Origin of the sequence: Ferrovum sp. JA12 (genome assembly GCF_001431705.1) — a bacterium.
GTDB lineage: Bacteria > Pseudomonadota > Gammaproteobacteria > Burkholderiales > Ferrovaceae > PN-J185.
Genome location: NZ_LJWX01000002.1, coordinates 921749 through 962267, shown reverse-complemented (window position 1 = coordinate 962267; position 40519 = coordinate 921749). Strand labels below are relative to the sequence as shown.

At 45.1% G+C, this 40519-nt stretch carries 33 protein-coding genes, 2 rRNA genes and 1 riboswitch (1 of these 36 only partly in view); of the genes, 22 read left to right on the top strand and 13 right to left on the bottom strand.

All coding sequences use genetic code 11. From position 1 onward, the window contains the following. The first annotated feature begins 75 nt into the window (after positions 1-75). Together FERRO_RS09535 and rrf are read left to right on the top strand one after the other, a co-directional pair. Positions 76-2958, top strand: a 23S ribosomal RNA gene (locus tag FERRO_RS09535). Between the two features lie 75 nt (positions 2959-3033). Further along, positions 3034-3147: ribosomal RNA gene (rrf, locus tag FERRO_RS09530) — 5S ribosomal RNA — on the top strand. 60 nt (positions 3148-3207) lie between these two features. Here the strand turns inward: rrf and FERRO_RS09525 are convergent. From FERRO_RS09525 to FERRO_RS09515, 3 genes are read right to left on the bottom strand one after another with little or no spacing between them, the layout of a single operon-like run. Next, positions 3208-3693 (bottom strand): DsrE family protein, encoded by a 486-nt coding sequence (locus FERRO_RS09525; RefSeq protein WP_056930610.1) that lies wholly within the window; start codon positions 3691-3693, stop codon positions 3208-3210. Positions 3694-3711: 18 nt separating this feature from the next. Beyond that, positions 3712-4713 carry a substrate-binding domain-containing protein gene (locus tag FERRO_RS09520; protein ID WP_082601276.1) on the bottom strand — a complete coding sequence of 334 codons (1002 nt, stop codon included), beginning with the start codon at positions 4711-4713 and terminating at the stop codon, positions 3712-3714. Between the two features lie 18 nt (positions 4714-4731). Further along, positions 4732-6696 (bottom strand): c-type cytochrome, encoded by a 1965-nt coding sequence (locus FERRO_RS09515; protein WP_204374823.1) that lies wholly within the window; start codon positions 6694-6696, stop codon positions 4732-4734. Positions 6697-6875: 179 nt separating this feature from the next. Between FERRO_RS09515 and FERRO_RS09510 the strand changes: the two genes are divergently transcribed. Continuing rightward, complete coding sequence (locus tag FERRO_RS09510; protein ID WP_082601275.1) at positions 6876-7808, top strand: LysR substrate-binding domain-containing protein; 933 nt, start codon at positions 6876-6878, stop codon at positions 7806-7808. Between the two features lie 3 nt (positions 7809-7811). Here FERRO_RS09510 and FERRO_RS09505 read toward each other — a convergent pair whose 3' ends face one another. Next, positions 7812-8786, bottom strand: a complete 975-nt coding sequence (locus FERRO_RS09505; protein ID WP_056930607.1) for a S66 peptidase family protein — start codon at positions 8784-8786, stop codon at positions 7812-7814. Beyond that, a complete protein-coding gene (locus FERRO_RS09500; RefSeq protein ID WP_056930668.1) occupies positions 8786-11059 on the bottom strand; it encodes an NADP-dependent malic enzyme in 2274 nt (757 codons plus the stop codon). Before FERRO_RS09500 ends, FERRO_RS09505 begins: the two co-directional genes overlap by 1 nt. A gap of 100 nt (positions 11060-11159) precedes the next feature. Here FERRO_RS09500 and aroC point away from each other — a divergent pair, with 100 nt between their 5' ends. From aroC to FERRO_RS09415, 17 genes are all read left to right on the top strand, one after another. Beyond that, positions 11160-12263 carry a chorismate synthase gene (gene aroC / locus FERRO_RS09495; protein ID WP_056930606.1) on the top strand — a complete coding sequence of 368 codons (1104 nt, stop codon included), beginning with the start codon at positions 11160-11162 and terminating at the stop codon, positions 12261-12263. Between the two features lie 59 nt (positions 12264-12322). Further along, positions 12323-13729 (top strand): 3-isopropylmalate dehydratase large subunit, encoded by a 1407-nt coding sequence (gene leuC, locus FERRO_RS09490; protein WP_152975751.1) that lies wholly within the window; start codon positions 12323-12325, stop codon positions 13727-13729. A gap of 11 nt (positions 13730-13740) precedes the next feature. Then, on the top strand, positions 13741-14388 hold the full coding sequence (leuD, locus tag FERRO_RS09485) for a 3-isopropylmalate dehydratase small subunit (protein WP_056930604.1): 648 nt from the start codon (positions 13741-13743) through the stop codon (positions 14386-14388). Further along, positions 14388-15464: a 3-isopropylmalate dehydrogenase gene (leuB, locus tag FERRO_RS09480; RefSeq protein ID WP_056930603.1), complete on the top strand. Its 1077-nt coding sequence runs from the start codon at positions 14388-14390 to the stop codon at positions 15462-15464. Before leuD ends, leuB begins: the two co-directional genes overlap by 1 nt. Before the next feature lie 9 nt (positions 15465-15473). Further along, positions 15474-16604 (top strand): aspartate-semialdehyde dehydrogenase, encoded by a 1131-nt coding sequence (gene asd / locus FERRO_RS09475; protein ID WP_056930602.1) that lies wholly within the window; start codon positions 15474-15476, stop codon positions 16602-16604. Next, a complete protein-coding gene (locus FERRO_RS09470) occupies positions 16604-17161 on the top strand; it encodes a hypothetical protein (protein WP_056930601.1) in 558 nt (185 codons plus the stop codon). The genes asd and FERRO_RS09470 overlap by 1 nt, the downstream gene beginning before the upstream one ends. Continuing rightward, a complete protein-coding gene (truA, locus tag FERRO_RS09465) occupies positions 17158-17949 on the top strand; it encodes a tRNA pseudouridine(38-40) synthase TruA (RefSeq protein WP_056930600.1) in 792 nt (263 codons plus the stop codon). The genes FERRO_RS09470 and truA overlap by 4 nt, the downstream gene beginning before the upstream one ends. An 11-nt stretch (positions 17950-17960) precedes the next feature. Next, positions 17961-18578, top strand: a complete 618-nt coding sequence (locus FERRO_RS09460; protein ID WP_056930599.1) for a phosphoribosylanthranilate isomerase — start codon at positions 17961-17963, stop codon at positions 18576-18578. Next, complete coding sequence (trpB, locus tag FERRO_RS09455; protein WP_056930598.1) at positions 18565-19764, top strand: tryptophan synthase subunit beta; 1200 nt, start codon at positions 18565-18567, stop codon at positions 19762-19764. Before FERRO_RS09460 ends, trpB begins: the two co-directional genes overlap by 14 nt. A 26-nt stretch (positions 19765-19790) precedes the next feature. Then, positions 19791-20594, top strand: a complete 804-nt coding sequence (trpA, locus tag FERRO_RS09450) for a tryptophan synthase subunit alpha (protein WP_056930597.1) — start codon at positions 19791-19793, stop codon at positions 20592-20594. Beyond that, a complete protein-coding gene (gene accD, locus FERRO_RS09445; protein WP_056930596.1) occupies positions 20591-21457 on the top strand; it encodes an acetyl-CoA carboxylase, carboxyltransferase subunit beta in 867 nt (288 codons plus the stop codon). The genes trpA and accD overlap by 4 nt, the downstream gene beginning before the upstream one ends. 10 nt (positions 21458-21467) lie before the next feature. After that, complete coding sequence (locus FERRO_RS09440) at positions 21468-22310, top strand: SPOR domain-containing protein (RefSeq protein ID WP_056930595.1); 843 nt, start codon at positions 21468-21470, stop codon at positions 22308-22310. Next, on the top strand, positions 22310-22813 hold the full coding sequence (locus tag FERRO_RS09435) for a CvpA family protein (protein ID WP_056930594.1): 504 nt from the start codon (positions 22310-22312) through the stop codon (positions 22811-22813). The genes FERRO_RS09440 and FERRO_RS09435 overlap by 1 nt, the downstream gene beginning before the upstream one ends. Before the next feature lie 67 nt (positions 22814-22880). Further along, a complete protein-coding gene (gene purF, locus FERRO_RS09430) occupies positions 22881-24404 on the top strand; it encodes an amidophosphoribosyltransferase (RefSeq protein ID WP_056930593.1) in 1524 nt (507 codons plus the stop codon). A 6-nt stretch (positions 24405-24410) separates the two neighbouring features. Then, positions 24411-25583, top strand: coding sequence for an O-succinylhomoserine sulfhydrylase (locus tag FERRO_RS09425; protein WP_056930592.1), 1173 nt, complete (start codon positions 24411-24413; stop codon positions 25581-25583). Positions 25584-25728: 145 nt separating this feature from the next. After that, a riboswitch (cobalamin riboswitch) is annotated at positions 25729-25922 on the top strand. 102 nt (positions 25923-26024) lie between these two features. Then, entirely contained in the window at positions 26025-28814 is a 2790-nt protein-coding gene (locus FERRO_RS09420) for a ribonucleoside-diphosphate reductase subunit alpha (RefSeq protein WP_056930591.1), read from the top strand. Between the two features lie 30 nt (positions 28815-28844). After that, complete coding sequence (locus FERRO_RS09415) at positions 28845-29993, top strand: ribonucleotide-diphosphate reductase subunit beta (RefSeq protein ID WP_056930590.1); 1149 nt, start codon at positions 28845-28847, stop codon at positions 29991-29993. A 422-nt stretch (positions 29994-30415) separates the two neighbouring features. On the opposite strand, the gene FERRO_RS09410 is transcribed toward FERRO_RS09415, so the two are convergent. From FERRO_RS09410 to FERRO_RS09400, 3 genes are read right to left on the bottom strand one after another with little or no spacing between them, the layout of a single operon-like run. Continuing rightward, a complete protein-coding gene (locus FERRO_RS09410) occupies positions 30416-31144 on the bottom strand; it encodes a UDP-2,3-diacylglucosamine diphosphatase (RefSeq protein WP_056930589.1) in 729 nt (242 codons plus the stop codon). Between the two features lie 9 nt (positions 31145-31153). Continuing rightward, on the bottom strand, positions 31154-31645 hold the full coding sequence (locus FERRO_RS09405) for a peptidylprolyl isomerase (RefSeq protein WP_056930588.1): 492 nt from the start codon (positions 31643-31645) through the stop codon (positions 31154-31156). 2 nt (positions 31646-31647) lie between these two features. Further along, positions 31648-32244 (bottom strand): tetratricopeptide repeat protein, encoded by a 597-nt coding sequence (locus tag FERRO_RS09400; RefSeq protein WP_082601274.1) that lies wholly within the window; start codon positions 32242-32244, stop codon positions 31648-31650. A gap of 100 nt (positions 32245-32344) precedes the next feature. On the opposite strand from FERRO_RS09400, the gene cysS reads away from it, so the two are divergent. Beyond that, positions 32345-33727: a cysteine--tRNA ligase gene (gene cysS / locus FERRO_RS09395; protein ID WP_056930586.1), complete on the top strand. Its 1383-nt coding sequence runs from the start codon at positions 32345-32347 to the stop codon at positions 33725-33727. A 177-nt stretch (positions 33728-33904) separates the two neighbouring features. Here the strand turns inward: cysS and dnaJ are convergent, their stop codons facing one another. The 5 genes from dnaJ to hrcA all read right to left on the bottom strand — a co-directional run bounded on the left by dnaJ (position 33905) and on the right by hrcA (position 39901). Beyond that, on the bottom strand, positions 33905-35047 hold the full coding sequence (dnaJ, locus tag FERRO_RS09390; protein WP_056930585.1) for a molecular chaperone DnaJ: 1143 nt from the start codon (positions 35045-35047) through the stop codon (positions 33905-33907). Between the two features lie 92 nt (positions 35048-35139). Continuing rightward, positions 35140-37068 (bottom strand): molecular chaperone DnaK, encoded by a 1929-nt coding sequence (gene dnaK, locus FERRO_RS09385; RefSeq protein WP_056930584.1) that lies wholly within the window; start codon positions 37066-37068, stop codon positions 35140-35142. A 65-nt stretch (positions 37069-37133) separates the two neighbouring features. Then, positions 37134-37688: a nucleotide exchange factor GrpE gene (gene grpE, locus FERRO_RS09380; protein WP_152975739.1), complete on the bottom strand. Its 555-nt coding sequence runs from the start codon at positions 37686-37688 to the stop codon at positions 37134-37136. 73 nt (positions 37689-37761) lie between these two features. Continuing rightward, positions 37762-38868 (bottom strand): ferrochelatase, encoded by a 1107-nt coding sequence (hemH, locus tag FERRO_RS09375; protein WP_056930582.1) that lies wholly within the window; start codon positions 38866-38868, stop codon positions 37762-37764. Positions 38869-38881: 13 nt separating this feature from the next. Next, positions 38882-39901 (bottom strand): heat-inducible transcriptional repressor HrcA, encoded by a 1020-nt coding sequence (gene hrcA / locus FERRO_RS09370; protein ID WP_056930581.1) that lies wholly within the window; start codon positions 39899-39901, stop codon positions 38882-38884. Between the two features lie 37 nt (positions 39902-39938). Between hrcA and FERRO_RS09365 the strand changes: the two genes are divergently transcribed. Continuing rightward, positions 39939-40519, top strand: partial view of an NAD(+) kinase gene (locus FERRO_RS09365; RefSeq protein WP_056930580.1) — the 5' portion only. Its footprint extends 292 nt past the window's final position; only the first 581 of its 873 coding nucleotides appear in the window; it begins with the start codon at positions 39939-39941; the stop codon falls past the right edge of the window.

The window sequence follows — 40519 nt, the reverse complement described above, 5'->3', positions numbered from 1 at the left end:
CTGGAGGTGATGAAACAAACACACAAGGAGAGTATAGTTTTAGGTACTTGAAGTAGAGGGTATCTGAGGTTATAGGATCAAGCGAATAAGTGCATGTGGTGGATGCCTAGGCGATTACAGGCGAAGAAAGACGTGGTAGCCTGCGAGAAGCTCCGGGGAGCTGGCAAACGAGCATTGATCCGGAGATGTCTGAATGGGGAAACCCACCCGCGAGGGTACCTATGACTGAATACATAGGTCATAAGGAGCGAACCTGCTGAACTGAAACATCTAAGTAGGCAGAGGAAAAGAAATCAACCGAGATTCCCGTAGTAGTGGCGAGCGAACCGGGAAGAGCCTGCAACATTTAGCCGAACATTTAGCGGAACGGAATGGAAAGTCCGACCATAGTGGGTGATAGTCCCGTACGCGAAGGATGATTGGTGGAACTGGGGTTGCGACAAGTAGGGCGGGACACGTGGAATCCTGTCTGAAGATGGGGGGACCATCCTCCAAGGCTAAATACTCGTAATCGACCGATAGTGAACCAGTACCGTGAGGGAAAGGCGAAAAGAACCCCGGGAGGGGAGTGAAATAGATCCTGAAACCGCATGCATACAAACAGTGGGAGCCCTGTAAGGGGTGACTGCGTACCTTTTGTATAATGGGTCAGCGACTTACATTCTGTGGCGAGCTTAACCGAATAGGGGAGGCGTAGCGAAAGCGAGTCTGAAAAGGGCGAATAGTCGCAGGGTGTAGACCCGAAACCAGATGAGCTATTCATGGCCAGGTTGAAGGCAGGGTAATACCTGTTGGAGGACCGAACCCACTAGTGTTGAAAAACTAGGGGATGAGCTGTGGATAGGGGTGAAAGGCTTAACAAATCTGGAAATAGCTGGTTCTCTCCGAAAACTATTTAGGTAGTGCCTCACGTATCACTTCTGGGGGTAGAGCACTGTTTTGGCTAGGGGGTCGTTTAGATCTACCAACCCAAGGCAAACTCCGAATACCGGAAAGTGCGAGCGTGGGAGACAGACATCGGGTGCTAACGTCCGGTGTCAAGAGGGAAACAACCCAGACCCTCAGCTAAGGTCCCCAAGACATGGTTAAGTGGAGAACGAAGTGGGAAGGCGAAGACAGTCAGGAAGTTGGCTTAGAAGCAGCCATCCTTTAAAGAAAGCGTAATAGCTCACTGATCGAGTCGTCCTGCGCGGAAGATGTAACGGGGCTCAAACCATGCACCGAAGCTAGGGATATCAGTAATGATATGGTAGGAGAGCGTTCAGTAGGCCTGAGAAGGTGAGGTGTGAACCTTGCTGGAGGTATCTGAAGTGCGAATGCTGACATGAGTAGCGATAAAGCGGGTGAAAAGCCCGCTCGCCGAAAACCCAAGGTTTCCTGCGCAACGTTCATCGGCGCAGGGTGAGTCGGCCCCTAAGGCGAGGCTGAGAAGCGTAGCTGATGGGAAATCGGTTAATATTCCGATACCTTGATGAAATGCGAAGGGGGGACGGAGAAGGTTAGGCAAGCCGGGTGTTGGATGTCCTGGTTTAAGCGTGTAGGCAGATCTCTTAGGCAAATCCGGGAGGTTAATGTCGAGGCGTGATGACGAGTAGTTTTAGACTATGAAGTTGCTGATACCAAGCTTCCAAGAAAAGCCTCTAAGCGATAGTTTCATGAAGACCGTACCGCAAACCGACACAGGTGGGTAGGATGAGAATTCTAAGGCGCTTGAGAGAACTCGGGTGAAGGAACTCGGCAAATTAGCACCGTAACTTCGGGATAAGGTGCGCCCCGATGATGTGAAGGTCCTTGCGACTGGAGCAGTAAGGGGTTGCAGTGAAATGGTGGCTGCGACTGTTTAATAAAAACACAGCACTCTGCAAACACGAAAGTGGACGTATAGGGTGTGACGCCTGCCCGGTGCTGGAAGGTTAAGTGATGGGGTGCAAGCTCTTGATCGAAGCCCCAGTAAACGGCGGCCGTAACTATAACGGTCCTAAGGTAGCGAAATTCCTTGTCGGGTAAGTTCCGACCCGCACGAATGGCGTAACGATGGCCACACTGTCTCCACCCGAGACTCAGCGAAGTTGAAGTGTTTGTGAAGATGCAATCTCCCCGCTGCTAGACGGAAAGACCCCATGCACCTTTACTGTAGCTTTACATTGGACTTTGATGAGATTTGTGTAGGATAGGTGGGAGGCGTTGAGAGCATGCCGCTAGGTGTGCTGGAGCCGACCTTGAAATACCACCCTGATGTTATTGAGGTTCTAACCTAGGTCCATTAACTGGATCGGGGACCGTGTATGGTAGGCAGTTTGACTGGGGCGGTCTCCTCCCAAAGAGTAACGGAGGAGTGCGAAGGTATCCTAGGTACGGTCGGACATCGTACTGATAGTGCAATGGCATAAGGATGCTTAACTGCGAGACTGACAAGTCGAGCAGGTGCGAAAGCAGGTCATAGTGATCCGGTGGTTCTGAATGGAAGGGCCATCGCTCAACGGATAAAAGGTACGCTGGGGATAACAGGCTGATTCCTCCCAAGAGTTCATATCGACGGGGGAGTTTGGCACCTCGATGTCGGCTCATCACATCCTGGGGCTGTAGCCGGTCCCAAGGGTATGGCTGTTCGCCATTTAAAGTGGTACGTGAGCTGGGTTTAAAACGTCGTGAGACAGTTTGGTCCCTATCTGCAGTGGGCGTTGGAAGTTTGAGGGGGGCTGCTCCTAGTACGAGAGGACCGGAGTGGACGAACCTCTGGTGTACCGGTTATGACGCCAGTCGTATTGCCGGGTAGCTAAGTTCGGAAGAGATAACCGCTGAAAGCATCTAAGCGGGAAACTTGCCTCAAGATGAGACTTCCCTGAGGGTATAACCCTCCTAAAGGTTCGTTCGAGACCAGGACGTTGATAGGTCGGATGTGGAAGCGCAGTAATGTGTTAAGCTAACCGATACTAATTGACCGTGAGGCTTGATCCTATAATCACAGATATCTGTGTGAATTTACCTAATATTTACTTCTTCTTGGTAGTTAAAGTCACCGACTCAGCTTTGTTTGGCGGCTATAGCGTCTTGGACCCACCCCTTCCCATCTCGAACAGGGACGTGAAACGAGACTGCGCCGATGATAGTGTGGATTACCCATGCGAAAGTAGGTCACCGCCAGACTCCCTTCATCAAAAAACCCCTATCAAGGGGTTTTTTAGTTTCAGTTACTCATCAACGAGCTTAATTAATAGGATTCACGACGTAGTGTTCTTTCTGTTGAAGATAAACAACTTCGGCAAAGCCTGAAGGTACGATATCTGACTCTTTAACATCGTATAAGTCGTGATAGTCGCGCCCCTGTTCTTTTAAAGAGTTATTACATACCTCAAACTGTACATCTTCTTTTTTTAAAGCTGCGATTTTTGTTGCTATCTTGTCATTGGGGTGATCTAGCAAAGTAACTCCTTTTGCATAAAGTATAACCACAGTTTTTAAATGTCCCTTCCATTCCTTAGTGGCTTTTATGGCGTTTTCTATATTTCTTAATTTCATCCCTTGGATGGCTGGATTATCTGTGGTTAATGGAACGACTACTTTTAACTCTCCATAATCGTGATGGTGAATAATAGGTTTTACATAGTGTGATGTTGATTCTTCTGCCAAGGCAGGATTGATTGTTATCGTTGATAATGCTAAGAAGCCTGTAAGAATTGTTTTTTTAATCATGGTGATAACTCCTTATGGTTAATGAGTTTGTCGGTACGCTTCAAATCCATATTCTTTAAAGATGGATAATGCTTTTTGAGATTGTAAGAATTCTATCCAGAGTTGTGCCGCTTCTGGATGAAGGTTGCCTTTTACAGTTGTTGCAGCATAGATAGCTCGCGTATTAACTTGACTCGGTAACGATATATAACTAATTGGATTGCCTATTTTCTCTTGAAATATGGCTTCAGATTGCCATGTTACTCCTGCGTCTGCCTTCTTTTCCAATAAAGTAAGTGGGGTTTGTCGGTGATGGATATGGGTGAGGGTGGTTTCACCATTGTTAACTTTGGTGCCATAGACAGATTGTTTTAGTTGCTCCCCACCTGCTTTAACCAAACTTTTTTCAATTTGTTGAGCTATCCCTTCAAATTGTGGATTGGGCATCACAAGTTTAATCCCTGGTTGTGCGAGATCAGTGAGAGATAAAATATGTTTTGGGTTGTTTTTAGGTACCATAATTGCTAATGTGTTTGTCACATAAGGAACAGCCTTACCATTACTACGACCCTCTTTAATCAGTTGCTCCACGCGTCTTAGACCTGCAGCATAAACATCTGCTTGTACTTGCCAGGTCATGTTTCCGACAGTGATGACTCCGTGCTGTTCGATTTGTTTATATAGCAATCCTGGTGGCAGAGTTTCATAATAAATTCTCCCCTCAAATTGAGGGTGCTCTTTGACAAACTCCTCTACCAAAGGCGCCATAACAAAGAAGTAATTACCTCCTAGAAATATATTGAGTGCTGAATGAAAAGGATCACCATGAATATCAGGAAGGTTGTCCACTTCGGGAACAGTGATCTCAAGGCCTCTTTGTTTTACCGGATTATTTTTACCGTGACTCCAGGGTGGATAAAAATCATCGTTTGCATACGTATTGCTACTCAACAAACATAAGGTAATAATAAGAATAGTGATGAGTGATCTCTTTGATGTGTTTACGTTATTGATCAATTGAGCTAATGAGTTATTCATCATGGATATCCTTATTAACTATTAATATCGGGCATCTTGAGGTTTGCCACCATTTGGCCAATCTTTGACTTTCTTGGCAAAGTCTGGACGTGATTGATGTGTGAAATACTGCGCCACATCAACAGCATCTTGGTCCGAGAGCCCACCTTGTCCTAGTGGGAAATTCATATTATTTGAGATAGGCATATCATGTTTAACAAAGGCTGCTGCAGTGTAGGTTCTACTCATACCAGCACCGATATTAAATGATCTTTTTCCCCAAACAGGAGGAAAATAGTAATGACCATCTTTGGCTTTCAATCCAGCGCCATCCTTACCATGACAGATAGCACATTTTTCTTGGTAAACAGTTTTACCATGGGCTTCGTTAGCAATGAGTGAGTACATTTTTTTACCTATCCCTCTACCAGGAATAACTTCTTTGGGCGCTACGGGAGACTTCATGGCATCAATAAAAGCCACCATAGCATTCAGTTCCACAGAGTTTTTATCTAACGCTTTACCGTTCATTGAGCGTTGCATGCAACCATTTAAGCGATCTTTAAAGTCAATAATTTTTCCTGAACGGGGTCGGTAACTTGGAAATACTGAGGTTAACCCTATATAGGGTGCTGCCATCTCCACCGTTCCAGCATTCAAATGGCAACTGGTACAGTTGAGATCATTCCCCACATGACTGGGTAATTGTTGAGCGGTATGCAGCATCATAGACATTCCTTGAATTAACTGAGCGCTATTTGGACGATCTAGCATGTCAGCAAAACGCGGTGTATGAAAACGAGTTGTCGTAGGCTGCGTAAGTGGTAATTGTTGGCGAATGGTAGCCACATCCTCTTCACGAACTCCTTGCCCATGATTACCCCAATTTGTTCTTATAAAGGTCAGGATTTCAGCGATCTCCTTGTCAGTTAGTTGTTGAAAAGCTGGCATGGCAAACCCCCTATCATCAGTATGAGTTTTGGGGGCGTAGGAGCCTGTCAATAACACATGAATCAAGGAGGTGGGATTATCGGATAAGAGAGAGGTGTTGTTCTTAAGTGTAGGGAAGTAATGTGTGACTCCTTGTCCATCCTCTTGATGGCAGGCTGAGCAAAATTGAATATAGCCTAGTCCTCCTCGAGTTTGATAAAGCGCTTTTTTATCATTTTTGTTTGTAGTTGGAAAGCTGGATGCGCTTGAAGGAGTTAGGCTCGCTAAATACTCACCCACAGCAGCTAGATCATTGTCAGATAAATATTGAGTACTATGATGGACAACCTCAGACATCGTGCCATAAGCCGTCCCATATTGATTTTGGCCGGTTTTTAAGAATTCAGCGAATTGATTACTAGTCCAATGGTTTTTTAAATTCACCGCATGCCAATTTTCAATAGTATTACCAGATAGATAAAACCGTCCTGTGTCACCCATGGCAGACAGTGTTTTCTCTTCCATGCCATATCCTCTTGGAGTGTGACAAGAGCCACAGTGACCTAATCCTTGTACAAGATAAGCACCGCGATTCCATTGGCTAGATTGAGTGTTGTCATCCTGATAAATCCCTTTATCGAGAAAGAGTTGGTTCCATACGGCAATCCCTGCCCGAATATTAAAGGGAAAACGTAATTGATTCTGTTTTTCCCTAGCGTGAATAGGTTTCACTCCTTTCATGAAATAGCTGTAGAGTGCTTGCATATCCTCATCAGTGAGTTTGGCAAAGCTTGTATAGGGCATAGCAGGATACAAATGCTCCCTATCAGGAGTAATCCCCTCTCTTAGGGCTTTCGCAAAATCTTGGTAAGTATATTTACCAATTCCCGTTTCAGGGTCAGGGGTGATATTGGTGGAGTAGAGTTTGCCAAAGGGAGTAGTAAACATGACTCCTCCAGCCATGGGCTCATTCTCACGACTGGTGTGGCAGGCCACACAGTCGCCTAGGCGAGCGAGGTATGCGCCTTTTTTAATGACGTTCTTGCTATCTTGTGAATCCTCTGCAGAAGAATTCATACTAGTAAGTAAACTAGTTAATAAAACGAGACAGAGGAATAGGAATCGATGTGTCATGGCAAGCTCTCTCTAGAATTAATTTTTTTATGGTTTTTTTCTATTAAACCTGATTTTTTAATTTGATTAATTAATTATTTATCGATATTGTATTAATTAAATTAATGCATTAGAGGTGTTAAGTGACATTAACCTTACGGCAATTACAATTGTTCCTAGCAGTATCACGCACACAAAGTGCCACAAAAGCAGCAGAGCAGGTGGCTTTGTCGCAGTCGGCTGTAAGTATTGCAATTGGCGAATTAGAAAGACATGTTGGCGTTGCTTTATTTGATCGGGTTGGTCGTAAATTAGTATTAAACAATAACGGTCGTTTATTTTTACCACGTGTACAGACGCTAATGGCTCAATTAAAAGATTTAACCTATCTTTTTAAGGACAAAAATTCATTCTCTTTATGCCTTGGTGCAAGCTTAACTATCGGAAATTATTTATTACCTCGATTGCTTGCTCAATATTGGAAAAAAAATAATATTGTCTTAGGGGATAGTGCTCCTCAATCACAAATAATGATAGATAGCACTCTCAGAATTGTTGATAAAGTAGTAAATTTTGAAGTGGATTGTGGTTTGGTCGAAGGGGTTTCACATCGAACAGATTTAAACATTATTCCTTGGATGACAGATCAATTACTCTTGGTATGTTCTCCCCAGCATCCAATAATGAAAGGGACTCACACACGTAAAAGAATTTCACGTTCACGATTAACTGATACCAATTGGCTAATTCGTGAACAAGGATCTGGAACCCGTGAAATTCTTGAACAAAATCTATTTCCTCATCTCCAAACCATTCGTAGTAGTCTTGAGTTCAGTGACCATGAAGCAATTAAACATGCGGCTGTAGAAGGACTGGGAGTGGCGTGTTTGTCGCGTTTTGTGGTGGAGGATAGGCTCCTTTCAGGTCAATTGGTTGAATTAAATGTAGATCTTCCCCCGTTGCAACGCTTTTTCTATATTTTACTCAATCGTCATCGAACAGTGACTCCAGCAACCGAGAGACTACTTGAATTTTTAATACACTCAGGTGAGAAGTCGATGAAACAGAGTGTATAACAATTATATGTTGTATTGAGACATCTCAATGGTGTAATGCCTATCATCGACGCCCGTTAACGTTGCGAGACCTCCTATGGGGAGTGTGTATTTATCACGCACATGACCAAATGGAAAGTTTTCTATAATGGGTAGAGACAGTTTGTTCCTTAAATAATGAATGACTTGAGTAAGGGAATAATTGGTGGCTGAGCGATCTGTGGCTACACAACGATTAAATTGACATAGTAATAGAGCGCTTTGTTTTTGAAGAATCCCTGCATGATAGAGTTGCATAAGCATACGTTCAATTTGATAGGGTTCTTCATTGACTTCTTCAATGAATAAAATTCCTCCTTCAACAGCAGGCAGATACGGCGTGCCCGTTAAATGAGTGAGAATAGATAAGTTGCCTCCCCACAAAGACCCCTGTAACGGTCGATCGAGATACTTGAGTGTTTTTTCATGATCAGCTTCAGCACTGTTTTTATCAAATAGTGCGAAACGCTCGCTCATGAAATGGGATGAAGTTAAGACAGACTTGAAGACGGATTCAAGATAAGGACTGATATTGTCATGCCCCATATCAGGTACTAGCATAGGTCCTTGAAAACTGATAAAGCGGGCTTTGGCGAGTAATGCAAGATTGAGTGCTGTCATATCACTAAAACCAATAATAGGTTTTTGTGATTGAGCGATGAGCTCATAATCGATATTTTCTAACAGTCGTGTTAATCCATAGCCACCGCGTGCAGCCATTATGGCATCTACTTTATTGTTGCAGATTAACGAATGTAAATCCTCCAAGCGCTCTCTATCTGTTCCTGAAAAATACTCACTTTGTCCTCTTGTATGAGTCCCTTCAATAACACCGAATCCACGATTGATTAAGTATTGCTCCGCATAATCCAGTTTATTGGTTTTAGTAATAAAACCCGACGGGGCACACACACCAAAAGTGGCCTGTGTGCTAATACGCTTGGGTAGACGGTAATTCATTATGTTCGTGACGATTGGGCGTCAACCACAGCTAAGGCGGTCATATTAATAATGCGACGCACTGTTGCTGTGGGAGTGAGAATATGTGCAGGAGCATTGATACCTAAGAGTATTGGACCTACCGTCACATTATCACCAATGACGCGTACCAGGTTATAGGCGATATTGGCTGCATCGAGCGTTGGCATGACCAATAAATTAGCTCGTCCAGTGAGTTTTGATCCAGGCATCACATTATGACGAATTTCATCTGACATGGCAGCATCAGCATGCATTTCGCCATCAATTTCTAGCTTGGGTAGACGCTGTCTAATGATCGCTAACGCTTCACGCATTTTTATTGCAGAGTCTGTGTCATAACTACCATAGGAGGAATGCGATAGCATGGCAACACGGGGCACAATACCAAAACGTTGTACTTCTTCAGCAGCAAGGCTCACAATATCAGCCAGTTCGTGTGCAGTTGGATTAGGATTAACATAAGTATCACAAACGAAGAATGTGCCTTTGGGGTTGAGTAACATATTCATTGCAGCTGCTGTAGAGACATCTTGTTTTAAGCCTAATACATTTTGAACATAATAAAGGTGCTCTGCATAGCGCCCAATACAACCACAAATTAATCCATCAGCCTCACCTCTTTTTACCATTAACGCTGAGGTAAGAGTGGGCTCACGGTACACCTCATGCTTAGCAAGGTTAGGCGTGACACCTTTACGTTCCATCATGTGATGATAGAGCTGCCAATATTCACGATAACGAGGATCTGAATTGATATTAACCATTTCAAAATCTTTGTTTTCGGTCAGACGCAAACCAAGACGTTTGATACGCATACTTATCACTTCAGGGCGACCCACTAAAATGGGTCGGGCTAAGCGCTCGTCACAGATGGTTTGCACAGCCTGCAGAATGCGCTCGTCCTCCCCCTCAGAGAAAACAATTCTTTTGGGAGCTGTTTTGGCTTTAGCGAACACTGGGCGCATCACCAGATTGGAGTGATACACAAATTGATTTAAGCGTTCACGGTAGGCGGCCATATCAGTGATAGGGCTCGTGGCTACCCCGCTTTCCATGGCGGCTTGAGCCACGGCTGAAGCAATTTTAATAATCAAACGTGGATCAAAAGGCTTAGGGATTAAATATTCTGGGCCAAAACTTAAGTTTTGATTACCATAAGCCTCTGCCACAATATCTGAGGGCTCTGCACGGGCAAGGCTTGCTATAGCCTGAACAGCAGCGATTTTCATGGGTTCATTAATGGTTGTTGCCCCCACATCTAAGGCCCCACGGAAAATGAAGGGAAAACATAATACGTTATTAACTTGATTTGGATAATCAGAACGTCCTGTGGCAACAATAGCGTCATCACGTACTGCACGGACTTGATCAGGGTGAATTTCTGGTTCTGGGTTGGCGAGAGCCAAAATTAATGGTTTATTGGCCATCACTTTAACCATCTCAGGTTTTAATACTCCACCTGCAGACAGGCCTAAAAAGATATCAGCCCCACCAATCACTTCAGAGAGGGTTCTCGCACTGGTGTCCTGACAATAGCGCTCTTTGTTGGGATCCATCAATTCTTTGCGTCCCGTATAAACCACCCCAGCTAAGTCGGTTACGTAAATGTTATGATGCGGTATTCCCAAAGCCACTAACATGTCAAGGCAAGATAAGGCAGCAGCCCCAGCGCCAGAGGTGACAAGCTTCACTTCATTAATTTTTTTGCCCACTACTTCAAGACCATTTAAGACGGCGGCCCCGACAATAATTGCAGTACCGTGTTGGTCATCATGAAAAACGGGGATTTTCATGCGCTCGCGCAGTCTGCGTTCAACCTCAAAACATTCTGGCGCTTTAATATCTTCTAAGTTAATACCGCCAAAAGTGGGTTCGAGTGCGGCAATTGCATCAACCAACTTATCCACATTGGTTTCATTGAGTTCAATATCAAAGCAATCAATGCCGGCAAATTTTTTAAATAGAACAGCCTTGCCTTCCATGACAGGTTTTGCGGCAAGGGGGCCAATGGCACCAAGTCCCAGCACTGCTGTACCATTGGTGACCACTCCCACGAGATTGGCTCTTGATGTTAAATGACGAACCTGCGAGGGGTCTTCCACGATGGCCTCACAAGCTGCAGCTACCCCTGGGCTATAGGCTAGGGCTAGGTCAGCTTGGGTGGTCATGGGTTTTGTAGCGGCTATTTCGATTTTACCGGGGGTGGGAAGGCGATGGTAGTCCAGTGCGTTTTTTCTTAAATCATCAAGCATATTGTCCTCATGTATGAAAAAGAGTCTTTTTTGTGGCTTTTTATGACTCCAATACATGCTATGTTAAACTCTTATATCTTTTTAGGCGAGGTACTTTTGCATGTCAGGGAACACCCTTGGTCGGTTATTTTGTGTGACATCTTTTGGCGAAAGTCATGGCCCAGCCATTGGCTGTGTGGTAGATGGCTGTCCCCCGGGCTTAATGATCAGTGAGGCAGATATTCAGCAAGAGCTCGATCGCCGAAAACCTGGTACCTCAAGACATGTGACCCAACGACGGGAAACCGATGCGGTGGAAATTCTATCAGGAGTATTTGAGGGGAAAACCACCGGTACACCCATTGCACTCCTAATCCGCAATATTGATCAACGAAGCCAAGACTATAACAACATAGCAGGAGCTTTTCGTCCGGGTCATGCGGATTATACTTACTTACAAAAATATGGTATCCGCGATCATCGAGGTGGGGGGCGTTCCTCAGCCCGTGAGACGGCCGTTCGAGTGGCCGCTGGGGCCATTGCTAAAAAATGGTTATTGGAGCGTTATGGTGTGGTCATCAAGGGATACCTTGCAGAGCTGGGCTCTACCGTGATTCCTTTTCAAGACTGGCAGGCGGTTGATCAGAATCCTTTTTTTGCAGCCAATATGGCGATGGTTCCACAGTTAGAGTCGCAAATGGATGCCTTAAGAAAGTCAGGGGACTCTATTGGTGCGCGCATTAACGTGGTGGCCTCCCAGGTGCCCGTGGGCTGGGGCGAGCCTGTTTATGATCGGTTGGATGCGGATATTGCTTATGCGTTGATGAGTATCAACGCCGTCAAGGGGGTTGAAATTGGGGCAGGCTTTAGAAGTATTGGTCAGCGTGGGACAGAACATGGTGATGAAATGACTCCAGAAGGATTTAAGAGTAATCATGCCGGGGGAGTGTTAGGGGGTATCTCTACAGGTCAGGATATTGAGGCCAGTATTGCGATTAAACCAACTTCTAGTATCCGCCTCGTGCGCCAAAGTATTGACGTGTCCGGTGAGAGCCGTGAGGTGGCTACCACTGGCCGTCATGATCCTTGTGTGGGGATCAGGGCAACGCCCATTGCTGAGGCGATGCTAGCTATTGTCTTGATGGATCATGCTCTAAGACATCGTGGGCAAAATGCTGATGTAAGACCTCCTTTTGCACCCATTGCCGGTAGTCTCCCCGACTAGGCTCTGTTCGATCTTTTCTGGCTGTGTCATAATTTAAGGTCTTAACGAGGCATTAAATGATGAAACCAATAACCTTATACGAAAAGCTCTGGCGTTCCCATGTAGTCCGCGAAGAGGCGGATGGCACAGCACTCATTTATATTGATCGACATCTGGTGCATGAGGTCACAAGCCCCCAGGCCTTTGAAGGTCTGAAGCTGGCTAACCGTTCTTTGTGGCGAGTGAACTCAATTCTGGCTACCGCTGATCACAATACGCCCACCACCTCAGATGAGGTGATCGCCGATCCCATCTCAAGGTTGCAGGTGGATACTCTGGATAAAAATTGTGCACAACACCACATTACAGAGTTTCCCATGGGCGATCCTCGGCAGGGTATTGTTCATGTTATAGGTCCTGAGCAGGGGGCGACACTGCCCGGCATGACGGTGGTATGTGGTGATTCACACACCAGCACCCACGGCGCTTTTGCCGCACTTGCCATGGGTATAGGAACTTCTGAAGTTGAACATGTCATGGCCACTCAAACCTTGATTACTAAACGTGCTAAAACTATGCGTGTTTCAGTGGAAGGAGCTTTGGGTCAAGGCGTCACCGCCAAGGATATGGCTCTCGCTATTATTGGTCACATTGGTACCGCTGGAGGGACCGGTTTTGCCATTGAATTTGCCGGTTCTGCTATTCGCTCTTTGAGTATGGAAGGGCGTATGACTTTATGTAATATGGCTATTGAAGCAGGGGCCCGTGCTGGGATGGTGGCCGTGGATGAGACCACGCTCAATTACATCAAGGGGCGACCCTTCGCTCCAGTGGGAGATCTTTGGCAAAGAGCTGTGAGTTATTGGCAAACTTTGGTAAGTGACGAAGAGGCTCTGTTTGATAAGGAGGTGACTCTTCAAGCTGAGCACATTGAGCCCTTAGTTACCTGGGGAACTTCGCCAGAAATGGTGGTATCCATTAATGCCACCATACCGGACCCTAAGGATGAGAAGGATCCTATTCGTCGTGAGGGGATGGAGCGCGCTTTGCGCTACATGAATTTACCCGCAGGGCAACCTATTACCTCCATTTCAATTGATAAAGTTTTCATTGGTTCATGCACCAATTCACGTATCGAAGATTTACGTTCTGCCGCGCAGGTGCTAACAGGAAAAAAAATTGCCTCCAATATTAAGCTGGCCCTCGTTGTTCCAGGCTCAGGACTTGTTAAAGCCCAAGCTGAGCAAGAAGGCTTGGATGTAATTTTCAAAGAGGCTGGATTTGAATGGCGTAACCCAGGTTGCTCCATGTGCTTGGGTATGAATGATGATCGGCTTTCGCCGGGAGAGCGATGTGCCTCCACTTCAAACCGTAATTTTGAGGGCCGTCAGGGAGCAGGTAGTAGAACCCATTTGGTTAGTCCCCAGATGGCGGCAGCGGCAGCGCTGGCGGGCCACTTTGCCGATGTTAGAGCATTGATTAAATAAAGGAAGAATTCATGCAAGCCTTTACACAAGTTAGCGGTGTGGTGTTGCCCATTGATCGATCTAATGTGGATACCGATGCCATTATTCCAAAGCAATTTTTAAAATCCATTCACCGTTCTGGTTTTGGGCCCCATCTCTTTGATGCTTGGCGTTATCTTGATGAGGGGCAGCCTGGACAGGATTGTTCAAAGCGTCCTCTCAATCCGAATTTTGTGATGAATCAAGCTCGATATCAAGGAGCACGTATTCTCTTGGCACGGGAGAATTTTGGTTGCGGATCAAGTCGTGAGCACGCTCCTTGGGCGCTTAGTGATTATGGTATTCGGGCCTTAATTGCTCCGAGCTATGCTGATATTTTTTTCAACAACTGTTTTAAAAATGGCATTTTACCCGTGGTGTTAAAAGAGGAAGCGGTAGACCAACTTTTTAAAGCCGTCCTATCTACACCGAATTATCAACTTACGGTGGATTTGAATCTTCAAGAGGTAAGAACCGAGAACGGCGAGAGTTTTACCTTTGAAGTGGATGAATTCCGTCGTTTTTGTTTACTCAATGGTTTTGATGATATTGGTTTGACATTGCGTCACGCCGATGAAATTAAGGCCTATGAGATTGAGCGTCAGCAGTCTGAGCCTTGGATTTTTGGAGTTAATCGTTAATGAATATTGCATTGTTACCTGGTGATGGGATCGGTCCTGAGATCATGGCTGAGGCGGAAAAAGTGATCGATTTGTTTGTGGCCGAGGGCGAGCCTATTAAGACCCAAACGGCTTTAGTGGGTGGGGCAGCTGTGGAGGTTTATGATGATCCTTTACCCGATGACACTCTACAGTTATGTCTTGCCTCCAGCGCCGTGTTGTTCGGTGCCATTGGCGGCCCTCAATATGACACTCTTCCTCGCCCTAAACGTCCTGAACGCGGACTCTTGCGTTTGCGTAAAGCCATGGATTTGTTTGCTAATCTACGTCCAGCGAAGGTTTATGATGCGCTCGCTGATTCTTCTACTTTGAAGAAAGAGGTGGTAGCAGGGCTGGATATGATGATTGTACGCGAGCTGACCGGTGATATTTATTTTGGTGAGCCACGAGGTATTCATACCAATGAACAGGGACTTCGAGTTGGGGTGAATACCATGACTTACGACGAGAATGAAATTAAACGAGTAGCCCATTGGGGTTTTCAGGCAGCCCAAAAAAGAAGGGGTATGTTGTGTTCCGTTGATAAAATGAATGTGTTGGAGTGCACGCAATTATGGCGTGATGTGGTGATGGAAGTCGCGCGTGAATATCCTGATGTGACGCTGACACACATGTTGGTGGATAATGCTGCCATGCAATTAATTCGTCGTCCGCAACAATTTGATGTGATTGTGACGGGTAATTTGTTTGGCGATATTCTCTCGGATGAAGCATCCATGCTGACAGGGTCCATTGGTTTATTGCCCTCAGCCTCTTTAAATCAATCTGGGCAGGGACTATTTGAGCCCATTCATGGCAGTGCTCCGGATATCGCCGGGCAAGGAATAGCTAACCCCTTAGCGCAGATTTTATCGTTGGCTATGTTGTTTCGTTATTCACTAAAACGCGAAGATTTAGCCGATCGGGTGGAGTTTGCCGTTGAAGAGGTAATTAACCAAGGAATGCGTACCAAAGATATTGCCAAGGCTGGAGAGAGGATACTCTCCACCAGCGCCATGGGCGATGCCGTGGTTGCTGCCTTGAAAAATAATAACTAGGGGGATGATATGTTAACGGTTGGGTTTGTTGGCTGGCGTGGCATGGTGGGATCGGTGCTTCTTGAGCGCATGAGGCAAGAGAAGGATTTTGATCACATTGAGCCAGTATTTTTTACCACCTCACAGGCTGGATCTTTAGGTCCTGCAGTGGGAGAACACTCAGCTAAACCCTTGTTGGATGCCAACAATATAGAGCAACTCGCACAAATGGATGTATTAGTGTCCTGTCAAGGGGGAGATTTTACGGAGGCAATTCATACTCCTTTGAGAAAAAGGGGTTGGCAGGGTTACTGGATTGATGCCGCGTCCACTTTGCGCATGAATGATCATGCGGTGATTATTTTGGATCCCGTTAACCGTTCCATGATTGACGAGGCAATGAATAAAGGGATTCGTGATTATATCGGCGGTAACTGTACCGTGAGTTTAATGCTGATGGCTCTGGGCGGTTTATTTAAGGCTAATCTAGTGGAGTGGGTATCAGCTATGACCTATCAGGCCGCCTCTGGGGCTGGCGCGCAAAACATGCGCGAATTACTGAGCCAAATGGGGGTGTTACATCAATCTGTTGCGGCCTTATTGTCTGATCCTTCCTCAGCTATTCTTGACATTGATCGTTCGGTCACCGAAGCCTTACGTTCTCCTCAGATGCCCACAGAGAACTTCAGAGGAGTGCCTTTAGCGGGCAGTCTAATCCCTTGGATAGATAAGGCGGTGGAGTATGGACAAAGTAAAGAGGAATGGAAAGGTGGCGCGGAGTGTAACAAGATTTTAGGGTTGCCCGCTTATCGACACGCAGGATCAATCCCGGTAGATGGTTTATGTGTTCGTGTCGGGGCCATGCGCTGTCACTCGCAAGCGCTCACTATAAAATTAAAAAAAGATGTTGCCTTGCAGGATATTGAGCAATTAATAGCTGATGCCAATGAATGGGTGAGAGTTATTGCTAATGATCGGGAGTTAACGGAGCAACAATTAACCCCCACTCAAGTGTCTGGTACTTTATCGGTACCAGTGGGGCGTTTACATAAGCTTGCTATGGGGGCTGAGTATTTGGGCGCTTTTACTGTGGGTGACCAATTGTTGTGGGGGGCCGCGGAGCCGCTTCGCCGCATGTTACGTATCGTGGTTAAACAATAATGCAATTTAATCTCGATAATGTCCCAAGCTGGCTCAAAGATGATCAGGGCCGATCAATATTGCGTACGCTCAATGACTGGGGCTACTACCATCCCAGTGAGTTGATTGTGGGTGGTTTTGTGGGCGCTTTGTTCGTAGTGGGGATCATTGTAATCTGGCGCTTGTCCAAGATGACGGTAGCTCATCAGCGGCATCATTGGAACGATGATGAGTTATTTGAAAAGTCCTTGGGTTTGAGTGCGGAGGAGTTGGCTGAAGTAGGTCTTCCTCTAGCTAGTAAAATTGATGGGATAGTGTCACAACAACTCATGGCTGTTGAGCAGACGGTCCCAGACCTCCCCTCTTTGCCGCCCGATACTGTTCAAGAGCCCGTGTTCCCTCAGTCGATTGTTGATTTGACTCTAGAGCAGTGTTTGTTGATAGCAAGATTTAGCGCCTGGCGTCAAGACAGTCAAGCGGTTCGTGAAGCCATTAAACGAGTCATGGCTGAAGGCAGCTTACCGCAACAAAAAATTGCTCTACAGTTACTTGAGTACAGTATTCAAAACAATCCATGAGAATTGCTCTGGGTATTGAGTATGATGGTCAACAATTCTGTGGTTGGCAAAAACAGCCCCAACGGCGTGCGATTCAATCGACTCTCGATCAAGCGGTTTCCATGATTGCAGGAGAATCGGTTCATACTGTGTGTGCCGGACGTACTGATACAGCGGTTCACGCCCTTGCGCAAGTTGTTCACTTTGATACCAACGCTCAACGCCCTGAACAGGCCTGGGTTAGGGGTGTCAACAGTCATTTGCCTGAGGATATCAGCGTACTCTGGGCCAGAGTGGTTGATGAGGGTTTTCATGCTCGATTTTCTGCGCTGTCAAGAACTTATCATTACTGGCTTTACCCACACTCGGTTAGACCTGCTATAGCCGCTCATTATGTGGGATGGATCCATACCCCACTTAATGTGGACAATATGCACAGGGCGATGAGTTATTTACAGGGTGAACACGACTTCAGCGCCTTTAGGAGTAGTGAGTGTCAAGCCAAAACAGCCACGCGTACCATGTATGAGGCTTATCTTGTTCGCCATGGTGTGCTCATTCAGTTGGTGTTTAAGGCTAATGCCTTTTTACATCATATGGTACGTAATTTGGTGGGTAGTTTGGTGGACATTGGCCAGGGTCGTCATGAAAGTGAGTGGATGAACACGCTGATTGAACAAAAAAACAGAACCTTAGCAGCCCCCACTTTCTCTCCTCAAGGATTATATTTAAGCCAAATAGAATACGCTGAGCATTGGCAACTGCCTCAGACGCAATGTCGTCCCTATTTTTTCGTGAATGAACCTTAAGGCCAATCGGTATGCGTATAAAAATTTGTGGTATCACTGATGTTGATCAAGCTCGCGCTGTCGCGAAAGCGGGAGCAGACGCGATCGGCTTGGTGTTTTATGAGAAAAGTCCAAGAAGGGTGTCCCGGTTAACTGCTCAAACCATTGTTGATGCGCTGCCCCCCTTCGTGAGCAGTGTTGGATTATTTGTTAATCATACTACCGAACAAGTATGGCAGATTTTAGAGCAGGTATCGCTCGATTATTTACAATTTCATGGCGACGAGAGTCCTGCCTTCTGTCAGCAATTTAAAAGACCTTATATTAAAGCAATACGCGTCAAAGAAGACGTTGATTTGGTACAATATACAGTTGACTTTAATACAGCCAAAGCCTTATTAGTGGATGCTTATCAAGAGGGGGTGCCGGGTGGGACGGGTAGAACCTTTGATTGGCGGTTAATTCCCAGGGAGTTATCTAAACTAATTATCCTATCCGGTGGTCTGACACCAGAGAATGTAGGGCAAGCAATTAAAGCAGTGAAACCTTGGGCGGTAGATGTCAGTAGTGGCGTTGAGCAGAGCCCTGGAATTAAGGATATTAATAAATGCCAAGCATTTATACAAGGAGCGAGAAATGAAGCCGTATGATATGCCCAGTAAAGATGGCCATTTTGGACCCTACGGGGGAACGTTTGTTTCTGAAACGCTGATTGCAGCCATTGAGAGCTTAAAAAAAGAGTATTTATTTGTTCGCGATGATGCAGCGTTTCAACAGGAACTAGCTTATGAATTAAAGCATTATGTAGGTCGTCCGAGCCCTATTTATCATGCTAAACGTATGTCTGAACATCTTGGTGGGGCACAAATTTATCTCAAACGTGAGGATTTAAACCACACTGGTGCCCATAAAATTAATAATACCGTAGGCCAAGCGATGTTGGCCAAACGCATGGGTAAACCTAGGGTTATCGCTGAAACAGGTGCTGGCCAGCATGGCGTAGCGACAGCTACGGTGGCTGCTCGATATGGCATGGAATGTGTGGTGTATATGGGTGCGGAGGATGTGAAAAGACAAGCGCAAAATGTGTATCGCATGAAATTATTAGGCGCTGAGGTGATTCCTGTCACAAGTGGCTCACGAACGCTAAAGGATGCTCTCAATGAGGCTATGCGTGACTGGGTGACTAATGTCCATAACACTTTTTATATTATTGGTACCGTCGCAGGTCCTCATCCCTATCCTATGATGGCGCGTGACTTTAATGCTGTGGTGGGCCGTGAGTGTCTCTTACAAATGCCTGATATGATTGGCCGCCAGCCTGATGCGGTATTAGCTTGTGTGGGCGGGGGATCTAACGCCATGGGGATTTTTTACCCCTATATTAATGAGACTAACGTGGCTTTAATTGGTGTTGAGGCGGGGGGGGAAGGAATTGAATCTGGCCGTCATTCTGCCTCCTTGTCTGCAGGAACTCCTGGTGTCTTGCATGGCAACCGTACCTATCTGTTGCAAGATGATAATGGTCAGATTGTTGAAACCCATTCTATTTCAGCGGGCCTTGATTACCCAGGTGTTGGCCCTGAGCATGCCTGGCTTAAGGACAGTGGTCGCGCACAATATGTAGCAGTGAATGACGACGAAGCTCTGCAAGCTTTCCATGATTTATGTCGCATGGAAGGAATCATTCCTGCCTTGGAATCTAGTCATGCCTTAGCCCACGCCATGAAAATCGCTCCTGGTATGAGTCGTGATAAGGTTTTACTCGTCAACCTCTCTGGTCGTGGTGATAAGGACATGGCCACTGTGGCAGAGCGCAGTGGCATTACACTTTAGAACTTGGCAAAAATAGGATAAAGACCGTGTCACGAATAGAACAAGTATTTGCATCATTAACATCCCAACAACGCTGTGCGTTGATTCCTTTTTTTACTGTAGGAGACCCTGAGTTATCCACATGTCTCCCTACCATGCATGCCATGGTGGCCGCTGGGGCGGATATTATTGAATTGGGTATCCCTTTTTCAGACCCCATGGCTGATGGTCCAGTGATTCAAAGAGCCAGTGAGAGAGCGCTAAAAAATAAGGTGCGGCTCATTGATGTACTCAATACCGTTAAAGAGTTTCGTCAAACCAATAACCATACCCCCTTGGTCTTGATGGGATACGCCAATCCTATTGAGCGGATGGGGGTTAGTACCTTTGTTAAGAATTGTCATGATGTGGGCGTTGACGGGGTATTGGTGGTAGATTACCCGCCCGCTGAAGCCAAGTTGTTGGCTGACGCGTTAAACCCGTTTTCAATTGACCCTATTTTTTTAATTGCTCCCACCACCACCGATGAGCGCGTAGAAGATATCGCGCGGATGGCTAAAGGTTATGTCTATTATGTGTCTTTAAGAGGGGTGACAGGAGCGAGTCATATTGATGTGCAGGATGTGCAAGCACAGGTGGCGAGAATAAAACGTCATGTGAGCATCCCAGTGGGAGTAGGTTTTGGTATTCGTGATGGCGACACAGCGCGAGCAATTGGGCAGTTCTCTGATGCCGTGGTGGTGGGATCCAGAATTGTTGAAACCATTGAACAAGCAGAAACAAAAAAAATCCCTCAAGAAGTGGGTAAGTTAATACAAGAACTCAGACAGGCTTTGGATAACACATTATGAGTTGGTTTAAAAAATTACTTCCCCCACGCATTAAGCGTGATAAACATAACATTAAAGGCTCTGTCCCAGAGGGACTGTGGGTAAAATGTGGATCCTGTGAAGCGGTACTTTATCGTTCTGACTTAGAGAGTAACTTACATGTTTGTCCAAAGTGTTCCCACCATATACGAATTAATGCGAGAACCCGCTTAGACTTATTTTTAGACCAAGGGGAGCGTTTTGAAATTGGTTTTGAAGTCACCCCTATTGATTCACTGAAGTTCAAGGATACGCGACGCTACCCTGAACGTATTGAAGAAGCGAAACAAGCCACCGGTGAAACGGATGCTTTAGTCGTCATGCAAGGGGTTCTTGAGGAACTTCCTGTTATCGCAGCAGCTTTTGAGTTTGGATTTATGGGTGGCTCAATGGGTTCTGTGGTGGGGGAGCGTTTTGTCCGGGCGGTAGAGGCTGCGATAGATCAACGGCTGCCTTTTGTTTGTTTTTTAGCGAGTGGCGGGGCAAGGATGCAAGAGGGTCTCTTGTCTTTAATGCAGATGGCAAAAACCTGTGCGGCTTTGACCCATTTGGCAGAGCATAAACTGCCCTTTATTTCTGTCCTCACGGATCCTACCATGGGTGGGGTATCGGCAAGTTTTGCTATGATCGGCGATGTGGTTATGGCTGAACCTAATGCATTAATTGGTTTTGCAGGACCGCGGGTGATTGAGCAAACAGTGCGTGAAAAACTACCTGAGGGGTTTCAGCGTTCGGAGTTCCTTTTAGAGAAGGGTGCTATTGACATGATTGTTGATCGCCGTGACTTGCGGCCTCGGATTGCAAATATTTTAAGACAGTTAACAAACGTGACTCAGCCTGAGTAGAGTTTAAATTATGGCTAAACCGCAAGAGTGGGAGAAGCTAGATTTGTATCGAGTCAGTGCGCGGCGCAGAGCCATCGGTGCAGCGCTCATTATGGCCTTTGTTGTTGTTCTCTTACCCATGTTGTTAAATCACTCCAAGACGCCCAAACTTAGCCCAGACTTGGGCGCTGCAATGCCTTCTCATTCGCCTATTCATGGGGCCCCTTCCACAGCACCATCGCCCCTGGTTAACACCCATGAACAATCCCTCGCGGTGTCATCTTTAGATAGGGTAACACCTGCCTCTACTAGGGTGACCCCGATGAATATAAATCATCCATCTCTGTTGCCACCATCCCTCCCGTCATCGCTTTCCTCTGTGTCAACGGAAGGCTCTGTAATAGCTTCGCCCAGCTCCCAAGGCGCGGCTATGCCTAATCAGGTGGCGTCAATCACGCAAGCCTCAGCTCCTTTGGTGCAAAAAAACACTACTGCAGCAGAAAAGAAAATAGTAAAGGATTCAGCTGACACGCCATTACTCCCAGAACAACCCAAACAACCACAGGCGCTTAAGGAGTCTGGGTCTTCGTCAGTGCTGAAGAGCAGTTCATTGCGATCTTCAGTACAGCCGGTGGTGAATGGCACGCATAAAATCCTTCAGTTGGGTCTGTTCTCGGAGGAGAATCGTGCTAAAAATTTGATTAAAGAGCTCAAGGGGCATGGAGGTCGTGCCAAAATAGATAAGGTGACTCTCAATCATAAGGTGCGCTACCGTGTTTATGTGGGGCCGTTTTCCTCCAACGACAAAATTCATAGAACAAAAAAACAATTATTAGAGGCTGGATTTCCCTCTTTAATTAAGGAGTTGCATTAATGAGTGTCGAGCATTGGAATTGGATTGATTATATTGCTATGGCTTTAATTGGCTTATCTACAATCTTCGGTTTGTTTCGTGGAGTGGTTAAGGAAGTGATGGGAATAGCTGGTTGGGCATGCGCCTTTGTAGCGGCCAAATGGTTGAGTCCTATGCTCTCACTTTATTTGGCAGGATGGATAGTTAACCCCAGTTTACGTCTTGTGTCAGCCTATCTGGCGATCTTCATTGTGGTATTGGTCCTCGCGGCCATTCTATCCTCTGTGCTCAATGTTGCGGTAGAGAAAACGGGTTTGAGTTCCCTTAACCGATTGCTGGGAGCCAGTTTCGGGCTATTACGCGGCTATTTTCTGTTTATGGTGTTATTGATACTAGCCAGCTTTACGTTGTTGCCGCAACAAGCGGATTGGCAACGCTCACCAAGTGTTAAAGCAGGGTTGTGGGGTGTGTATTATTTGAAACCTTATCTGCCTCAAGAGGTGGCCCAGTTTTTTCATTTTTAGAACGTAAATCCTCTGAGTGGAGTAGAATAATACTTCTCATGAATTTGTCTCCGGAGTGTCATGTAGTATGTGTGGAATAGTTGGTATTGTCGCGAAAACCCCAGTTAATCAGTTGCTCTACGATGGTTTGCAACTTCTGCAGCATCGTGGTCAAGATGCGGCAGGGATTGCTACCGCCGATGGCAGTACTTTCCATATGCATAAAGGTCTTGGTTTGGTGCGCGATGTCTTTCGTACCCGGGACATGAGAAGCTTGACTGGTAATATTGGCATTGGGCATTGCCGCTACCCCACTGCAGGGTCTGCCAAATCCTCAGCTGAAGCCCAACCTTTTTATGTGAACTCTCCCTTCGGTATTGTGTTGGGTCATAATGGCAATCTAACCAATGCGGATGAGTTAAAAGAGGATTTATTTGCGCAAGATCGACGTCATGTCAATACCAATTCAGACTCGGAAGTGCTACTCAATGTATTAGCTCATGAATTGGACGGCGTTACAGTAAGCAGTCGTTTAACCCAGGCGGATATATTTAATGCTGTAGCAGGAGTGCATCGACGTTGTCGTGGTGCTTATGCGGCGGTGGCGTTGATTGCCGGCCATGGTTTGTTGGCTTTTCGGGATCCCTATGGGATTCGCCCCCTGGTTATTGGTACACACATGAGCGTAAATGGACCTGAGTATATCCTCGCCTCAGAGAGCGTGGCGCTAGATGCCTTGGGCTTTAAAATGTTGCGCGATGTGGAACCTGGTGAAGCAATTTTTATTGATGAAAATGGACAATTGCATCATCAACAATGTGCCTTGACTCCGGTTAAGTCTCCTTGTATTTTTGAGTACGTTTATTTGGCAAGACCAGATTCTGTGATTGATGGGGTGTCGGTTTATGAGACACGTTTAAAAATGGGAGAGAGTTTGGGCGAGAAAATTCAGCACATTGCGCCTGATCTTCACATAGATGTAGTGATTCCCATCCCTGATACCAGCCGGCCTAGCGCACTTCAGTTAGCCCAGAAGCTCAATGTCCCCTACCGTGAGGGATTTATTAAGAACCGCTATATTGGCCGTACCTTTATTATGCCAGGGCAGGCTGAAAGAAAAAAATCAGTGAGACAAAAATTGAACGCCATTGGTATGGAGTTTGAGGGAAAAAATGTGCTCTTGGTGGATGACTCAATTGTCAGGGGTACCACGAGTCGTGAGATTGTCCAAATGGCAAGAGACTGCGGTGCGCGTCATGTTTATTTTGCTTCAGCAGCTCCTCCCGTACGTTTTCCTAATGTATATGGTATTGATATGCCAAGCCGCGCTGAGCTCCTCGCAACGGGTCGCAATGATAGTGAGATTGCCGCTGAGATTGGGGCCGATAGGGTGTTTTATCAGGACTTAAGTGATTTAATCAGAGATGTTAAGTCTCAGGCAAAAAATATTGAACGCTTTGATTGTTCGTGTTTTGATGGCTGTTATATTACCGATGATATTACTGCTGAATACTTGGCTAAGATTGAATTTGCACGCAAAGATGGCGAGACCCATGCCCAGCAAAAAGTTAACCAGCTAGATTTAAATCTAACTCACGCTGAGACCATTTAACAGACTATGACCCAACCCTATGATTTAGATACTTTAGCCATTCGTTCGGGCATTCATCGAACTGAGTTTAATGAGCATGCTGAAGCATTATTTTTAACCTCAAGTTATGTTTTTGATAACGCTCAGCAGGCGGCGGACCGTTTCCAGAATAAGGAACCTGGCTATATTTATTCACGCTTCACTAACCCCACGGTCAATGCTTTTCAAGAACGCTTGGCAGTCATGGAAGGGGGAGAGTACGCCATTGCCACAGCGAGCGGTATGGCGGCTATTTTAACCACCATGATGGGATTATTAAAAGCGGGAGACCACATTGTGGTCTCGCAAAGTATTTTTGGTGCGGCGGTGCAATTGTTCACTAACATTCTATCGCGCTTTGGAATTGAGTCGACCTTTGTTCCTCTGTCAGATATTGATGGGTGGAAGAGGGCCATTCAAAGTAACACTAAATTGTTTTATCTTGAAACGCCATCAAACCCTACCATGGAGCTCGTGGATATCCAAGCCTTAGCCGAGGTGAGTAAAAACGCTCAAGTTTATTTGGTGGTAGATAACTGTTTTTGTACGCCCATATTGCAGCAACCTTTGTCTCTGGGTGCTGATATTGTTATCCATTCGGCAACAAAATATATCGATGGACAAGGCCGCGTATTAGGCGGGGCTATTGTCGGTTCTAAGGCTCTCTTAAAAGAGGGGATTTATTCGTTTTTGCGCACGGCAGGCCCTAGTCTGAGCGCATTTAATGCATGGATTTTACTCAAGGGGTTAGAAACCTTAAAGCTTCGCGTTGAGGCCCAATCCCAAGCAGCTCTTTCTCTGGCGCAATGGTTGTCAGAGCATCCCAATGTGATACGCGTCCATCATCCAGGGCTCGTCTCTCACCCTCAGTTTGAACTCGCTCAACGCCAACAAACCCATGGTGGCGCAGTGGTGAGTTTTGAGGTGAAAGGGGGGCAAGAGAAAGCATGGCGGGTAATTGATTCTACCCAATTGATCTCCATAACCGGTAATCTTGGAGACACTAAAACCACCATCACTCATCCTGCTACCACCACCCATGGTCGTATCAGTGAAGAGTCAAGAGTTAAGGCGGGGATCACGGACGGGTTAATTCGAGTATCCGTGGGATTGGAGTCCTTAAATGATATTAAAACAGATCTCAGTCGAGGTTTGGATTAGCGCTATCCGTTCTATAGCACACAAGAAGCGAGATTCAATCCACCATTAATCTTACATCAATCAATTTACGGAAAATCCTGATATTTCATATTTCTGAAATAAAACACAATATATTGTGTTTTATCTTGACAATACCCCTCAATATTGTGTTTAATGACCTTACGGTTTGTAAGACTATCTCTTGCAATAAAAAGGGAATCAGGTGTAACACCTAAGCTGCCCCCGCAACTGTAATTGGTAACGCTAGGTTGTGTTATCTATCACTGAATAAGATGCGGTAAGCTAAACCAAGCATGTTAAACCAAGAGCCAGGAGACCTGCCGTGATATTTCTTAAACAACATGAATGAGGCGGGGTGTCCTCTGGTTGAATAAAGTTATGTTTATTTCTTTATTTGCGTACGCAAAACCAATGACACCACTGCCCTCTTAGGAAGGCTATATGGATTCAACTTTTTCTCAGGATAATACTCTTCAGCACGCAGCTCAACTTTATCAAGTAGTTAGACGCTCGGGAGAGGTGGTTAATTTTCAGACGGATAAAATCTCAGTGGCCGTTCACAAAGCGTTTATTGCCGTTCATGGCGAATCAGCTCAAGTGTCCAGTTCCGTCAGGGAGCAATGTAAACATTTAACAGCACAGGTTATCTCTACCCTGTTAAGACGTCAGCCTTTAGGTGGCACAGTTCACATCGAAACCATTCAAGATCAGGTTGAATTGGCGTTAATGAGATCAGGTGAGCATGATGTGGCAAGGGCCTATGTGCTCTATCGCGAAAAACGTGCACAAGAGAGAGCGAAAACCCAACATCCTCCTGCTATACCTATTCGAATTAAAGATGGTGAAAGCTTCACTAATCTTGATTTACATTGGCTTAATCAATTAGTGAGTGAGGCCTGCGTAGGGCTGCAAGATGTGAATCCTGAAGTGATCACACATCAAGCAGTGAGAGACTTATATGATGGCATTTCTTTTGTGGAACTTGAGAAAGCCTTGGTGATGGCGGCACGAAGCTTAATTGAACGCGAACCCCAATATAATTTTGTGACTGCGCGTTTACTTTTAAAACAAATTCAGCGAGAAATATTAGGGCAAACCCTCACTGCTGAAGAAGTTGTAGTGGCGACTCGCCAGTATTTTAGTCAATACATTAAAAAAGGGATTGAGGCAGGTTTATTGGATCATCAATTGGCTGAGTATGATCTGGAAAAACTGTCCCAGGTACTAGATCCACAAAGAGATTTACAGTTTGGTTATCTGGGTTTACAAACTTTATATGACCGTTATTTCTTACATATTAATGAAGAAAGAATTGAGTTACCACAAATCTTCTTTATGCGTGTGGCCATGGGTCTTGCGTTGCAAGAGATCAATAGAGAGGAAAAAGCTATTGAGTTTTATCTGCTATTGTCCTCCTTTGATTTTATGAGTTCCACACCAACGTTATTTAATAGTGGAACAAAACACTCACAATTGTCCTCCTGTTATCTCACCACCGTCGGGGATGATTTGAACAGTATTTTTGAGAACATTAAAGAAAACGCGTTACTGCAAAAGTATGCCGGAGGGTTGGGTAACGACTGGACACCGGTTCGTGCACTCTCCTCAAGAATTAAGGGGACTAATGGCAAAAGCCAAGGTGTGATTCCCTTTTTGAAGGTGGTGAATGACACGGCAGTGGCTGTGAATCAAGGCGGTAAAAGAAAAGGCGCTGTGTGCGGCTATCTTGAAACTTGGCATCTAGATATTGAGGAGTTTCTTGATTTACGTAAAAACACCGGTGATGATCGACGTCGCACCCACGATATGAATACTGCCAACTGGATTCCAGATCTGTTTATGAAACGAGTCGATAAGAATCAAGATTGGACACTGTTTTCGCCCTCTGATGTGCCAGATTTGCATGATAAATACGGTAAAGCATTTGAAGAGGCTTACTTGCGTTATGAGAGTAAAGCTGACCATGGTGAGATTACTTTATTTAAAAAAGTATCCGCTCTACAACTTTGGCGAAGAATTTTATCCATGTTGTTTGAAACTGGGCATCCTTGGATTACATTCAAAGATCCTTGCAATATTCGCTCTCCTCAGCAACATGTCGGGGTGGTGCACAGTTCTAATTTATGCACAGAAATTACCCTTAATACCTCTGACACTGAAACAGCGGTGTGTAATTTGGGTTCAGTGAATTTATTCAAGCATATTAAGGAAGTGAATGGCTCTTTTGTGATAGATGATGAAAAATTACGTCACACCATCAAAACGGCCATGCGTATGCTGGATAACGTGATTGACATTAATTTTTACGCGGTGGCTAAGGCACGTAACTCTAATGTCCGTCATCGCCCTGTTGGTTTAGGGATTATGGGTTTTCAGGATATGCTCCATGCAATGCGTATCCCCTATGCCTCAGAGCAAGCGGTTGAGTTAGCCGATGTGACGATGGAATACGTTTGTTATTACGCTTATCTAGCCTCCACCGAGCTTGCCCGTGAAAGAGGCGCCTATTCAAGCTTCAAAGGAAGCCTATGGGACCGTGGTATTTTGCCGCTGGATACTCTCGCCATGCTGGAGGAAGAGAGGGGAGGATATTTGGCGGTGGATCGAACCATACGTCTTGATTGGCAAGCATTACGTGAGAATATCAAGCAATATGGCATGCGCAACTCTAATTGCGTGGCCATTGCTCCCACTGCCACCATTTCCAATATTGTAGGCGTATCGGCAAGTATTGAACCGGATTATCAAAATCTCTATGTGAAATCTAATTTATCCGGTGAGTTCACTATTGTTAATGAGTCCTTAGTGAAGGATTTAAAAGCCATCGGTCTATGGGATGAGGCAATGATTGCCGATATTAAATATTATGATGGATCCTTAAGTCAGATTGAGAGAATTCCTCAACAGTTAAAAGAGTTGTATGCCACTGCCTTTGAGGTGGATCCTCAATGGCTCATTGAAGCTGCCGCAAGACGCCAGAAATGGATCGATCAGGCGCAGTCTTTAAACCTGTACTTTGCTACGCCCAGTGGAAAAAAGTTAAATGATATATATTTTATGGCTTGGTTAAGAGGTCTTAAAACTACCTACTATTTGCGCTCCCTCGGTGCTAGTGCGGCAGAAAAATCCACCGGTCAAGGTGGAGAGCTAAATGCTGTCAAAATTCAACCCGTGGAGACGGAAGTAAAACAATGTTTAATTGACGATCCTACCTGCGAAGCTTGTCAATAACCAATAATTATTTTTAAGGATTATTAAAGAATGCTTTCATTTGAAAACGAAACACCTACACAAGAGTTTAGTCATCCCTCCACGCCCGTCTTCCCGTTGGAGAGAGAGCGCGCAACACAAAATATCACTCCCCTAAATCCCGCAAATCAATCGCAACACAATGGGCGGGTTTCCGCTGCAGAGAAAAGAGCCATTAACGGACAAACCGACGTCAATCAGTTAGTTCCTTTTAAGTATCATTGGGCTTGGGAAAAGTACTTGGCTGGCTGTGCCAATCATTGGATGCCACAGGAAATTTCAATGAGTCGTGATATTGCACAGTGGAAGGAGAGCGGGTTTCTTTCTGAGGATGAGAAGCTGGTGGTTAAACGTAACTTGGGTTTTTTTGTGACTGCTGACTCTCTTGCTGCCAACAACATCGTTCTTGGCACCTATCGACACATTACTGCACCTGAATGCCGTCAATATTTATTAAGACAAGCCTTCGAAGAGGCAATCCATACCCACGCTTATCAATATATTGTGGAGAGTTTGGGGTTGGACGAATCTGAGATTTTTAATGCCTATCATGAAGTGTCGAGCATTCGTGAAAAAGATCAGTTTTTAATTCCTTTTATTGAAACATTGACCAATCCAGATTTTAAAACAGGAACTCCTGAAGCGGATCAACATCTTTTATTATCTTTAATTGTCTTTGCCTGCATGATGGAAGGTCTCTTTTTCTACGTGGGGTTTGTGCAAATCTTGGCACTAGGGCGACAGAATAAGATGCAAGGTGCTGCTGAGCAATACCAATATATTTTGAGAGATGAGTCTATGCATTGTAATTTTGGGGTGGATTTAATTAATACAATTAAATTAGAAAATCCTCATCTCTGGACTGAGGCTTTTAAAAATCAAGTGAGAGAGTTAATGCAACAGGCTGTAGAGCTTGAATATCGTTATGCTGAAGACACCATGCCAAGAGGAGTCTTAGGACTCAACGCGCAAATGTTTAAAGAGTATTTACGTTTTATTTCTAACCGTCGCCTACAGCAGATCGGTATTGATCCTCTGTTTCCGGGAGCCACCAATCCTTTTCCATGGATGAGTGAAATGATTGATCTCAAAAAAGAGAAAAACTTTTTTGAAACTAGGGTGACTGAGTATCAAACAGGTGGTGCACTCTCTTGGGATTAACCGTTGAAGAAGGGATGAATGCACGTTCAGTGACGGCATCAAAATAATCCCTTGGACTATGGTCCTGCTTTGTTGTTGAGCCTACTTTAAGCTCAACAACGAAGTAGGAACAGGCGCTTGGAGGGATAGTGTCGATGCTTGTTGTGCGCGGCGTCTCCACACTCACATCAATACAATATGTAAGTTGTCTATGCAATGGGTTTTTTGGCAGGAGCCCGTCGATTCGATCACATTCCGGTGTGTTGGCTGTTGTCATCAACGTGAAGCTCATTCTTACAAGGATAGGTGAAAGTATTGAGTATCAGTACAAGGTGACAACGGAATGTCACTAATAGACCAAGAGATTTGAATAGACCTCGCTAATAAGAGTTTACACCAGGCTCGGTAGAGGAGGGAACTCCATAACTCGGTGACCCATGGATTTATATGAAAGGGACTGCTTTACAGCCCTCACGATCGCAATAAAGATATCCTGCTTTTTGATTTGTCCAGTCAGTTAACACCCAACGCTCACAGGTGTGGTCGTCAATATGATATACATGGCGTGCAGGGCGATGAGTATGGCCATGAATAATACGTGGGTAATCATTTTTACGAATCAGTTCCATCACCGTTGTAGCCGATACATCCATGATCTCTAAAGTTTTACTTTTTTTAGCATCGCGACTCATGCTGGTAGCCTCTAATGCCATTTTGCGACGTTTTTCGATGGGTAAGGCCAGTACTTGTTTTTGCCATTGGGCAGTGCGTACTTGCTTGCGCCACTGTTGATAATCCACATCATCCGTACATAAGGCATCGCCATGAGTGAGAATCGTTCTCACTCCATAGAGGATCACATCGGTCGGGTCGTTAATGAGCGTGGCCCCAGTGCGCTGGGCAAAGGCATGACCCAATAAAAAATCTCGGTTACCATGCATCACAAACAGTGCTGTGCCTGATTCAGTTAATGCTCTTAAAGCCATGACAATTTTTAAATTATAGGTAGAGTCAATATCGTCATCGCCAATCCAACTTTCAAACAGGTCACCTAAAATATACAACGATTCAGCTTCTCGGGCAGGGCCTTCTAGAAACTGAAGAAAACGCTTGCGCAGAGCAAGCGTTTTAGCAGATAAATGAAGATCTGAAATGAACAGGCTATGCTGCACGAGAGTCCTTTATTCAATGGTTGCGGAAAGAATAACAACATCCTCTTTGGGAACATCGGCGTGACCCGCACTCTTACCTGTGGCCACTTTCTTGATGGCGTCAACCACAGATTGTCCTTCGCTTACGCGTCCGAAAACACAGTAACCAAAACCATCGGGAGTGGCTGAACGAAAATTAAGAAAACTGTTGTTAGCCACATTAATAAAAAATTGAGCTGTGGCGGAATGCGGATTTGGAGTCCGTGCCATGGCTATGGTGTAAGTATCATTGGTTAACCCATTTTGAGCTTCGTTCTCAATGGTCTCCCCCGTTGGTTTTTGTTTCATGCCAGGTTCAAAACCGCCACCTTGAATCATAAAGCCATCAATGACACGATGAAAAATAGTGTTGTTATAAAAACCGGATTCTACATATGCTAAAAAATTAGCTACTGTTTTAGGGGCTTTTTCGGCATTAAGTTCAATGACAATATCACCGTGATTTGTTTTAAGACGAACCATAATTACTCCAAGTTAGATAAGGTGGACAGCTTCTTTTTTAAACTTTTACTTTTAGGGTTTTCCTTACTGGCTTTAGTGTAGGCATTTTTAGCCTTAGCAAGATAAACATCCCCTAAGTTTTCTAGGGCGGTTGTATAGTTGGGTTGAATTTGGATGGCCATTTCAAGCATTTTTCTAGCGTCATCCAAACGCCCCTTTTGCGCATACAGCACCGCAAGATTATTGTAGGGAGTAGCCATTTCAGGGGCAACCTCAGTGAGATTTTCTAATACGCCAATGGCCTCGTCGTTTCTATTAAGAGCCATCAATGCTTGAGCTTTAATAAACAAAACCTCACCGTTGTGTGAATCCATACCAAGGTAGCGATTCGCTTCTTTAATGGCCTCCAGGTAGTGCTTTTGTGCCATCAGGGGCTGTAGGGTTTTCAAGGGATTCACCGGGAAACCGTTGGGCGGAGCAATAGCTGTTGTTTCCTGTGGGGGGGTAGGACTGGCTTTCACCGTGACGCTCTCAGTCCCGTTAGTTGGGTTGTCCGCCAGCGTGGCAAGTGGCACAAACGACACCAGGCACAGCAGAAGAGCCGAGAGGCTTCGTATCATATCGTGATATACTTTGTGGTTTAATTTAATCTTCAATTATATCAATTAATTGTGTTTATTTCCAATGGCTTGAATACGTGCTCAATTTAACTCTATGACTATGCTAACCCTTCATAATTCATTAACAAAAAAGAAAGAGATTTTTGTTCCAATAGAACCTAACCAAGTTCGTCTGTACGTCTGCGGGATGACAGTTTATGATCGCTGTCACTTGGGTCATGCCAGAATGCTGGTGAATTTTGATGTGCTCTTCCGTTGGTTGAAGGAGCTGGGATACCACGTCACTTATGTTCGTAATATCACCGATATTGACGATAAAATTATTGCCAGAGCCCATGCTAACAACGAGAGCATTCAATCTCTTACTGAGAGAATGATTGCTCTCATGCACCAGGACTTAACAGCTCTTGGTGTGTTGCCACCTACCATAGAACCCAAAGCCACTCTGCACATTGAGGGGATGATTCGTTTGATTGGTCAATTGATCGATAAAAAACTGGCCTATGTGGGCAACAATGCGGATGTCTATTATTCCGTGCGAGACTTTCATGATTATGGCAAGTTATCAGGTAAATCATTGGAAGATCTTCGTTCTGGTGAGAGGGTAGCAGTGGATCAATATAAGAGAGATCCATTGGATTTTGTGTTGTGGAAAGCGGCTAAGCCCGGGGAACCCTATTGGGAGTCGCCTTGGGGAAAAGGTCGGCCGGGCTGGCATATTGAGTGCTCAGCCATGAGTGAACATTATTTAGGTGAGCATTTTGATATTCACGGTGGCGGTCACGATTTACAGTTCCCGCATCATGAGAATGAAATCGCCCAATCAGAGGGGGCTCATGGACATGCTTTTGTGAATGTGTGGTTACATAACGGATTTTTACGCGTAAATGATGAGAAAATGTCTAAATCCCTCGGTAATTTCTTTACCATTGAAGAGGTGTTAAAGGTATTTCATCCGGAAGTGGTCCGTTTTTTTCTGTTACGGGGTCATTACCGTAGCCCCCTTAACTACACCGATCAGCATTTAAACGATGCTAAGGCAGCACTAACAACGCTTTACACAGCACTCAGGGGGCAACAGCTCCATATCCCTGACAGCATTGACTGGCACAACGACCATGCTCGTCATTTTCAAGAGGCCATGAACGACGATTTAAATACTTCAGAGGCTGTTGCCGTGTTATTTCATTTGGCACGCGAATTCAATCGCACTCAAGAGAGTGGTTATTTGATCTTATTAAAACAATTGTCATCTATTTTAGGATTACTCACACAGGAGCCTGACCACTGGTTACAACAGGGTAATCAGGGAAATGACAGTGACAGTTATACCGATGAGCAGATCATTCAAGCCATGGATGAGCGTAAGAGGGCACGCTTAGAGAAAAATTACCAACGCTCAGACGAGATTCGTGATGAGTTGTTAGCCAAAGGAATTATTCTTGAGGATAGCCCCTCCGGAACCAGTTGGCGTCGACAATAATGAAGTGTACGAGTCTGCCTTTGTCTTTTATATCAGAAACATTGTTTGATTAAGGTCTTCGGTGAGCTCACTCTGATACGAGGAGAGAGTATGAGGTCTGTATCAGTTAAATTGTCTTTCGGCGCGGAATTAAACAATATATTCAACGTCAATCAACAACTTAACTGATGCAGGGTGCTATTCTGAGATGGGGTTAAAAAAATCCCGAACTTTATCCATAAAGGTTTTTGCCTTTGGACTATGGGTGTCACTGCCGTGAGTAGTTGACTCCAATTGACGCAATAATCCTTTTTGCTCTTCCGTTAAGCGCACGGGCGTTTCTACTGTAACGTGACACATCAAATCACCATAACCGCTGCCACGAAGTTGTTTGATCCCTTTCCCCCGTAAACGAAAGACTTGACCTGTTTGTGTTTCTGCTGGAATCTTAAGTTTCGCTTGGCCATCTAAAGTAGGGATTTCAATTTCTCCTCCTAAGGCTGCTGTGGCAAAGCTAATGGGCATCTCGCAGTGTAAGTCAGCCCCATCACGCTCGAAGACAGAATGAGGTCTTATTTGTACGACCACATAAAGGTCCCCCGGTGGCCCTCCGGATACGCCGTGTTCTCCCTCGCCTGCTAAACGCACACGATCACCATGATCCACTCCGGCAGGAATTTTAACAGAGAGAGTTTTATGTTTTTTAGTCCTTCCAGAACCATGACAGTCGCCACATGGGTTACTGATGGTTTTTCCGGAACCATGGCATACTGGACAGGTTTGCTGTAACGAAAAAAAGCCCTGTTGCATACGGACTTGCCCTTGTCCGCCACAGGTAGAGCAAGTGCTTGGAGTGGTTCCCTTCTTAGCCCCCGATCCATGACAGGTTTCACAGGTGACCATGGTGGGAATGCGGATTTGTGTTTCTGTACCCCGCGCCGCTTGCTCAAGAGAGATATCAAGGTTGTAGCGAAGATCAGCGCCACGATACACGCCACCCTGCCGAGAGCGTCCACCACCGCCGCCAAAGATATCACCAAAGATATCACCAAAGGCATCCGAGAAGCCACCCATTCCACCAAAACCGGCGCTCCCAGGGCCTGCGCCTTGGGAAGGGTCTACCCCAGCGTGACCAAATCGGTCATAGGCGGCGCGTTTTTCCTCGTCTGAGAGTATTTCATAGGCTTCCTTAGCCTCCTTAAAAAGGCTCTCCGCCTTGGGGTTATCAGGATTACGGTCTGGGTGATGTTTCATGGCTAACTTGCGGTAAGCTTTTTTTATGTCTTCCGCAGTGGCATCACGATTTACCCCAAGCACTTCATAGTAATCTTTTTTACTCATAGTTGATCTACGTTCTCATTAATGAGCAAAGGGCCGGAGGTGTGACGGATCAACGATCATGACACACGTCCGGCCAATGCTGTAGTTAGTAATTACTTTTTATCTTTAACTTCTTCAAACTCTGCATCAACAACGTTGTCATGAGCTTTATCTGCCTTCTCATCGTTGTGTTCACCGCCAGCTGGAGCTTGTCCATCAGGGTTGGTTGAGGCATACATTTTTTCAGCTAAGGTGTAACTAGCCTGAGAGAGTGCTTCGCTCTTGGCATTCATCTGCTCAACCTCTTCATTTTTCAATGCCTCTTGCGCGTCCTTCAGAGCTGTTTCAATTTTAGCTTTCTCTTCCGCTGAGACTTTATCGCCGTGATCCTTAAGGGATTTTTCGACGCTGTGTATCAGGGCTTCAAGACCATTTTTCGCATTCACTTTTTCTAGGTTTTTACGGTCTTCCTCAGCGTGATCCTCTGCATCTTTAACCATGCGTTGAATTTCACTTTCAGAGAGCCCGGAACTGGCTTGAATAGTGATTTTATTCTCTTTTCCAGTGGCTTTATCCTTGGCGCTCACGTGTAAAATACCATTTGCATCAATATCAAAGGTCACTTCAATTTGTGGCATTCCCCTTGGTGCGGTGGGAATATCAGAGAGATTAAACTGCCCTAAGCTCTTGTTACCTGAAGCAACATCTCTTTCACCCTGTAAAACATGAATGGTCACTGCCGATTGGTTGTCCTCTGCGGTGGAGAAAACCTGTGATGCCTTAGTTGGGATAGTGGTGTTTTTTTGTATCAATTTGGTCATCACTCCACCTAGTGTTTCAATACCCAAGGACAGTGGAGTAACATCTAATAATAAAACATCTTTCACATCACCTTGCAATACTCCACCTTGAATTGCAGCACCAATAGCCACTGCTTCATCTGGATTGACATCCTTACGTGGTTCGCGGCCAAAGATCTCTTTAACACGCTCTTGTACTTTTGGCATACGGCTCTGCCCGCCCACTAAAATGACATCAGCAATTTCATTGATATCAATACCCGCATCTTTAATAGCCACTTCGCAAGGTTTGATGGTGCGGGTGATTAAATCTTCCACAAGGCTTTCTAATTTAGCGCGCGACAGCTTAACCACCAAGTGTTTAGGGCCTGAGGCATCAGCAGTAATATAAGGGAGATTCACCTCAGTTTGGTTGGAAGAAGAGAGCTCGATTTTGGCTTTTTCTGCGGCTTCCTTAAGACGTTGAAGGGCCAATACGTCTTTTTTCAAATCAATGCCATTCTCTCGTTTAAATTCCTCAGCCAAGAACTCAATGACACGCAAATCAAAGTCTTCCCCGCCTAGGAAAGTATCTCCATTGGTAGAGAGTACTTCAAATTGATGTTCCCCATCAATTTCTGCGATTTCAATAATGGAGATATCAAAAGTTCCCCCCCCCAAGTCATACACCGCAATTTTACGGTCGCCTTCTTTCTTATCTAAGCCAAAGGCCAGTGCCGCAGCGGTAGGTTCATTGATAATCCGTTTAACTTCTAACCCTGCAATCCGTCCGGCGTCTTTGGTTGCTTGACGTTGACTATCGTTAAAATAGGCCGGTACGGTAATAACGGCCTCAGTAACCGGCTCACCCAAATAATCCTCAGCAGTTTTTTTCATTTTCTGCAAAACAGCGGCAGACACTTCGGGGGGCGCCATTTGTTTACCTTGCGCTTCTACCCAAGCATCACCATTTTTGGCTTTGACGATTTTATAGGGCACCATGTCAATATCTTTTTGGACCATACCTTCTTCAAATTTACGACCAATCAGACGTTTCACTGCAAACAGAGTGTTAGTTGGATTGGTGATGGCTTGTCGTTTAGCTGGTGCACCTACCAATACTTCGCTTCCATCTAAATAAGCGACGATGGAAGGGGTGGTTCTTGTACCCTCTGCATTTTCAATCACCTTTGGTTTACCGTTTTCCATGACGGCAACACAAGAGTTTGTTGTACCTAAGTCAATACCAATAATTTTACCCATGATCAATAATCCTTAAAAATATCTGTTAATACATAAGTTGGGGTGTTTCGCTAAAATTCAAGAGCCTAAGACTCTTTTGCTTTTGAAACAGTTACCAAAGCAGGACGCAATACTCGTTCGTGTATGGCAAAACCTTTTTGCATAACTGTTAGTACGGTATTGGGAGCCACCTCACCATGTTCAAGGGCCGCAATGGCCTGATGACGATTTGGATCAAATTTTTCATTAACAGGATTGATTTCTGTTAAATGAAATTTTTCAAACACGTTTTTTAGTTGTCGTGCCGTGAGTTCTACGCCGTTTCGGTAACTCTCTAAAGTGGTTTCAGTGACGGCTAAAGCAGCATCAAGGCTATCCATAACGGCTAATAACTCTGAGGCAAAAGATTCTAAGGCGAATTTCTTTGCTGAGGCAAGATCCTGTGTGGCTCTTTTACGGATGTTTTCTGACTCTGCAACAGACCTCAACCAAGCATCATTTTTTTCTTTAACTTGATTCTCGGCCTCACTTAAGGCTTTTTTTAATGCATCAAGGTCAAGGCTTGCTTGATCAAGATTGGACTCTTCATTAATTGAAGAGGATGTGTCATGAGTAACTTCTTCCTGTGGTGTTTGTTCCATATGCATCTCCATCTTTTAATATGGTCTTAGATGGAGACGGTTTTGGCTATTTCAAGGGTGTGCAGTAAAATAATTACCGAGGGGCACCAAGCGCCAAGGCGCGTTGTTGTGAGAGATCCCCTTCTCGTTGATTATCCTCTTGATTCCATTGAGTTTTTAGCCATCCCTGTAAATGAGAGAGTGTGATCTCAGTGAGTGCGTTAATCCATACCGGGTCATCATTAAGCGCTGGAATGTAATGATAATCACGACCACCTGCCTCCATGAAGGCGGCTTTGACCTCCATCCCGATTTCCTCAATGGTTTCAAGACAGTCTGCGGGAAACCCTGGGCAGACAACGTGTATTGAGTTAATTCCTTCTTTAGCTAGGGCAACTACAGATGGCTCAGTATAAGGTTTAATCCATTCTGCTCGACCAAATAGCGATTGGAAGGTCACCATGTATTGAGTGGGCTGCAAGCCCAGTCTTTCCGCAAGTAATCGTCCTGTTTTATGGCATTGGCAGTGGTAAGGATCACCCTTATCCAAGGTGTAACGAGGTACCCCATGAAAACTCATAATCAGTTTTTCTGGTCGTCCATGTTCTTGCCAAAAAGCTTCAACACGGGAGGCCAGAGCATTAATGTAGGCGGGATGGTCATGATATTGCCGAATGACCCGTACTCCTGGTGTATTACGGTAGCGTTTCAAGATATCAAACAGGGCATCCATAGACGAACCTGTAGTACTGGCCGCATACTGAGGGTAGAGGGGAACCAGTAAAATATTTTCACAACCTTGTTCTTTCAATTCCATGATTTGTGAGGGAATACTAGGGTTACCATAACGCATAGCATATTTTACTACCAGTGGTGATGATGTACTATTAGACAATTCACGCTCGAGTGCGCGACATTGTTTTTCAGTGTTAGTCTTCAGGGGTGAGCCTTCTGCGGTCCAAATCGAGGCATATTTTTTTGCCGATTTTTTTGGGCGTATATTTAAAATAATTCCGTTTAATATTAACCACCAAATAGGACGGGGTATTTCAACCACCCGGTGATCGCTTAAAAACTGTTTTAAATATCGTTTGAGTGAAGGGGCGTCAGGCGCATCGGGTGTCCCAAGGTTAACAAGTAATACGCCTGTTTTTAGAGTGCTGCCGTGACGAAATTCCGGTTCCGGTAAATAGTTTGCCATAATTATCCTATATTTAATTCTGCGAGAGGGCGCTGGAGAGTAACTTCGCCGTGACATCTACAATGGGAATAATCCGCTCATAAGCCATCCGCGTTGGGCCCACTACACCAAGGGTCCCCACCACCTGACCGTCCACTTCATAAGGAGCGGTTACCACGCTAAATTCATCAAGTGGCACAACGCTAGATTCTCCACCAATAAAGATCTTGACGCCGTCAGCACTTTCACTAAGTTCCAATAACTGTAACAGTTCTGTTTTTTGTTCAAAAACGCTAAACAATTGACGAAGCTTATTCATATTGTAAGTGACATCATTACTTTGAATTAGTTTGGATTCGCCACTCAGTACATAATCATTTTGTCCTTCTTTAAGGGCTGCGCTGCCTACCTCTAAGGCGGTATTCATCAATACTTGAATATCACTGTTAAGGCTTTGTAAGTCTGATCTTAAGACATGACGGATTTGATTAAAGTCGTTTCCTGAGTAGTGTTCGTTGAGGTAGTTGGCAGCCTGAGTTAAATCACTTTGCGTAAAGTGTTTGTCAGTAAAAATAACACGATTTTGTACATCTCCCTCAAGAGTAACTAAAATCAGAAGCAGTCGTTTTTCCGATAACCTTAAAAACTCCAAGTGACGAAATCCTTCGTTACGTCTTTTAGGTGTTCTCACAATCCCAGCGAAAGCGGTGAGTTCTGAGAGCATTTGCGAGGCCGCGGCAATCAGTCTCTGCGGATCCGTGGGAACGAGATGCTCTTCTAACTGGATGCGAGTCAGTGTTTCAATGGGCTTGATAATCATTAGGCTATCCACAAAAAAGCGATAGCCGCGCGGTGTGGGGATACGCCCTGCTGAGGTATGAGGGCTTGAGATAAAGCCCAACTCTTCGAGATCAGCCATGACATTACGAATGGTAGCGGCTGACAAATCCATACCAGCTGTTCTAGACAGGGCCCGTGAGCCAACTGGCTGACCATCCTCAATGTAGCGTTCAATTAATACTTTTAATAAAGTGCGGGCGCGATCGTTTAACATACACCTTATTTTACCCAAATGTGGTTTAATTCAAAAGATGAATACTATTTTTCAAAAAATCGGTATTGTTGGCAAGTACAATAGCCACAATTTATCAACACCAATGGGAAGATTAATTCAATTTCTCGAGAAATACCAATTGAATTATGTTCTCGATCCCAAAAGTGCTGCGTCGGTTCCCTCTCGTGAAGCAGAGGTTATCCAAGCAGAGGACATGGGTAAGCATGTTGATCTCGTAGTTGTGCTGGGCGGGGACGGAACACTGTTGTCTGTTGCACGCTCTATTCTAGGCCAAAGAGTCCCCTTGGTGGGAATAAACCTAGGGCAATTGGGGTTTTTAACGGATATCCCATCGCAAAACTTAGAAGAGGAGTTGGCTAAAGTCTTAAATGGCCATTTTGCGGAAGAAAAGCGCTCCTTATTAGAGACCGAGATTTGGCGTCAAGGCCATCTCATTTCCCGTCATTTTGCCCTCAATGATGTGGTTCTGACTAAAGGGGCTCAAGGCAGTATGATTGAGCTGGAGGTGTCCGTTGACCATCGTTTTGTCTATAGTCTACGTGCCGATGGCTTGATCGCAGCAACGCCCACAGGATCCACGGCTTATGCTCTGTCAAG

Excerpts from the sequence above, each read along its gene's own strand:
- FERRO_RS09525 (WP_056930610.1), bottom strand. The coding sequence starts at position 3,693 with ATGATTAAAAAAACAATTCTTACAGGCTTCTTAGCATTATCAACGATA.
- FERRO_RS09520 (WP_082601276.1), bottom strand. The coding sequence starts at position 4,713 with ATGATGAATAACTCATTAGCTCAATTGATCAATAACGTAAACACATCA.
- FERRO_RS09515 (WP_204374823.1), bottom strand. The coding sequence starts at position 6,696 with ATGAATTCTTCTGCAGAGGATTCACAAGATAGCAAGAACGTCATTAAA.
- FERRO_RS09505 (WP_056930607.1), bottom strand. The coding sequence starts at position 8,786 with ATGAATTACCGTCTACCCAAGCGTATTAGCACACAGGCCACTTTTGGT.
- FERRO_RS09500 (WP_056930668.1), bottom strand. The coding sequence starts at position 11,059 with ATGCTTGATGATTTAAGAAAAAACGCACTGGACTACCATCGCCTTCCC.
- aroC (WP_056930606.1), top strand. The coding sequence starts at position 11,160 with ATGTCAGGGAACACCCTTGGTCGGTTATTTTGTGTGACATCTTTTGGC.
- leuC (WP_152975751.1), top strand. The coding sequence starts at position 12,323 with ATGAAACCAATAACCTTATACGAAAAGCTCTGGCGTTCCCATGTAGTC.
- leuD (WP_056930604.1), top strand. The coding sequence starts at position 13,741 with ATGCAAGCCTTTACACAAGTTAGCGGTGTGGTGTTGCCCATTGATCGA.
- leuB (WP_056930603.1), top strand. The coding sequence starts at position 14,388 with ATGAATATTGCATTGTTACCTGGTGATGGGATCGGTCCTGAGATCATG.
- asd (WP_056930602.1), top strand. The coding sequence starts at position 15,474 with ATGTTAACGGTTGGGTTTGTTGGCTGGCGTGGCATGGTGGGATCGGTG.
- FERRO_RS09470 (WP_056930601.1), top strand. The coding sequence starts at position 16,604 with ATGCAATTTAATCTCGATAATGTCCCAAGCTGGCTCAAAGATGATCAG.
- truA (WP_056930600.1), top strand. The coding sequence starts at position 17,158 with ATGAGAATTGCTCTGGGTATTGAGTATGATGGTCAACAATTCTGTGGT.
- FERRO_RS09460 (WP_056930599.1), top strand. The coding sequence starts at position 17,961 with ATGCGTATAAAAATTTGTGGTATCACTGATGTTGATCAAGCTCGCGCT.
- trpB (WP_056930598.1), top strand. The coding sequence starts at position 18,565 with ATGAAGCCGTATGATATGCCCAGTAAAGATGGCCATTTTGGACCCTAC.
- accD (WP_056930596.1), top strand. The coding sequence starts at position 20,591 with ATGAGTTGGTTTAAAAAATTACTTCCCCCACGCATTAAGCGTGATAAA.
- FERRO_RS09440 (WP_056930595.1), top strand. The coding sequence starts at position 21,468 with ATGGCTAAACCGCAAGAGTGGGAGAAGCTAGATTTGTATCGAGTCAGT.
- FERRO_RS09435 (WP_056930594.1), top strand. The coding sequence starts at position 22,310 with ATGAGTGTCGAGCATTGGAATTGGATTGATTATATTGCTATGGCTTTA.
- purF (WP_056930593.1), top strand. The coding sequence starts at position 22,881 with ATGTGTGGAATAGTTGGTATTGTCGCGAAAACCCCAGTTAATCAGTTG.
- FERRO_RS09425 (WP_056930592.1), top strand. The coding sequence starts at position 24,411 with ATGACCCAACCCTATGATTTAGATACTTTAGCCATTCGTTCGGGCATT.
- FERRO_RS09420 (WP_056930591.1), top strand. The coding sequence starts at position 26,025 with ATGGATTCAACTTTTTCTCAGGATAATACTCTTCAGCACGCAGCTCAA.
- FERRO_RS09415 (WP_056930590.1), top strand. The coding sequence starts at position 28,845 with ATGCTTTCATTTGAAAACGAAACACCTACACAAGAGTTTAGTCATCCC.
- FERRO_RS09405 (WP_056930588.1), bottom strand. The coding sequence starts at position 31,645 with ATGGTTCGTCTTAAAACAAATCACGGTGATATTGTCATTGAACTTAAT.
- FERRO_RS09400 (WP_082601274.1), bottom strand. The coding sequence starts at position 32,244 with ATGATACGAAGCCTCTCGGCTCTTCTGCTGTGCCTGGTGTCGTTTGTG.
- cysS (WP_056930586.1), top strand. The coding sequence starts at position 32,345 with ATGCTAACCCTTCATAATTCATTAACAAAAAAGAAAGAGATTTTTGTT.
- dnaJ (WP_056930585.1), bottom strand. The coding sequence starts at position 35,047 with ATGAGTAAAAAAGATTACTATGAAGTGCTTGGGGTAAATCGTGATGCC.
- dnaK (WP_056930584.1), bottom strand. The coding sequence starts at position 37,068 with ATGGGTAAAATTATTGGTATTGACTTAGGTACAACAAACTCTTGTGTT.
- grpE (WP_152975739.1), bottom strand. The coding sequence starts at position 37,688 with ATGGAACAAACACCACAGGAAGAAGTTACTCATGACACATCCTCTTCA.
- hemH (WP_056930582.1), bottom strand. The coding sequence starts at position 38,868 with ATGGCAAACTATTTACCGGAACCGGAATTTCGTCACGGCAGCACTCTA.
- hrcA (WP_056930581.1), bottom strand. The coding sequence starts at position 39,901 with ATGTTAAACGATCGCGCCCGCACTTTATTAAAAGTATTAATTGAACGC.